The organism is Vibrio sp. vnigr-6D03, from assembly GCF_002835515.1.
In the GTDB taxonomy this organism is placed as follows: domain Bacteria; phylum Pseudomonadota; class Gammaproteobacteria; order Enterobacterales; family Vibrionaceae; genus Vibrio; species Vibrio penaeicida.
The window spans coordinates 57672-115342 of record NZ_PIZL01000003.1 but is presented as its reverse complement, the minus strand read 5'-3'; the positions used below and the strand labels follow the sequence as shown (position 1 = coordinate 115342).

General features: G+C 43.4%; 47 protein-coding genes (2 of these 47 cut by a window edge). 26 read left to right on the top strand and 21 right to left on the bottom strand.

The window, feature by feature from the left end; all coding sequences use genetic code 11:
• The 5 genes from CW749_RS05180 to CW749_RS05160 all read left to right on the top strand — a co-directional run.
• On the top strand, nucleotides 1–2991 hold the 3' portion of the coding sequence (locus CW749_RS05180; RefSeq protein ID WP_180958331.1) for an efflux RND transporter permease subunit. Its footprint begins 162 nt before the window's first position; only the last 2991 of its 3153 coding nucleotides appear in the window; its start codon lies off the left edge, out of view; the stop codon is at nucleotides 2989–2991.
• 348 nt (nucleotides 2992–3339) lie between these two features.
• Nucleotides 3340–5154, top strand: a complete 1815-nt coding sequence (locus tag CW749_RS05175; RefSeq protein ID WP_101110982.1) for an extracellular solute-binding protein — start codon at nucleotides 3340–3342, stop codon at nucleotides 5152–5154.
• Between the two features lie 121 nt (nucleotides 5155–5275).
• Nucleotides 5276–6364: a microcin C ABC transporter permease YejB gene (locus CW749_RS05170; protein ID WP_101110981.1), complete on the top strand. Its 1089-nt coding sequence runs from the start codon at nucleotides 5276–5278 to the stop codon at nucleotides 6362–6364.
• 2 nt (nucleotides 6365–6366) lie between these two features.
• Entirely contained in the window at nucleotides 6367–7383 is a 1017-nt protein-coding gene (locus CW749_RS05165) for an ABC transporter permease (RefSeq protein WP_101110980.1), read from the top strand.
• Between the two features lie 2 nt (nucleotides 7384–7385).
• Nucleotides 7386–8978 carry an ABC transporter ATP-binding protein gene (locus tag CW749_RS05160; protein WP_101110979.1) on the top strand — a complete coding sequence of 531 codons (1593 nt, stop codon included), beginning with the start codon at nucleotides 7386–7388 and terminating at the stop codon, nucleotides 8976–8978.
• A gap of 19 nt (nucleotides 8979–8997) precedes the next feature.
• Here CW749_RS05160 and CW749_RS05155 read toward each other — a convergent pair whose 3' ends face one another.
• Nucleotides 8998–9891 carry a LysR family transcriptional regulator gene (locus CW749_RS05155; RefSeq protein WP_101110978.1) on the bottom strand — a complete coding sequence of 298 codons (894 nt, stop codon included), beginning with the start codon at nucleotides 9889–9891 and terminating at the stop codon, nucleotides 8998–9000.
• A 95-nt stretch (nucleotides 9892–9986) separates the two neighbouring features.
• Here CW749_RS05155 and CW749_RS05150 point away from each other — a divergent pair, with 95 nt between their 5' ends.
• Nucleotides 9987–10964, top strand: coding sequence for an NAD-dependent epimerase/dehydratase family protein (locus CW749_RS05150; RefSeq protein WP_101110977.1), 978 nt, complete (start codon nucleotides 9987–9989; stop codon nucleotides 10962–10964).
• Nucleotides 10965–11014: 50 nt separating this feature from the next.
• Here the strand turns inward: CW749_RS05150 and CW749_RS28165 are convergent, their stop codons facing one another.
• Both CW749_RS28165 and CW749_RS05140 read right to left on the bottom strand, forming a co-directional pair.
• A complete protein-coding gene (locus tag CW749_RS28165; protein WP_180958330.1) occupies nucleotides 11015–11230 on the bottom strand; it encodes a hypothetical protein in 216 nt (71 codons plus the stop codon).
• Between the two features lie 248 nt (nucleotides 11231–11478).
• A complete protein-coding gene (locus CW749_RS05140; RefSeq protein ID WP_101110975.1) occupies nucleotides 11479–12060 on the bottom strand; it encodes a class I SAM-dependent methyltransferase in 582 nt (193 codons plus the stop codon).
• Between the two features lie 719 nt (nucleotides 12061–12779).
• On the opposite strand from CW749_RS05140, the gene nhaD reads away from it, so the two are divergent.
• The 8 genes from nhaD (at nucleotide 12780) to CW749_RS05095 (ending at nucleotide 23919) form a co-directional block, all read left to right on the top strand.
• Nucleotides 12780–14207, top strand: coding sequence for a sodium:proton antiporter NhaD (nhaD, locus tag CW749_RS05135; protein ID WP_101110974.1), 1428 nt, complete (start codon nucleotides 12780–12782; stop codon nucleotides 14205–14207).
• 527 nt (nucleotides 14208–14734) lie between these two features.
• Nucleotides 14735–15739, top strand: a complete 1005-nt coding sequence (locus CW749_RS05125; RefSeq protein WP_101110972.1) for a substrate-binding domain-containing protein — start codon at nucleotides 14735–14737, stop codon at nucleotides 15737–15739.
• Nucleotides 15740–16053: 314 nt separating this feature from the next.
• The gene (locus CW749_RS05120) at nucleotides 16054–16488 is read left to right on the top strand and encodes a hypothetical protein (protein ID WP_101110971.1); all 435 of its coding nucleotides are present in this window, start codon (nucleotides 16054–16056) and stop codon (nucleotides 16486–16488) included.
• Nucleotides 16489–18453, top strand: coding sequence for an OmpA family protein (locus CW749_RS05115; RefSeq protein WP_101110970.1), 1965 nt, complete (start codon nucleotides 16489–16491; stop codon nucleotides 18451–18453).
• A gap of 16 nt (nucleotides 18454–18469) precedes the next feature.
• Nucleotides 18470–18970 carry a Rab family GTPase gene (locus CW749_RS05110; protein WP_101110969.1) on the top strand — a complete coding sequence of 167 codons (501 nt, stop codon included), beginning with the start codon at nucleotides 18470–18472 and terminating at the stop codon, nucleotides 18968–18970.
• Nucleotides 18971–18985: 15 nt separating this feature from the next.
• Nucleotides 18986–21157 (top strand): EAL domain-containing protein, encoded by a 2172-nt coding sequence (locus CW749_RS05105; RefSeq protein ID WP_101110968.1) that lies wholly within the window; start codon nucleotides 18986–18988, stop codon nucleotides 21155–21157.
• A 201-nt stretch (nucleotides 21158–21358) separates the two neighbouring features.
• Nucleotides 21359–22216 carry an alpha/beta hydrolase-fold protein gene (locus CW749_RS05100; protein ID WP_101110967.1) on the top strand — a complete coding sequence of 286 codons (858 nt, stop codon included), beginning with the start codon at nucleotides 21359–21361 and terminating at the stop codon, nucleotides 22214–22216.
• Between the two features lie 317 nt (nucleotides 22217–22533).
• Nucleotides 22534–23919 carry a serine hydrolase domain-containing protein gene (locus tag CW749_RS05095; RefSeq protein ID WP_101110966.1) on the top strand — a complete coding sequence of 462 codons (1386 nt, stop codon included), beginning with the start codon at nucleotides 22534–22536 and terminating at the stop codon, nucleotides 23917–23919.
• A 94-nt stretch (nucleotides 23920–24013) separates the two neighbouring features.
• Here CW749_RS05095 and CW749_RS05090 read toward each other — a convergent pair whose 3' ends face one another.
• The 15 genes from CW749_RS05090 to CW749_RS05020 all read right to left on the bottom strand — a co-directional run bounded on the left by CW749_RS05090 (nucleotide 24014) and on the right by CW749_RS05020 (nucleotide 40129).
• The gene (locus CW749_RS05090; protein ID WP_101110965.1) at nucleotides 24014–24349 is read right to left on the bottom strand and encodes a hypothetical protein; all 336 of its coding nucleotides are present in this window, start codon (nucleotides 24347–24349) and stop codon (nucleotides 24014–24016) included.
• A gap of 26 nt (nucleotides 24350–24375) precedes the next feature.
• A complete protein-coding gene (locus tag CW749_RS05085; protein ID WP_101110964.1) occupies nucleotides 24376–24690 on the bottom strand; it encodes a hypothetical protein in 315 nt (104 codons plus the stop codon).
• A 291-nt stretch (nucleotides 24691–24981) separates the two neighbouring features.
• Nucleotides 24982–25323 carry a hypothetical protein gene (locus CW749_RS05080; RefSeq protein WP_101110963.1) on the bottom strand — a complete coding sequence of 114 codons (342 nt, stop codon included), beginning with the start codon at nucleotides 25321–25323 and terminating at the stop codon, nucleotides 24982–24984.
• Between the two features lie 14 nt (nucleotides 25324–25337).
• Nucleotides 25338–25673, bottom strand: a complete 336-nt coding sequence (locus tag CW749_RS05075; RefSeq protein ID WP_101110962.1) for a hypothetical protein — start codon at nucleotides 25671–25673, stop codon at nucleotides 25338–25340.
• Between the two features lie 193 nt (nucleotides 25674–25866).
• On the bottom strand, nucleotides 25867–26856 hold the full coding sequence (locus CW749_RS05070) for an Imm49 family immunity protein (RefSeq protein ID WP_101110961.1): 990 nt from the start codon (nucleotides 26854–26856) through the stop codon (nucleotides 25867–25869).
• Nucleotides 26853–27332: a hypothetical protein gene (locus tag CW749_RS05065; protein WP_101110960.1), complete on the bottom strand. Its 480-nt coding sequence runs from the start codon at nucleotides 27330–27332 to the stop codon at nucleotides 26853–26855. The genes CW749_RS05070 and CW749_RS05065 overlap by 4 nt, the downstream gene beginning before the upstream one ends.
• A gap of 95 nt (nucleotides 27333–27427) precedes the next feature.
• Nucleotides 27428–28405 (bottom strand): immunity 49 family protein, encoded by a 978-nt coding sequence (locus CW749_RS05060; RefSeq protein WP_101110959.1) that lies wholly within the window; start codon nucleotides 28403–28405, stop codon nucleotides 27428–27430.
• A 576-nt stretch (nucleotides 28406–28981) separates the two neighbouring features.
• Entirely contained in the window at nucleotides 28982–30019 is a 1038-nt protein-coding gene (locus CW749_RS05055; protein WP_237322339.1) for an Imm49 family immunity protein, read from the bottom strand.
• Between the two features lie 282 nt (nucleotides 30020–30301).
• Nucleotides 30302–31330, bottom strand: a complete 1029-nt coding sequence (gene galM / locus CW749_RS05050) for a galactose-1-epimerase (RefSeq protein WP_101110958.1) — start codon at nucleotides 31328–31330, stop codon at nucleotides 30302–30304.
• Nucleotides 31327–32484, bottom strand: a complete 1158-nt coding sequence (gene galK, locus CW749_RS05045) for a galactokinase (protein WP_101110957.1) — start codon at nucleotides 32482–32484, stop codon at nucleotides 31327–31329. The genes galM and galK overlap by 4 nt, the downstream gene beginning before the upstream one ends.
• Nucleotides 32485–32516: 32 nt before the next feature.
• Nucleotides 32517–33569: a UDP-glucose--hexose-1-phosphate uridylyltransferase gene (locus tag CW749_RS05040; RefSeq protein WP_101110956.1), complete on the bottom strand. Its 1053-nt coding sequence runs from the start codon at nucleotides 33567–33569 to the stop codon at nucleotides 32517–32519.
• 82 nt (nucleotides 33570–33651) lie between these two features.
• Nucleotides 33652–36840: a beta-galactosidase gene (locus CW749_RS05035; RefSeq protein WP_101110955.1), complete on the bottom strand. Its 3189-nt coding sequence runs from the start codon at nucleotides 36838–36840 to the stop codon at nucleotides 33652–33654.
• 182 nt (nucleotides 36841–37022) lie between these two features.
• On the bottom strand, nucleotides 37023–38249 hold the full coding sequence (locus CW749_RS05030) for an extracellular solute-binding protein (RefSeq protein WP_101110954.1): 1227 nt from the start codon (nucleotides 38247–38249) through the stop codon (nucleotides 37023–37025).
• A 108-nt stretch (nucleotides 38250–38357) separates the two neighbouring features.
• Nucleotides 38358–39209 (bottom strand): carbohydrate ABC transporter permease, encoded by an 852-nt coding sequence (locus tag CW749_RS05025; RefSeq protein WP_101110953.1) that lies wholly within the window; start codon nucleotides 39207–39209, stop codon nucleotides 38358–38360.
• The gene (locus CW749_RS05020) at nucleotides 39209–40129 is read right to left on the bottom strand and encodes a sugar ABC transporter permease (protein WP_101110952.1); all 921 of its coding nucleotides are present in this window, start codon (nucleotides 40127–40129) and stop codon (nucleotides 39209–39211) included. Before CW749_RS05020 ends, CW749_RS05025 begins: the two co-directional genes overlap by 1 nt.
• A 286-nt stretch (nucleotides 40130–40415) precedes the next feature.
• Between CW749_RS05020 and ugpC the strand changes: the two genes are divergently transcribed.
• From ugpC to CW749_RS04960, 12 genes are all read left to right on the top strand, one after another.
• On the top strand, nucleotides 40416–41507 hold the full coding sequence (gene ugpC, locus CW749_RS05015) for a sn-glycerol-3-phosphate ABC transporter ATP-binding protein UgpC (RefSeq protein ID WP_101110951.1): 1092 nt from the start codon (nucleotides 40416–40418) through the stop codon (nucleotides 41505–41507).
• Between the two features lie 347 nt (nucleotides 41508–41854).
• Nucleotides 41855–43759 carry a methyl-accepting chemotaxis protein gene (locus CW749_RS05010; RefSeq protein WP_101110950.1) on the top strand — a complete coding sequence of 635 codons (1905 nt, stop codon included), beginning with the start codon at nucleotides 41855–41857 and terminating at the stop codon, nucleotides 43757–43759.
• 68 nt (nucleotides 43760–43827) lie between these two features.
• Nucleotides 43828–45534 (top strand): pyridoxal-dependent decarboxylase, encoded by a 1707-nt coding sequence (locus CW749_RS05005; protein WP_101110949.1) that lies wholly within the window; start codon nucleotides 43828–43830, stop codon nucleotides 45532–45534.
• A 195-nt stretch (nucleotides 45535–45729) separates the two neighbouring features.
• Nucleotides 45730–46110 (top strand): cytochrome b562, encoded by a 381-nt coding sequence (locus CW749_RS05000; RefSeq protein ID WP_101110948.1) that lies wholly within the window; start codon nucleotides 45730–45732, stop codon nucleotides 46108–46110.
• A gap of 37 nt (nucleotides 46111–46147) precedes the next feature.
• Nucleotides 46148–46567, top strand: a complete 420-nt coding sequence (locus CW749_RS04995) for an aldehyde-activating protein (protein WP_101110947.1) — start codon at nucleotides 46148–46150, stop codon at nucleotides 46565–46567.
• 8 nt (nucleotides 46568–46575) lie between these two features.
• Complete coding sequence (locus CW749_RS04990) at nucleotides 46576–47028, top strand: hypothetical protein (protein ID WP_101110946.1); 453 nt, start codon at nucleotides 46576–46578, stop codon at nucleotides 47026–47028.
• 25 nt (nucleotides 47029–47053) lie between these two features.
• Complete coding sequence (locus CW749_RS04985) at nucleotides 47054–47743, top strand: DUF3047 domain-containing protein (protein WP_101110945.1); 690 nt, start codon at nucleotides 47054–47056, stop codon at nucleotides 47741–47743.
• Nucleotides 47744–47888: 145 nt separating this feature from the next.
• Nucleotides 47889–48512 carry an HAD family hydrolase gene (locus tag CW749_RS04980; protein WP_101110944.1) on the top strand — a complete coding sequence of 208 codons (624 nt, stop codon included), beginning with the start codon at nucleotides 47889–47891 and terminating at the stop codon, nucleotides 48510–48512.
• 415 nt (nucleotides 48513–48927) lie between these two features.
• Nucleotides 48928–49500 (top strand): hypothetical protein, encoded by a 573-nt coding sequence (locus CW749_RS04975; RefSeq protein WP_101110943.1) that lies wholly within the window; start codon nucleotides 48928–48930, stop codon nucleotides 49498–49500.
• A gap of 15 nt (nucleotides 49501–49515) precedes the next feature.
• Nucleotides 49516–52395 carry a TIM-barrel domain-containing protein gene (locus tag CW749_RS04970; protein ID WP_343232538.1) on the top strand — a complete coding sequence of 960 codons (2880 nt, stop codon included), beginning with the start codon at nucleotides 49516–49518 and terminating at the stop codon, nucleotides 52393–52395.
• Between the two features lie 136 nt (nucleotides 52396–52531).
• Nucleotides 52532–53938, top strand: a complete 1407-nt coding sequence (locus tag CW749_RS04965; RefSeq protein WP_101110941.1) for a hypothetical protein — start codon at nucleotides 52532–52534, stop codon at nucleotides 53936–53938.
• A 14-nt stretch (nucleotides 53939–53952) separates the two neighbouring features.
• Nucleotides 53953–54672 carry a hypothetical protein gene (locus CW749_RS04960; protein WP_101110940.1) on the top strand — a complete coding sequence of 240 codons (720 nt, stop codon included), beginning with the start codon at nucleotides 53953–53955 and terminating at the stop codon, nucleotides 54670–54672.
• A gap of 75 nt (nucleotides 54673–54747) precedes the next feature.
• Here the strand turns inward: CW749_RS04960 and CW749_RS04955 are convergent, their stop codons facing one another.
• From CW749_RS04955 to CW749_RS04945, 3 genes are all read right to left on the bottom strand, one after another.
• Nucleotides 54748–56163 carry an FAD-binding oxidoreductase gene (locus CW749_RS04955; RefSeq protein WP_101110939.1) on the bottom strand — a complete coding sequence of 472 codons (1416 nt, stop codon included), beginning with the start codon at nucleotides 56161–56163 and terminating at the stop codon, nucleotides 54748–54750.
• A 147-nt stretch (nucleotides 56164–56310) separates the two neighbouring features.
• The gene (locus CW749_RS04950; RefSeq protein ID WP_101110938.1) at nucleotides 56311–57372 is read right to left on the bottom strand and encodes a polysaccharide deacetylase family protein; all 1062 of its coding nucleotides are present in this window, start codon (nucleotides 57370–57372) and stop codon (nucleotides 56311–56313) included.
• Between the two features lie 167 nt (nucleotides 57373–57539).
• Nucleotides 57540–57671: the 3' end of an alpha/beta hydrolase gene (locus CW749_RS04945; RefSeq protein WP_101110937.1), read on the bottom strand. The gene runs 705 nt beyond the window's last position; the window shows 132 of its 837 coding nt (coding positions 706–837); its start codon lies off the right edge, out of view — the gene reads right to left on this strand; its stop codon occupies nucleotides 57540–57542.

The window sequence follows — 57671 nt, the reverse complement described above, 5'->3', positions numbered from 1 at the left end:
TACGTTAACATCAGTGCTTCCTATCCCGGTGCTTCCCCTCAAGAGATTGAAGAAAGCATTTTGATAAAAATTGAAGAATCGCTGAAAGATGTAACGGACATCAAAAAAGCGGTTTCTACGGCTTCACGTGGCAGTGCGCATCTGTCGCTGGAAATTGACGTCGATGCTGAACTCAGTGACGTGTTGGATAAAGTGAAGCAAAAAGTCGATTCCATTGCCTCCTTCCCTGCATCAATGGAACCCGTCAACGTATACCAAGTCGAATGGCAGCAAGATGTCATCGAAATGGCTCTGGTTGGCGACAAACCGCTAACAGAGCTAAAGCCTTTAGCAAAAGTCATTGAAGACGAACTGCTTCAACTCAGTAATGTTGCACTCGTCGATTTAAGCGCACCAGAAGATGAAATTGCCATCGAGGTTCACCCTGATACGCTAAGAAAGTACGATCTAACATTGAACGACATCACCAATGCCATTCAGCGTTATTCAGCAAATTACTCGGCAGGAGAAGTCAGTACCAATACGGGTATGATTTCCGTTCGAATCGAAAATCAATACTACCGCGGGGAAGAGTTTCGCCACATTCCTGTAAAAATTGGCGCCAATGGTGCGAAAGTTCATCTTCAGGATATTGCCACGATAAAAGATGGCTTTGTAGAAGGTGAGCGCCACTTCAAGTACACGGGACAAAACGCAATTTACCTTTCCGTGCAAGCAACCAAAGATCAGAATATGATTCCCGTCGCGGAGTCAGTAAAAGCGTACATAGAACATAAAAATAAGACGTTACCTGAAGGGATGAAAATCAAGACTTTAGTGGACATGACGTACTATTTGAATGCGCGCTTGGATATGATGCTTAAAAACCTACTCCAAGGTGCGGTGCTTGTTGCCATCATGCTCAGTATTTTCCTTCGTGTAAAACTGGCGTTTTGGGTAATGGTTGGTCTTCCTGTCTGTTTCTTAGGTGCCATGATGCTCATGCCCGTTGTTGGCGTCAGCATAAATATTATTTCTTTGTTCGCCTTCATCATGGTGCTGGGTATCGTAGTCGATGATGCCATTGTTATGGGGGAAAGCGCCTACTCAGAAATTGAGAAGCATGGGGGCGGTGTTAACAACGTTGTCCGAGGCGTAAAAAAGGTGGCAACCCCAGCTACTTTTGGTGTTCTAACGACTATTGCAGTATTTGCCCCATTTATTATGTCTACAGGGCCTGAGCGAGCGTTCTTTTTCGGAATCGCGTCGGTCGTTATTCTTTGTCTTATCTTTAGCTTGATTGAGTCAAAGCTCATTTTGCCTGCTCACTTGGCACATACCAAGTTTACGCCAATTAAAGAAGGCAGTTGGCGAGACCGATTTAACAAGCGCTTCTTTGGGTTTGTTAATGGTCCATACCGCAACTTTGTTACGCGCTGCACGCAATGGCGCTGGACTGTCTTTGCTACCTTTGTCGCTATATTAGCCATCAGTTACGCGATGATTGCTGCTAATCATGTTCGTGTTGTTCCCTCTCCTAAAGTACCTCATGATTTCCCAGGCGTTAGGATAACAATGAACGACAATGTGTCCGATGAACAAACCATCGAAGCATTGCGTGTTATTGAAGATGTTATATGGGATGTTGAAAACGAAACCATTGATACTCATGGGCAGGGAATGATTAAAGATCTACTGTCGATGAATCGCGGTCGTACGAGTGGACGTATCGTTATTCCATTAGTCGATGAAGATCTTCGCCCATTCAATACCTTCGAGCTTTCCCGCCGTTGGCGCGAGAGAATTCCCGTTATCCCTGGCCTTAAATCCATCACAATCATCGATGATGTAAACGGCGGAGACGGCGGTGATGAATTCGGTTATTTACTGTTTGGTCCAAATATTGAAACGTTGAACAATGCAGGTCGCGAGTTGATCGCGAAACTGCAAGAGCAAAATGGCCTTTATGACATTTCATCATCCATCGATACAGGCAGTAAAGAAGTCCTACTTTCTCTTGCTCCAGTTGCCTACGACTTAGGCTTGGATCTCTCCGACATTGCTAAGCAAGTTGGCGGCAGTTTCTATGGAGGAGAAGCGCAACGAATCATACGCGATGGTGAAGAAGTGAAAGTAATGGTTCGCTACCCTAAGCTAACGCGTGAAGCATTTTCTTCATTACGATATGCGGTTATCACTACGCCATCTGGCAATAAAGTCATGTTGGGTGATGTGGTTGAAATAGACCAAAAACCGGGGATCAGTAGCATCCGTCGGGAAGAAGGTTATCGCACCGTCTATGTTTATGGTTCGATAGATGAAGAGGTGGTCGAGCCAAACGAAGTCGTCGAATTGGTTGACTCTACGTTGCTTCCAGAAATAACCGCGAAATACCCCGGTGTTAAGACTCAGCTGGGCGGATCAATTGAAGAACAACAAGCGCAACAAAATGAACAAATGGCTTTTTTCATTGCGGGAATGATCATTGTTTATATTCTGCTCGCTGTACCTTTGAAGAGTTACGCACAGCCGTTGATCATTATGTCGGTGATCCCGTTTAGTTTAACGGGTTCAATATGGGGACATTATTGGTTTGGTTTAGATATGAGCATGATGTCCATGTTTGGCTTAATAGCCGCTGCGGGTGTTGTGATAAATGATTCGCTAGTGATGACCGACTACGTGAACCAAGCCAGAGCAAAAGGTCTATCGGTGAAAGATGCGGTTATTGAAGCGGGTTGTGCTCGCTTTAGGGCGATATTACTGACCTCTATTACGACATTTGCTGGTGTTCTTCCTATTATGTTCGAAACCAGCCTTCAAGCGCGATTTGTTATCCCAATGGCGGTAGCGCTTGGCTTTGCCGTATTGTTTGCTACTTTACTCACGTTGGTTTTGGTTCCATGTCTCTATCTCATACTGCAAGACATTGGAAACCTATTTATCCGCATGAAGGATTTCTTCTTAACCTTCGTTTCTAGATCGGAAAAAGAAGAAAGATCCATTAGCTAAAACGAATCAAAACGCAGCGCACCGACGCTGCGTTTTTTCTCTCTCGCAATACTTTTATTCCCCGTCCTGCCTTTCAGCTTCTTTTCCCAGCTAGGTTTATCTGCGCTAGAATTTACGAGCGGTCTAGAGATTATCGTCCTAGCTGTAAATACTTATCCTTGTATATCAAGCCAAAAATGCCTTAGGTATAAGACCCCAACGAAATAAGAATCCATCACTTCACATTCAAGTAAAACGCTCCTTTCAAAATTCCAATATTGCTGCTAGAAATTTATATAGGACGATGGTTTTTTAATCAAAACAAAGACTAAAGCAACACAAAAACTCAGATTCACACGGAGAGTGTACATGGTAAGAAAGACGGTAATGGCTTTAGGGTTGATACTTCAGTGCGGCGTCGTGTTTGCTTCTGATGTTATCGAATCAGATAGGCTTGTTGGCTTTGGGGAAGCAAAGTACCCCGTAGGATTTAAACACTTTGACTTCGTTAACCCGAATGCTCCCAAAGGCGGGAAAGTCACCTACGCACAAATTGGCACTTACGACAGTTTTAACCGCTATGCCTCAAGGGGTGATTCCGCGGCAGCAAGTGGCGAACTTTACGACTCCTTGTTTTACTCATCGACAGATGAACTGGACACCTCCTACGCTCTGATAGCAGAAAAAGTTCGCTATACCCAAGACTACGACTGGATGGAAGTCGATATTCGTCCTTCTGCAAAGTTTCATGATGGAAAACCTATTACTGCTCATGATGTGGAATTTACCTTTCAAAAGTTCATGACGCAGGGTGTTGTTCAATACAGAACGTATTACAAAGACGTCAAATCCGTGAAAGCTGTCAGCGACACTACTGCACGAGTAGAGCTAAAGGCAGGTAACAAAGAAATCCTGTTCTCACTGATTCGCAACATGTCTGTCCTACCTTCTCATTACTGGAAGGATAAAGACTTCTCAGAACCATTAGATACGCCACCGATAGGCAGCGGTCCATACAAAATAACCAGTTATAAGTCTGGGCAAAGTGTCATTTACAGCCGCGTAAAAGATTATTGGGGAGCATCGCTCCCTGTCAACATTGGTAGAAACAACTTTGATACGGTTGTTTACGACTATTATCGCGATGACACCGTTATGCTGGAAGCATTTAAAGCCGGTGAATACGACTATCGAAGAGAGAACATATCTAAAAACTGGGCAACCGCTTACACTGGAACCAACTTCGATAAAGGCTACATTAAAAAAGAAGAAATTCCTCACTCCATTCCACAACCTATGCAAGGCTTTGTGTTTAACGTCCAGCGCCCTGTTTTTCAAGATATTCGAGTTCGAGAAGCTCTAACTTATGCGATGGACTTTGAGTGGATGAACAAGAACTTGTTCTACAATCAATACTCTCGAACAAGCAGCTATTTTCAAAATACCGATTATCAAGCGAAGTCACTTCCCGACGAACAAGAACTGAAAATTTTAACCCCCTTTAAAGGTAAAGTACCCGACCGAATCTTTACTGATGTGTACGTGCCTCCTTCTACCGACGGAAGTGGTCGAATCCGCGCACAAATGCGTACCGCTTTCAAATTGCTCAAATCAGCCGGTTGGGAGCTGAAGAACAAAGTCATGACGAATGTTGAGACGGGTGAAGCCATGACGTTCGAACTTCTTATCTATAGCCCCAGTACAGAGCGACTTTCTATCCCTATTCAGAAAAACCTGAAACAAATGGGGATAGAAATGAAAATTCGTACCATCGACACCACGCAATATTTGAAGCGTTACCGCGACAGAGATTACGATATGGTGTTCGCACAAATCTCTTCTGGAAACTATCCAAGCCCTAATACTCAACTAGTCTGGCACAGTAAATTTCTAGACAGCACCTATAACCGCCCTGGCTTGATTGATTCCACGATTGATAGCCTGACTGAAGCTATTGCAGATAATCAAGACAACCCTACTAAGCTCATTTATTTGGGTCGAGCACTCGACCGAGTTTTGCAATGGAACTTTCTTGCCATTCCGACTTGGCATATTGGTATTTTCCGCGTGGCTTCTTGGGACAAATTTGACCGACCAGCAACGCGACCCGCGTATGACTTAGGGCTGGATACTTGGTGGATCAATACCGATAAGGCTCAAAAGCTGCCAGAGAAACGTCGGTAATATTCTTGATGCCACCTCTCACGGGGTGGTGCTTCACTTATCTAACGATATTCAACTCTGGTTCAACGCAAATAGCGAGAGCAAGAGAACGGCATAGAACATAACAAGCTTAAAAGGATTTATGACAGCCTATATATTTCGAAGGTTATTGCTGGTAATCCCAACATTGTGGGCCATCATTACGATCAATTTCTTTGTAATTCAGATTGCGCCTGGTGGTCCTGTAGAACAAGCTCTAGCTCAAATCGAGGGGCTGGAATCTGGCGTGATGGAGCGCTTTACTGGCGGCGGTCAAGAAATAGCCCAAAGTACACCAGCGGATGACGCATCCGGAAATTATCGCGGTTCACGCGGGTTAGATCCTGAAGTGGTTGAAGAAATCCGAAAACAGTTTGGGTTCGATAAACCACTGCACGAACGCTATTTCACGATGCTTTACAACTACGCCACATTTAACTTTGGTGAGAGCCTTTTCAAAGGCGGCAATGTCATCGACCTCATTGTAGAACGGCTTCCCGTCTCCATTTCCCTTGGGTTATGGAGCACCATCATCATTTACTTTATCTCCATCCCGTTAGGTATTCTAAAAGCCATTCATCATGGTTCGCGCTTTGATATTTGGAGTAGCGCCCTAGTTATAGTCGGCTACGCCATCCCAGGATTTTTGTTCGCCATCATGCTCATCATTCTGTTCGCCAGTGGTAACTACTTCAGTTGGTTCCCACTCAGAGGTTTGGTTTCTTCGAATTTTGATCAACTGACGTGGTATCAGCAAATCATTGATTATTTCTGGCATCTTGCTCTTCCGACACTTGCCATGGTAATTGGTGGATTCGCGACGCTCAGTATGCTCACCAAAAACTCGTTCTTAGACGAAATCAACAAACAGTATGTGGTTACCGCTCGGGCAAAAGGGCTGGACGAACAAAGCATTTTGTATAAGCACGTATTTCGCAATGCCATGCTGATCATAATCGCTGGCTTTCCTAGCGCCTTCATCAGCATCTTTTTTACAGGCTCAATGCTAATCGAAGTCATGTTTTCACTAGAAGGTGTTGGGCTGCTTGGCTTTGAATCGACCATTCAACGTGATTACCCTGTCGTATTCAGTACCTTGTACATCATGACGCTATTAGGGCTGACCTTAGCGATTATCTCCGACCTTACCTACTCTTGGGTCGATCCAAGAATCGATTTTGAAGGGAGATAAACATGAGCCCATTATTCGAAATACGATGGCTGCGATTCAAGGCAAATAAACGAGGTTACGTGTCTCTATGGCTATTTAGTTTGCTGTTTTTCGTTAGTTTGTTTGCCGAACTTATCGCCAATGACAAACCGCTATTCATCAGTTTTGATAATCAATGGTACTACCCTGTCGCCATTCAGTACGCAGAAACCGACTTTGGTGGTGAGTTTGAAGCAGAAGCTGACTATACCGACCCTTATGTGACCGAGCTCATCGAAGAAAAGGGTTACATCATTTGGCCACTGATACGCTTTCACTATGACACGATCAATTTTGACCTAACGCAGCCTGCACCCTCGCCACCAGACGACGTGAATTGGCTAGGCACTGATGATAAAGGCAGAGATGTGCTCTCCAGAATTATCTATGGTTTTCGGATATCCGTTTTGTTCGGATTTGCTTTAACCATCGTCTCCAGCGTCATAGGAGTAGTGATTGGGGCATCTCAAGGTTATTACGGTGGAAAGTTAGACTTATTTGGTCAACGATTCATTGAAGTTTGGTCTAACATGCCGACGCTCTTTCTACTCATTATCTTATCAAGCTTTGTAGAACCCAATTTCTGGTGGCTACTCGGCATAATGGTGTTATTCAGCTGGATGGGTTTGGTCGGAGTGGTAAGAGCTGAATTCCTTCGTGGTCGCAACTTTGATTACGTTAAAGCGGCACACGCGCTCGGAGTCAGCGACCGCAGAATCATTCTTCGACATATGTTGCCTAACGCCATGGTTGCCACCCTTACCATGATGCCATTCATTCTATCAGGCTCTGTTACCACACTTACCTCGCTGGATTTCTTGGGCTTTGGATTACCCGTTGGCTCCCCTTCCCTTGGTGAATTACTGGCGCAAGGAAAAGCAAACCTTCAAGCGCCTTGGTTAGGTTTTTCAGCGTTTGTCATATTGTCTATTATGTTGAGCTTACTCGTGTTTGTTGGAGAAGCTGTACGTGATGCATTCGATCCACATCAACAGAGGTAAACATGTCTGAGAGTGTATTGAAGATTCGTAATTTATCCGTTGGGTTCGGACGCAAAAATGATGTGGATGTCATCACACACGGAGTGAACCTCTCTATTCAAGCAGGCGAAACGCTCGCTTTGGTCGGCGAAAGTGGATCGGGAAAATCGGTTACAGCCAACGCCATTTTGAGATTGCTACCAAAAGGAAGCACGCAATACCTATCTGGCAGCATCTTATTTGACGACAAAGATCTCCTCACCTGCAGCGAAAGGCACCTTCGCGGTATACGTGGCGGAAGAATTGGAATGATTTTTCAGGAGCCCATGGTATCGCTCAACCCTCTCCACAAGGTCGGACGCCAATTGGTCGAGACGGTAGAAATTCATAGAGGGCTTAGAACAAATCAAGCGCGAGAACTCGCACTTAAATGGCTCAACAAAGTCGGCATACGTAACCCAGAAATTAAGATAGACGCCTATCCTCACGAACTATCTGGCGGGGAACGTCAGCGTGTAATGATTGCATTGGCGCTAATTAATGAACCCGAATTGCTAATAGCAGACGAGCCGACTACGGCACTGGACGTGTATGTTCAAGCCCAAATACTTGAATTGCTCAAATCTTTGCAAGACGAACTAGGAATGGCAATGCTGTTCATCACTCACGACTTAAGTATCGTAAGGCAAATCGCCGATAACGTCGCGGTGATGCAACATGGCAACCTTGTTGAGGTGGGCGCAACCAAGGAGATATTTGTTCATCCTGAACATGTCTATACCCAGCAGCTCATCGAGTCCGATCCCAAAGGATCTCCAGTAAGTGCTGACGTAAACGCCGAGGTTTTAGTCCACGCTGAAAATTTAAGAATTTGGTTTCCCATCACAGGAGGAATTCTCAAACGTGTCGTATCTCATATCAAAGCTGTCACAGACGTCAATTTTAGTTTGCGAAAAGGACAAACGATAGGGTTAGTCGGTGAAAGCGGCTCAGGAAAGTCCACCACAGGTATGGCGATTCTTAGACTCTTAAACAGCGAAGGGATAATTCAATATGATGGTGAATCAATAGAAAGCTTCGGGCGAAAACAAATGCTTCCGCTGCGAAAAAAAATGCAGGTAGTATTTCAAGACCCATTTTCTGCACTCAACCCGAGAATGTCTGTCGCTCAAATCATTGGTGAGGGGCTGAAAGTTCATCAAGACCTATCTGAATCAGAGATGGATAAGCAAATCTGTGAAACTATGGAAGAAGTGGGGTTAGATTCAGCAACTCGTCACCGTTACCCAAACGAGTTTTCAGGTGGGCAAAGGCAGCGTATCGCCATTGCGAGGGCAATCATTCTTAAACCCGAGTTTATTCTATTGGATGAACCGACGTCATCGCTAGACAGAACCGTTCAAGCACAAGTACTCGACCTCTTAAAATCACTACAGCAAAAATACGAACTCACTTATCTTTTTATCAGCCACGACTTAAATGTCGTCAAATCACTTTGCCACTACACGTTGGTGCTTAAGGATGGTCAAGTGGTAGATCAAGGCGTAACAGAAGACTTGTTCCATTCACCGCAGCAAGACTACACTCGCCAATTGGTAAGCTTGTCTGATTTATAGCGGCAAGGTAGCAGTCAATCTACAGGTCATATTGATACCCGTGGCTTTCAAACCAGTCCCCTAGAAAATTAAGTAAGGTTCTTACTTTGGTGTTAGTTTGAATATCTTGATGCACAACCAGGTGACAGGGTAACTCAGAAATGGGGGACACTTCTAATACTTGAACCAGTTCACCGGATGTTTTTGCCAACCCTTGATGCGTCGCGACAATTCCCGCCCCTTGATTCAGTAGCGCCCAGTGCTGTAATAAACTATCTGTGCGATAGCAAAAATCGTTAAGTTTCAATTCCACGCCATGCTGGCGAGCTTCATCAATAAAGCTTGTCATTCTATCGAAGCCAACCAAACGGTGCTTTGCAAGATCCACTATACCCATTGGCAAGCCATGCCGTTCAATGTAGGCGCTATGTGCATAGAAACCAAGTGGAATGGATGGGAGCCTTCTAGAAACCAAATCTTGTTGTCGATGGTTAAACATTCTCACCGCAATGTCCGCATCTCTTTTTGACAAGTTTGTCGCTTCATTGGATATCACGACTTCAAATTCTATCTCCGGATGCGATTCATGAAAGGCTACCAGCGCTTTAGGGAGTAGAAAGTGCCCAAAAAGCTCATTCACGCTGATACGAATCGCTCCCTTAAGTACACCACTATTCCCTTGCGCTGAGCGTAAAAACTGATCGGCAGATTCAGACATACGCTTCGCCGATGCCAAAAGAGCAACACCATTCTCGGTTAAATCGAGTCCTTGAGTAGAGCGTTCAAATAATGCGTAGCCGAGTTCCTTTTCAAGGCGCTGTATCTGACGAGTGAGCGTAGGCTGCGATAGAGACAAAGCTTCTGCAGCTTTTGATAGGCTCCCCTGCTCTGCAACGACCAGAAAATGGCGAACCCATTGCCAATTGATATTCATTTATGAATAGCACCTATAGGTTTTGTTCGATTCAAAATTCAAATAGCTATAGCAATAATTACTTCATTGATCAGAACTTCAATAAGGTAAACGGTATGGCAACGTCAAATATCAACAAAACTTTGGCTCAAGTGAAAAGGAAAAGTGATGAGAAAAGTGCACTCATTTTGGGTATTACCGGTGGGTTTGGTCGCCACGTTGCATTGGTGCTTAAAGAAAAAGGCTGGAAAGTTACGGGCGTGACTCGCTCTTTGTCTAAGCTGGATCCTGAACTAAAGCAATTCGACATTTTGGAGGGCGATGCGACAAACGAACGCTACCTTTCCGAAATAGCCAAGAACCATCAGGTACTGGTATATGGCTTGAATCCGGAATACCACCTTTGGAAAACTTACGCACAAGCATGGCTTACAGCCTCTCTCAACGTTGCCAAGTCAAACAGTATGGAAGTTATTTTTCCTGCAAACGTATACAACTATAATCCCACTCAATATTCAGAGGTCTCCGAGCAATCTCCAAGCGATCCAATATCGCAAAAAGGTAAGATCAGGGTAGATATGGAGAATCAAATCCGCGTCTTTTGTCAATCAGGTGGCTCTGCGCTTATCATTCGAGCGGGAGACTTTATTGGTCAGTACGCTCCCAGTGCGTGGTTCAATTTTCTGGTTAACATGAAACCCAATAAAACCGTACTTCAATTACCTAGTGATAAGAAAATTAAGCACTCATGGGCTTACTTACCTGATTTAAGTGTGGTGGTGAGTGATTTGCTTGAGCATCGCCTATCTGGAGAGGAAACGTACCACTACGCAGGGTTGGATGTCAGCTTTGAAGACATTGAAAACAGCCTTTTGAGAATACGCGGATTACCCGTTTCGACGAGGTCTTTCCCTTGGTGGTCTTTGGGTATTGTTGGTCTGTTTTCGCCTAAAATGCAGGCGGTAAGGGAAATGAGATACTTATGGCAACACCCTCTAAAGCTCTCTGACGAAAAGCTTCAACTCATGTTGAATAAAGACGTTAAGTGTAGATCTCTTGACGAAGTGATCGAAGAGATGGCGAAGAGTTATTAAACTGTTGAAAAGCGGTTCAAAGAGTTCAAATTATAAGCAAATAGGCAAACCTATTTGGTTTGCCTATTTGATTCATTCTGAGCTTTTATGGAGTCGAAAAAGCCTGGGAATTTTTTGCGGATTCTAATTTGCTCTGCTGCCATATGCTTTAAGCTAGGACCTTCGTTCAGTTTAATCACGAGCTCGGCCCCGTCTAAACGCAAAACCTCTCCAATGACGTCAAAAGACTCGCCGCCACTCAATATAATGGTCCCCTTTATTTCCATCCTCTTTTTCACTTCAACTTCGGATGAAAATAGTAACCGCAACCCCTTTTCAGATATCTCAGTTACCGGGAACTGTTTATTCCAAGCTTTGATTCTTGGTCGTTCCGACTTCGGATATCTTAAGCGGTAATATTGTCTGGATTGTTTAGAAATACTGTGTCCCATCTATGCTTTTTCTGTATTTTAAATACTTACAGTAAGTAGCTTAACAGATTCCAAAACCGAGTTCTTCTTTATCACTCAGCTCATTATTTTTGAGCGACACCCATCAATACTGGCAACGACCCTTTGTCAGAATCTACATGGAAAGGTGTATCGATAGTAACGCTACTGAACTTCGCTTTCGTCAATGCTTTCTTAGCTTTACTCTGCGTTAGACCATAGCTTTCACTGTCGCTATCCACTAGCCAGTCCCAATGAATAAACAAACCACCGTCATTGAGCAACGAATGAATTATCTTTGCAGATTCTTCGAAGTCATCCAAAAACCCACATACAGAAGAAGCAACAACGATATCAAACTGACCACGGAACGCTGGGTGATAAGCCACTAAACCACGTGTAAGCTCATCAACGACAGGTTCTACGTTCAACAATTCTTTCGCATCCAATTGCTCGATCATCTTCTCAGAAGAATCCAAAGCGACGATTTCTTTAACTAAAGGTGAAAGCTTTTGAGTGAGCAACCCTGTGCCACAACCAAAATCCAGTACTTTCAATCCTTCTAGGCTTACTCTTTCTTCGAGCTGTTCGAATGCTTTTTGCGCATAATTCGCAGTTGCCGCATCTTGCTCCCAGTTCTCTGCGTATTCATCCCATTCGTTGGACATGGTATTTTCCCCAAAATGTTTACAAGCTTATACCCAAAAATCCTGTTCAAAGACGCCACTGCCACTGTATCTAGCAAGATACTTGGGTATAAGGGACGTATAGACTAAACCAAAGCTAGCCTAGATACACACTCACCGATACAAAAGTTCACCAAATCGGGCGTTAAGTCTAATTTGTATCAACAAGCAGTTGAGATTATTTTTCTACTTCGTTTCGAATTCGGTTAAAAAGAAGACTTAATTGCAATATTTTAACCGAAATGTCATCTACAAAGATGCCAATCAGAATCCTTTGGTCGAACTAGAGGGGAAAGCCTTGACCATATGAAGTCTGTTAAATTTCATAAAAATGCATATAAATCCAGATGGAACGATAAGAAATAATAAAATTATCAGAACAAATAACGGCAAGAAAAACATCAAATGACGGACTTTATTGGAATCAGCACGTGATACCCAAGCTACATCACTTTTCTCAAACTTTAAGTTGTATAAAATATCCGCAATTGTGCATTGTTTAGATCCTTAATTGATTGTCGGAGTTACCTAACTTTTTCTTTCCTTTCCTGATTTCGACCAATTGTTTCTCGATTTAAACACCTGTGACAAAAACGACATAAAATAACCATAAGATGTGTTTTATCAGACCAATCCAATGCCTTCGGTCTAGGGTTGGTTGTAAACAAGCCATCTTTGAGTCTCAAGGAGTCGAGTAAGTGATGAGTGTTTTTTTACGCCTGTTGATTGTGTTTTTTGCTTTATTTTCTTTTCCAAGTTTTGCCGCCGAATCTTCCACCAGCTATACCTCTTCTGGTGTGGGCTATGCTGCGTTGATTATTTTTGGTTTTGCTTATTGCCTTGTCATGGCAGAAGAGTACCTGCAGCTTCGTAAGTCTAAGCCTGTACTTCTAGCGGCAGGTTTAATATGGATTATTATTGGGTTTGCGTTTCAAGCAGACGGTCAGATAGAAACCGCTAAACACGCCCTCGAACATAACTTGCTGGAATACGCGCAATTGCTGCTTTTCCTACTTGTTGCGATGACCTACATCAGCGCAATGGAAGAACGAAGATTGTTTGATGCGCTACAAGCATGGATGGTGAACAAAGGGTTCAACTTACGAACGCTTTTCTGGATCACCGGTATACTCTCGTTCTTTATCTCCCCTATTGCAGATAACTTAACCACCGCGCTTCTAATGTGTGCTGTTGTCATGAAAGTGGGCGGGAACAATACACGCTTTATCAATCTCGCCTGTATTAACATCGTTGTTGCCGCAAATGCAGGGGGCGCATTCAGCCCATTTGGCGATATCACAACCTTGATGGTTTGGCAGGCAGGGCTCGTTTCTTTCAGCCAATTCCTCACCTTGTTTATTCCTTCGGTTGCGAACTACGTTGTGCCTGCGGTTATTATGGCTTTCTTTATTCCGAAAGAGCAGCCAGACGCCATTAAAGAAGTGGTAGAACTTAAGCGCGGAGCAAGGCGCATTGTTGTGTTGTTTTTGCTTACCATTGCGACTGCAGTCGCATTCCACGGGTTCTTACACTTCCCTCCCGTAATTGGGATGATGATGGGTTTAGCCTATTTGCAATTCTTTGGATTTTTCCTTCGAAAAACATTGCCTATGTCTTTGGCGAAAAAGCGTGCCAAAGCTCAAGCCTCACACGATGAAGAAGCGCTGCGTAGGTTGGGGTCTGTTGTGCCGTTTGACGTGTTCCGACGTGTATCACATGCCGAGTGGGACACGCTCCTATTCTTCTACGGTGTTGTTATGTGTGTGGGTGGTTTAAGCCTAATCGGCTACCTCGGCATGGTTTCTGAAATTATGTACACACAATGGGATCCGGTATGGGCAAATATTATGGTAGGAATACTTTCTGCCATCGTAGATAACATTCCTGTCATGTTCGCTGTACTCACCATGCAACCAGAAATGACGCTCGGCAACTGGCTGCTTGTTACGTTAACTGCGGGTGTGGGTGGAAGCTTACTTTCTATAGGTAGTGCCGCTGGCGTAGCATTAATGGGTGCAGCACACGGAAAATACACCTTCTTTGGGCACCTAAAATGGGCGCCTGTCATCAGCTTAGGCTACATGGTGAGTATTGTGCTGCATCTTATGATCAACGGCTCGCTGTTCTAGGGTCTGTTGACCTTTCGAGATGATTTTTGCAGCAATTTGTGGGTGATTTATACAAGGCAGAGCTTATTCGGTGTAGTCGCTCTACATCAATGAGCGATAACGCAGTAGAAATAAGCCACAAATGCTGCCCGAAGGGTTCGTTTCTATGCCTTTTACTCTTTGTTGCAAGGTATTTGCTTAGAATGACTAGGCTACACACCTTGCGCCGCGATTAAAAGGCATAGAACTCGAACAAAATTTAACCACAAAAGGTCAACAGACCCTAGTCTGGCTAAATGTTTTAGTGAATCTGAATACTTGGATTTAACGATTTAGAACAGTTAAATACTCGAGTATCGCGGAACGTATTGAAAGGTGGCAGCCTGTTTGCCGCCTTTCAATTAAAAAATAATGTAAACGATTTACATTATTTTTTTGTTTCTATTTTAATGGATTACATTTTCAGCAGTGAAAAGTGGTGTTAAAAAATGTCTTTTGTTTCCATGATTAGTTACATTACTCACTCTCTTTCTATTCGGGCTCAGTAAATGGCAACCATCAAAGACGTCGCGAAAGCAGCTGGTGTATCTGTCGCCACCGTATCACGTGTGATCAATCGCTCACCGAAGGCGAGTACCAAAGCTATTGAATCGGTAAATATTGCCATGGCTCAGTTGGGGTATCGACCAAACGCAAATGCCCGCGCTTTGGTTAGTCAATCCACCAATACCATGGGCGTACTAGTAAGTGACGTCTCCGATCCTTTCTTTGGCACACTCATTAAAGCAGTAGATGATGTCGCTCATACACAAGGAAAACATTTGCTTATTGGCAATGGTTACCATAATGCTGATGAAGAACGGGAAGCCATCGAATTGCTGGTAAACAGCCGCTGCGAAAGCCTTGTGATTCACTCGAAAGGCCTAACCGACAAAGAATTATTAAGCTACACCCAAGAAGTTCGAGGGATGGTTCTGATCAACCGACAAATCCCTGAAATATCGCACCGTTGCATTGCCTTAGACAATTACAAAGGCGCTTATCTCGCCACTGAGTATTTGATTCGACACGGTCACACAAACATTGCATGTATTTCTTCTTCTCACCACATTGAAGATGTCGATGCTCGAATTTCAGGCTATCTTGCCGCTTTAAACGATCACAATATCGAACTTTCCGATAAATACATTGTGCATTGCAACCCCGATAGTGAAGGCGGTGAAGAAGCGATGACGCACCTGCTCACTCAATCCTTACCCATTACAGCCGTGTTTGCCTATAACGATTATATGGCGGCTGGCGCTATGTCTATTTTGGATGAAAATGGGCTCGATGTACCCGAAAACGTATCGGTGATCGGGTTTGATGACGGACCCATTGCTCGGTACTTAACACCGAAGTTGACCACTATTCGTTACCCTATCCAGATGATGGCAGAACAAGCCGCACGATTGTCGCTTGATTTGGCTAACGGGGAAACCGTACATACCGAACCCGTCATGTTATCCCCCACTCTAGTGAGAAGAAACTCTGTCGACAAAGTTCGCAGTTGATAACGCTCGCCGTCAGTAACGTGCGTGGTTAATAACGTGCGCGGTTAAAAAATCGTAGCCAACAAAGCTCGTCGTTGGTCAGTTCACTTGCACTTGAAATCAACGTATTTCATTGCAATCTAACGCATTGAGCTAACAGAAAAACGTCTGCTCCTTTAACGCTTTTACGCCTGCATCTCGTCCATACTCACATTTCTATCTATAAAATGGCACTCGTCGCCTCACTTATTTGATTAAATCTTAATCACCACATACGCTTAAAAATGATGTTTTTTCCAGATTGAGAGTAAGGTTAATCTAAATAGGGAGATTGTATGACCAAGCAATCAAAGAGCTCAACTGTAGAGGTTGAGCCTAAGAAAAATGATTCCGAGCAATTAGCGCAAATTCAACACCTTCTATTTGGTGAACGAGCTGAATCCATTGAAACCGCTATTGAGGATCTTTCTGAGCGAACAAATCAAACCTTCATACAGATAGAAAAAAAATTGGATGCCATTAATTTGCAAATCTCCAAGCTGGCAGATTCACTAGAAGGGCTCGCGCAAACAAGCCAGCAAAGCAACAGTAGCCTAGAGATGCACTTTACTCAGGAAGTGGGAGAATTATCTCAACAGCTGCATGATAAACACGAAGAAGCCCTCAATAAAATTGACAGTGTTTCGGAAGACCTGAAAAACAACAAAGCGGATAGAAAAACATTAGCGACATTGCTTTCTACCATGGCCGAAGATCTCGATGGGAATTAAATGATCAATCGGGACAATACGAAAATTGAGGAACTTCGTTCCTTAGTGCTTGGGGAGCAATACGAAAGCGCTCTTAATGATTACATAGATAACAATGACGAGACCAGCCGTGTGGCGGACGTCATCGTAGAAGCTATTAATCAAAGAAATCAAAAAGATAATAAGGTTACCGAAGAACTTTCGCCCATCATCGACAGTGCCATCGAAGTATCCATAAATAAAAACACCCAACGCTTTGCTGATATTCTTTATCCTGTCATCGGTGCTGCTGTGCGGAAATCGGTGAGTGCCACTTTCAACCAACTGGTTAACTCTCTCAATCAAGTTCTAACCCAAAACTTCAGTTTAAAATCCATCAAATGGCGCTATCAAGCATGGCGGCAAGGCATCAGTTACGCCCAATTTCTTTTGATGAAAACGTCTGTCTTTCAGGTGGAGCAGGTGCTCCTGATCCACCGAGAAACAGGGCTTCTACTGAATTCGGTCGCAAATGAAGGAACGGAAACCAGCGATCCAGAACTCGTTTCCAGTATGCTCACGGCCATTACTGACTTTGTATCCGACTCCTTTAGTAGCGACAGTAACGACACACTTGAAGGGGTTAGGCTTGGCGACTTACTGCTCAAGATTGAGGTTGCTCCTCATGTCATATTGGCCGCTGCGGTTAGAGGGATCCCAAATCAGCTGGTCGACACCACTATTTCCAAGACGGTCGAAAAAATCGAGCAAGATTTCTCCGACAAGCTAGTACACTTCAGTGGCGACAATGAAGAGTTTGCCTCTTCGGCTCCTCTGTTAGAAAGCTGCTTACTTAAAAACACACTCGAAGATAACGCAAAAGAGCGCTTTCCATGGCGGCTGTTTGCAGTGCTGCTGGTTTTCATTGTGGTCGGGTTATACAAGTTATTTGTTCATATTAACGTTAGCAACGAACATGAAATCACTCGTCAAGTCTTTGAATATGAACCTAATTACTTGATTGTCGAATCCATCATTCAGGACGAAAACATCGCCCTTTCTGTACTTCGTAAACCCGGTTCACGCGCGCCGAGTGACATCTTAGAAAATATTAACTACCTTCACACAACCCAAGCGATTGACGACAAAGTCGTTGATTTCAGTGAATCGGGTGAGTTACCTCAATACAACCTCACTATTATAGATGTGGTGAGGCATAACCTCATTTCTTCTCTAAGTGAGGGAGAATCCGCTCGAATTTGGCTATCTGATCGCACCGTTAATGTTTCTGGTGAGTTAAAGCCGAACACATTGGAACAACTCAAACGCTACATAACAAAAATAGACGACAGCCTTGCGCTATCTGTGCAAGGTGTAACCCTACTTCCCCCAGAGCCTACCGCTTCAGAACAAATGGAAAGGGAATTTCTCCGACAGCAACTCACAAGCTTGATTGGTGATGGCGAAGCTATCGCTTTCGCTTTTGAGCAGGATAAGGTGTCGCTATCAGGTGAAGTTTACCCAGAGACACTAGACAGCATTCGTCGCTATTTAAGCCGTAAGGAGTTAAGCCTTGATGTAGAAATGGCGGCTCTAACGACGCTTACAAAGTCACCCGACTTCCAAAAACAATATGACCAACTCTCTCTATTACTGAATCAAGTTCGGTTCCAATACGAGCTCAACGTGGTTACCCCCAAAAATGATAAATCAGAAATGGCGAGGTTTGTGAGCCAAGCGAAATCACTTATACAGCTCGGGGAAACACTTAATCCTCCACTTACGCCTATATTTATAGTGACGGGGTATTCCGACGATATTGGTTCCAAAGAAAGAAACATTCAGCTAAGCAAACAAAGGGCGTCCAATGTTAAACAAATCATGGTGAATAATGGCATCAATGAAAACCACATTATTACCCTAAATATCAGCAATATAGAGTCAACGGAAAGTATCTCATCCGCATTAAGAAGAGTCACCATAGATGTGATAAACAAGGATTTGTGAGCATAAGAGGCCACACATGAAAGCAAAGAAGATCTGCATGATTGGCGCGTTTGCCGTAGGGAAAACCAGTTTAGTGCGGCGTTTTGTCGAAAGTATTTTCACTGAAAAATATCACACGACAATTGGCGTAAAAATTTCGAAGAAATTTATCGATTCAACGCCCGAGCCTGTGCAACTGCTGGTTTGGGATATCGAAGGAAAAGACGTGTATACCAACATCAATGTTTCCTATTTGAGAGGAGCATCTGGCGCGATGTTGGTTGTCGATGGGACCCGCCCAGACAGCCTAGAAGTAGCCAACGAGCTAAGAACACTGATCCGTGACAACTGCAATGATATTCCCGTTGTATTGATGCTGAACAAATGCGACTTAGAAGACGATTGGGTTATCGGACCAGACAAAATAGCCACACTAGAACAAAAAGTCTCTACCTTGTTTAAATCCAGCGCAAAAGATGGAAAAAACGTTGATGAAGCGTTCCAAAAATTAGCCGAATTGATGTTGGAACGAGATTAAGCCGAGGACAACACCATGAACCACTTAGAAGCAGTATTGACGTCTTTAAACTATGTTGTCCTATTGCGAAACCAAGACAAGACCTTTACGTTATTGAACCCTTGCGCTAATTGGTTTAGTGAACTCTACTATGATCAAACCGAAACTAAGTTTGATGCTAACCTCATTGACCTGTGCCTTGCTTTTCCCTTCATCGAAAATTTTATCATTGATGCCGATTCCGTTTGGTGTAAGCCCAAATCAAAAGAATCTATCAGCTCTGGAGTCTGGACAGAATCCAATGCAGAAGGTGAAGAGATTCAACTGACTGCTATTGCTTCGAACAATAACGGTTGCAATCTACTTATTATCGAAAATCGAACCGAGCATTTCAAAGTAGAGCAAGACATGATGCAAAAGGCTCGGGACATTGCATTACTTAATGAAAAACTGGTTACAGAACTTAACCATAGGCAGCGAAACCTTCAATCGGACATTGCCCAATTATTTGATGAAAATGCCAGTATGAAAATCATTGGCGATGCGATCAAATCTGAACCCGCGGCCGTGATCATTTTCAACTCCAAGAGCAAAGTGCTTAACATCAATAATGAGTTTAAAAAGCTTTTCCAAATAGAGGATATCGCCAGCTCTCAGCCTTTGGCACTGCTTGAAAGATGGTGTGGAGAGGCAGAGCCCATTTATCCAGAAATGAACCGTGTTTTAACCGCAGGCTCTTATTGGGAAGGCGAGTTCTCCACGCGAACCATTAGAGAACAAAAACACTTTGTTCGGCTTAACATTGCCCCGATTAAAAACGAACGTCAGCAAGTGACACACTTTGTTTGTATCATCCACGATATTTCAAATCTTCGCCTAGATGAAAAGCACGACAGCACAAATTACACTGGGTTTGAATACACCACCCAACTGCCCAATCGGCGGTATTTTTGGCGGAAGATCCAAGAAAGGGACAAAGCATCTCGGAAAAACAAAACAACCTACTCCGTTTTGTATATCGACTTAGATTACTTTAAACGCATCAACGACAAATTTGGGTTTGAACAAGGAGACAATGTTCTAAAGCTCATTGGTTCGCGTATTTCGAGATGTGTAAAACAAAAAGACTTTGTTTCTCACCTTGGTGGTGATGAATTTACCATCATCGCGTTTGGTGCTGCCGAGCAGCTTAAACCCATGTCAGACAGGCTCCGTAGGTCGATCAGCGAACCCGTATTGATCGACGAAACGTCCGTTAGTATTACAGCCAGTATCGGTATTGCCACCATCGAGGATTCAATCAGCCTAGTGGAAGTGGTAAAACATTCTGATTTAGCCATGTCGTCGGCGAAAGAGCTAGGAAGAAACCAATGCCGCATTTACACCGAGCAGTTGGACCTTACGTTTTCTCTGAGGCTACAACGTGAACATGATATTCATGATGCGATTAAAAACGATGACTTTCATTTGCTATACCAACCTAAAACGAATGTTAATGCGAGTGATGAATTTAACGTTGAAGCACTTGTGCGCTGGGAACACAATACCGAAGGCACGATTTACCCTAATGACTTCATACCCATTGCCGAAGATTCGGGTCAAATCATTCCTTTAGGTCGTTGGGTTCTAGAACAAGCCTGCAACGATGCCAAAACGCTGCTTGAGAAAGGCATAAACATTCGAATGGCAGTGAATGTATCAACGAAACAGCTCAAGCACCCCGACTTCTTTAATCACGTAGTCAAGGCATTGGAGAAGAGTGGATTACCATCAGAGCATCTTGAGCTAGAAATAACAGAGAGTGGTTTGCTTGCGGATATAGACTCCATCCTTGATGTGCTGCATCAAATCCGACAACTCGGGGTCACCGTCGCGCTTGATGATTTCGGCACTGGCTTTTCTTCGCTCAACTACTTACGCCAAATGCCCGTTGATTTTATTAAGATAGACAAAGAATTTGTTGACGAATTGCCAGCCAATAATCAAAGCATGCTGATCACTACGTCTCTTATAGAACTCGCGCACAGCTTAAATCTTAAGGTGATTGCAGAAGGCGTTGAAACGCTAAAGCAACTCAAATGCCTCACCAATGTGAATTGCGACTACATTCAGGGTTACTACTTCTACAAGCCCCTTCCGTTTAAGCAACTGGAACTGGCTTACAAAACCGAAATGGATGAGAAGCGGATAGTAAAATCAAGCCCTTAGATTGTTAAGGGCGTATACTCAAACCCGTACAAACATTGGTTAATTGTTTGGGTTATCTTTGTATCTCTTTATTCGATCGCTCGTCGCATTTTTTCTATCTAATATGTAAACCATCAAGACAAACGCTTATATATCCAAATAATCTCATATTATTTATCGATAATTTCTATCGATACTCCTTCTAACATAAGAGGCGTAAATATGAATAAGTGGGTAAGTTTTCTTCTATTGTTTTGGGTATCCGCTGCCCAGTCATCAGACATGCTGCAATGGCCGGAAATAAAGCCTTTTACATTGACCTCGTCGGTGTTGGGTGAAGAGCGAAACGTGTGGGTTTCACTTCCAAATAGCTACAACGAAAACCCAACCAAACACTACCCTGTGATCTACACGACCGATGGCAAATACTTACTAAAGAATCTACAAGGTGCGATGTGGGCGCTAACAACTCGTGCTGATGTACCCGACGCAATTTTAGTTGGCGTTGAAAACCCTGACCTCACGCGCGCTAGAGACTTAACGCCTACCGTTGTGACCGGAGGCAACGTCCCTCCAGGTATTGTTACAGGACAAAGTCAGCAATTTGAACGATTTATTGTCGAAGAACTTGTTCCTTGGGTTAATCAAGAATATCGCACCGATGGATTTGATGTGCTGGCTGGTCATTCTTTTGGCGGGCTTTTCACACTTTCAAGCTTACTCTCCCCCAACGCGAGAGCAGTATTCGAAGGCTATGTAGCAATAGATCCTTCTTTGTGGTGGGATAATCAAATTATGGTAGAGCGGTTTGCGGACGCTGTAGCAAACTTCCCATCTAATCAACATATGGTCTACATTTCTGCTGCTTGGGAAGAGGACATTCCATCCGACATTATGGAGCTGTACATAGAACACATTGGTGGTATCGACTTGGTTTCTAAGATTATTTCTAATCAATTCACTATCAATTCCACCTACCAAATCGAAACCACTGAAACTCATCCGTCGGTAGTATACGACAGCTTGTTCCATGGTATTCGAGCTGTGTATCAATGTTACCCTTCTGTGTGTGCAAAATAGCTGCTCACACCTTGGGGAACTCTGGCTAAACTGAATGACTGTTTTGTGCCATTGAACCCCAATTAAAAATCAATCTAAATCCTAAGCCCCTATACCCAAGTAACCTCAAGATACTTGGGTATATATACAAGGGGCTTAGCAAAGTAAAAACGAACGACGTAACTCTTCAATCTTCAATCTTCAATCTTCAATCTTCAATCTTCAATAATTTACCAATTTTCAATAACCTATCAAAATTTGTAGTTTATAATTTCTCATCACTTTTGTAATATCCCTCCCAAAACACCCCTAGTGTTGTGGGGTACAAAGGATATTACATGCATTTATCAAAAAGTCATTTTGCTCTATTTTCTACTATAGCGATTACCGCAGGCTGTTCATCGACTCTCAATATAGAAAACCAACATTCAAAATTGGCTATGGAGAGCTACATTTCCAGCTACGGATCCAAGCTTGGAAAAGCGTGGGCTTTTAAAGGGGAAGCCTATGTTCTGAAAGAGGGTCGACCTTTATTTCATGTAAATACCGAATCAAACAAGCCAGAAAATTATCTTATTGGATCAATAACTAAATCACTGACTGCCGTGACCATTTTGAAGCTTGCGGATGAATATCAAATTGATGTTGATGCGCCCATTGGTGGCTACTGGACGACGTTACCGGAAAAATTCAAACCCTTAACGGTGACTCAGTTGCTCAGCCACACTTCAGGGCTGGGTGATATCCCAAGCCTATATGAAGAAAACGCAAGCAGTGAACCACAAGAAGTGTTCAAATCAATTGCCGCTTCACCTATTTATTTCGAACCAGGCAGTTATTACCAGTACTCTAATGCTGCTTACTATTTACTTGGGCTGTTCATTGAGGAAGTATCAGGTAAACCTTGGTTGGAATATATGGCTGAAAGCGTCCTAACCCCTGCTGGTTTGGATTCTATCGGCTTTTCCTCACCTTCTGTTATGGGCTGGACTCGCTTCGACAACCACTTGAAGCCCGCGAGTGAACCCTCTGTCGATATAGCTCAAGCAGCAGGTGCATTGCGCTCATCCAGTTCAGACCTTACGAAATTTGCGTACCAATTGACTCAATCGGATATTGTTACCCCGCAACAGTTCGAGTACCTGACAATGGATCACGTCAGTATTACTGAGGTTCAGCACGGCGCTGGGTTCAGCATTCAAGACATTGCAGGAATCAAAACCGTAGGGCATGGTGGAAAAATCCAAGGATTTACAAGCCGATTGCAGTTTGACTTAGGCGGAAAGTGCATTGCGGTTGTTCTTTCAAACAATGATCGTTTTAGCGCATCCAAAGTAGCAAAAGACTTGACCGAAATCTGTTTAACGGGCGAAAGCGTACCACCCGCGCAAGAACCGACTATTGTCGCCCCGAGCGACGCTCTAGTTAAAAGCATTGAGGGGAGTTATACCCTATCACCTCTGCCACAAGAAATTGTCGACCTACTTGGTGAAGAGTTGGTGAACCAAATATCCAAAATCTCACTCGCGCCGAAAGGAAAAGGGATTGAGTTGTCTAACGATGCCGGCGCACAACCGTCAGCGCTACTATTGGTAACAGACAAGAATGAACTTATCGAGTTCGACCACGGTATATCGATCAAAAGCCAAGATAATTTTGAAAACTTTATTCTTTCACAAGGTGGATTGGCAGTAGAGTATAAGAAAAATGAGAACCGTAAATAGCAGGCTGAACTAAGTAGACTGAGTCACTTTGTTAGAATGAAAATACAAATATAAAAAGAGAGGCTGTTTTCACCAGCCTCTCTTTCAAAGGTTTCTAAGGACAACCACTTAGTGGACAGATTTCAATCCAGCGTAAGTCTTCAGAGTTACCCCATAAGTGGCAGGTTCCTAGCCCTCTTACGTTCGCCAGCGTTTTATCGGCTGCAAACGCAGTTAGAACAAGAGAGGCGTGCACGCTATCTTTGTGGACAGAAAAGCGACCAGTCGTCGCGCAAGCAGGGCGATTAGATTCTGAGTTACCGGCGATATTAAACAAGATTGCATCATTAACCGACGCAATATGAACAATCTTTCCACCTTGGCTGTTTCCAACCGCGAACACTGAAGAACTAAACAATAAACCAAACAAGCCTAATAAATATTTATTCATTTCCATTTTCCCAATTGACGTTGATTTTAACCGGCTGGATCAAACTGAGTAACTATGCAGTACCCTGTCCCATTTTCCCGACCAGAGACATAAACGGTTCCTGATGTTTTACCTGCTGCCCATGCTGTTAACACAACAGAAGAAATTGCCGTATATTCCTGATTTATTTTCATCCAGCCATAGGGTGAACCCGCGCATTTCGAAGGTAACCCTGAATCCATCATAATCATAATGCCTGACGTCACAGCGGTAAGGTTACTGATTTTTCCCGACTTGTAATGACCGGAAGCAAATGCGCCAAACGGTAGAATCAATAGAACGAGCCAAGCCAACTTTTTCATAAATACCCTTATTAATGTGTAATACATACTCAAACCACCTCAAGGTGCAGGATTCAGAGCTCTATCTTCTGTGTCAGTTCAAGGAGAAGAATGCAGTGGAATGACGAATCCTTTCCAAGTTCTTTGACGATGAAATGGGACAGAAGATGAGCTCCCAAGGGCGAGTTTGCTTGACTTTCATGCCGCGTTACCAATTATTGATTTAGAACCACTAGATCTGCAAATTGGTGTCTTGCCTGAAAACCAAGCAACTCTCGCTGAACCTAGCACCTTGAGGTGGTTTGAGTATATTTAACCAACTCTATGAACACGAATATACCCGTGAGCACAATCTCCCCTCGCATCAAACCCTATATTCACGTTCTCTTTTGATGCATAAGCCGTTAATAATCGAGAAAGTAACATTTGTCTTCTATCACTCGGTACCGTATCCGGAATAACAAAATAGTTAGGTTTACAAGTTGGGTGAGATTTAGGTTGATTCTCTAACGTTAAATATATGTAGTCGCCATCCGTATATACAAAAACACCTTTAAGAACACCAGTCATATTCGAGTTATAATGCGCAAAAGCTGTTCCGCTCGCAAATATCAATAATACCGATTGCAATACAATGAATATCCATTTCTTCATAATTTACCTACTATTTAAAAATACGTTTGTTGAAGTGCAATAAATGCCCCTTCGCAACTGCCATCTTCCGAGTGAATTCGGACCTTTTTACCCGAAATCTGCGCAGCCATAGCAACACTTAACACTTTATCGATAAACTCAGGGCTATGGCGGCTGAATGTGAAGCGGGCAATGCCATTGCAATCTTTGTTTAGGTGGGTAGCGCTATCATTGAAATAAATACGAAGAGATTTGTCTGTTTTAAAATCGTAAACTTTGACCCCTTTTAACGTACCAAAACCGATATCTTTTGCATTAACAACAGGCGCTAGAAAACTTAACACCAATAAAATTATTGGAATTATTTTCATAATTATCACTCTTTAAATTTAAGAAAGTTAATTAATTCTAATCATTAGTTTGTATTGAGAGAAATGTTTATTACTTTGGATAAACAAATATCCCTTCAATTGAACAACTCCACCACCCTGTATGGTTTGAAATCTCTTTTTCAATATCTATCCTTGAATTAAAGAGGCTTGCTTCCACAAGCCTCTTTTCCTTTTATTGGTTGCCTAATACGTGTTCCAGATCGAACACGGGTGGGTTGGCGAGTACTTCCTCACGGGTGGGGCCTTCGCCTTTGATGACCCATTCTGGAATATAGTCACTTTGGAAGGAGACCGTTTTCCCTGTGTGCCGATAATGTACCGCAAGAAACGCCATAATGTGATGATGGATGTATGCGCGTGGTCCGAATAGTTTTTGGGATTCAGAACCTTTTTTCGCTCCGGGTTCAGGTGCGATGTTTGCGTGATATTCATAATTAGCATCCATTGCAGCTCTTACTGTAGTATCCAAATCCGTTTTATCATAACCCCAAGAGTGCGCAACAATGCTGTAGAGCGGCATAAATAGGAACTGATAATAGCGCTCTACAAATACTTCAGATTTCGATTCAATTACACCCATTTGCAAATACGGATACAAATTATCCATCAAAGCATCACGAACGCTTTTATCTTGCTCGTTTGCGAAATACGCCTTAAATAAATCAAAGAAAGCTTCACATACATCAGGAACTGGTGACGTCATACCGCCTTTAAAGTCGGAGAAAGTAAAGTCTAAAATCTCCTGCTCCCCTTCTTTATAACCAAGTAAAGTGTTAAAGCACAGACTGGTTAAGTAAAACTCCACACTTAGATGCTTATACTCACCAGAGCGTAAGGTGAGCTCTCGCCCCAAACTCGTTACTATAACTTCATTACCTGAATAACGTTGCATCCGAAGCACCATTTGATGAGCTTCTGCAACACGAGCAAGAATGTAATTCGAATGTAATCGAGGCACTTCAAGTATTAGGGACTTAGACCAGTAGCTAAAAAGATCATGTGCACCAAAATCAATAGCATTCTGATACAAATCTGCTGTAAATATTTCATCAAAGTCACCATGAAGATAAGCAATATCATCACAGAGAGATTTAGTATCGTTTTCCTGACGAGATTGTTGATTAATCAACTGCTTAAAATGATGTTTATTGATATCTATCATAACGGTAAAACCTCGGAGCGTTCCTGCTTATAATCGGTGATGGTTAGTTTGCCTAACTGTCCATTAGAGTCAATTCGCTGATGAACAACTTTATACGTTAATTTGCCTCTTTGAGCTGCGCTTTTAATTAAACGTAATGTCTCTTTCAAGCCCACATCACCTGTTAGAGCAAGTTTCTCTTCCATATGCCTCAACATACTTTGCGTGTAGCGAGAATGCCCCTGCTCAAAGCGCTCATCACCAACCTTGTGAGAGGATTTACTTGGCGTTGCATTTACCCCAGCTTTTGCCTCCACTATCGTGACTTTGCCGTTGCCGTCGACATAAATTTGGTCGAACTGGTAGTTGCCGCCGTTTTTCTGCCCCGTTGCTACGGTAGCCAATGGTCTGCCCCAACCTTTGTCTGATGCAACTTGCTCCGCTGCTTCTCCTAATTTCAGAAGCGCAAAACCTATCTTTGACCATAAGAGAGACATAGGGCTATTTCATGGGTAGGTAATCTAAACAGTATTCCCATGAAAATATGACTGCGTAAATAGAAAGAGGCTTGCTTTCACAAGCCTCTTTTCCTTTATTGGTTGCCTAATACGTGTTCCAGATCGAATATGGGTGGATTGGCTAGAACCTCTTGAATAGTTGGTCCTTCGTTTTTGATGATCCATTCCGGTAAATATGGACTATCGAAGCTCATCGTCTTACCCGTTTGTTCAAAATACACAGCAAGCAAGGCGATGATTTTGTCGTAGAACATGGCATCAACATCACCCAAGTCCAGTGATTTTTCGCCATTCGGCTGTCCTTTTTCAGGAACAAGATACGCAAAGTAATGGTAGTTTTTATCCATCGCTTCTAATACGGTTCGCTCGACGCTTTCGTGGTTGCCTTGCCAAATCGCTTCAATAATGTCTACCAGTGGGGTGTAGAGCGAGTGAACGCGGTTCTCGATTTCTCGCTCCACAATGGCGTTAATAGTACCAAGCTCACCTATTGCTCGAACACTGTTCAATGCTTCAGCCCTTATTTGAGGGTCTGTTTCATCGCTATAAAACACCTTAAAAAACTCAAAATAGATATTGTTCACTCGTCTAAACGGTTCATCGAAGTACGTCCCGAGAATCTCCTGCTCTACAAGGCACAGCTCTTTTACCCCTTCGTCATTACGAATCATTGCATTCGCGCTCACCGCGTCCATCCAATCATAAAACCCGTAAGAGCCCTTTGCTGGTTCAAGCTCCATTGATGTGTCGAGAAACTCTAACCGGAAATACGGTTGTTTTCCTCGATATAGGATGGAACGAAACGCCATCCAACCTGCTTGCGCTGAACAATATTGCATGAAGCGAGTGTAATTTTTGTCTAGAGACAGGAGTATTGACACAATTACACCACTCTTATACCTATTACCGTATGATTCCAAAGAACCAACTTCAGAGAGCAAATCTAATTCATTACTCTCATCATGAAGATCATTCACAGGAATTAACCAAACTTGAATCTCTAGGTTTCTGTCGTCATCAACAGAAAGTGCTCGATGATGTTTATTTCTCATTACTTAGTCCAACAGACATATTATTCGGGCTTCTTAAGGGTAAACGTATCTACTACAACATTACCCAATGTACTATTTGAATTTACCACTTGAGTGACCATTTTGAATTGGACGTTTCCTCGATCAAGTGCTTTTCTCATTTTAGAAGTTTCTGCTATGAATTTTAAACGCTTTTCTGCTGGCCATTGCTTGATTTCATTACCTATAGCAAACCTCTCATACTTCTTAAGTGTTGCATCGGCGTGCTCCCAAGTACCCTGTTCGTATTTCTTACCATCACTCCAATCGCAGCGGCTTTTGAAGGCGGTAGACGACCACTACCCTTGTATTCCACAATTGTCGGCGGATCCAAATATATATCATCAAACTGATCTTTTTTGTCATTTAGGTTTATTCATAGACCGAAGGAATAAGTCAACCATTCACTTTAAATAAAGCTTCTAGTTTGAGGGGATTTCATAGGTAGGTAACTTAAAAAGTTTAGAAAGGAAATGTGGTTGTGTGTATAAAAAGAGGCTTGCTTTCACAAGCCTCTTTTCCTTTTATTGATTTTCCAGATTAAAATTTAGATATTGGTTAATAGTCGTCACCAAACACTTCGGCTTTACTTTTGTAACCTTTGGAAATATCTCCCTTTACCATCCACTCAGGAACATAAAAGGTATCTACACTTGGTTCCAACCCCCAGCGGTGATAAGCCAAAGAAGCAAGACCTGTAATCAACCACGCAATCCATTGTTCACTGTCGTAAGCATTAAGACCATCTATATCATTATCGGTAATCTCATCGGGTCTGGTGTAGCGCCCCCAAAAAGCTTTGTGGTCTTCTACCGCTGATTTAAGCTTTTCGGGATACAGTGTTTCTCTTTGAGAACAGAACATGGCGTGGATCAGCGAGATTATAGGCAAATATCGGTATTGCACTTCATCTACGCGCTGATCATTGTTTCTTCTGGTTCTGCCTATTGCTTCAGGTTGGAATACCTTTTCTGCCGCATCTTTTAATAGGTTGTCCATATCTGCGTCGGGGTACATCACTCCCTTTAATAGCCGTAACATGGCTTTATCGAATTGCTTGTCGTTGCTATTCGCTGTGTGAATATCTTTATCAATAAAGTATTCATCCATTTGGCAAAGCTCAAATACCCCATTGTAATCTTGTAATATCAGCGCTACTGAAAATATCCGTACCCAGTCATCTAAGCCTAGGTAGGCATCAAATTCCTTACCTACCGCTGGGTAAGAGTGCTGGTTGACGTTAATCGGCACAGATTGCCCCGCATTAAAGTTCAAACGATAAAACGTTTGACCGAAGTGGTAAATCAGCTTCAAATGCCATTCCAAGTAAGCATTGGGGTCCCCTCGCATTGCGCGTTCACACAACAATTCGAAATGTGGCTTCACCTGCGAGATAGCTTTCATTTGATAGGATTTCATCTCTACCCCTTCTAAATCCTCCTTCAGGTAAGGCTTGGACTGATCAATTGTTGCCGTCAACCTTTCAAGCATTGTAGGAGGCATACGCTCTTCTGGTAAATTTAGCGCTGCCACTTCTGAATCAATTTTCTTCCTGATTTCTAGATAATGGTGATCAATAAAATGTTTATCTGTCATCCGCTTTCAAATGCCTTCTCTTTATACTGGATAGTAGTGCCATTGGGTTTTAACGAACCATCTGGGTTGAGCAGCGTTTTAATTTTTATGAATGACGCCGTCTTTTTATGTTCTTCCAATTTACGCAAGGTTTCATTGTGTGCGCTCAATTCGTCTAGGTCAAAAGTTAGACGTATATTATGTGCAATCTCATTGTTTTAAGGTTTTTTTATAAACGGTTAAACAGGGAGACATTTCTATATCAGCTCTGGCTTATCTTAATCTGAGTGCATGAGCTTTTACTCAAAACACAAATTGAAATGACGTGGTATTTAGATAGGATTCACCTGCTTTTAATAAGCAAGCAGACAAATTTCGATTTGGAGAATTAGGCAGGCACTGAGTTTCAAGAGCAATACCGCTGTGAATATTATATGCTTCCTCTTTTCCTATCGTACCTGCAAGATAGTTTCCGCTGTAGACTTGAATCGCTTCTTGGTTCGTCGAAATATTCAACGCTACTGCGGAATCAGAAGATATTAATGAACACGCTTTTGTCAGAATTGGCTGTTCTTGATTAGCGCTTTCAATTGAGCCTTTAAGAATAAAAGAGTGATCGTACCCTCCGACTTTTTGTTGATGTTCATCGAGTAACAAATCCTGCTTAATACTTTTTGTAGTATGAAAATCAAAGCCCGTTCCTATAACACTCAACGGTTCCGATTCTGGAATGCCTTCTGCATTGACGGGTAAGTATTCATCGGCATGAACATTTAGCTTGTGGTTAAGGATGTCGCCCTGCCCATCCAAATTAAAATAGGCATGGTTAGTTAAGTTAACAATCGTGTCGCCATTGGAGTGCGCCGAATATTCGATGAGCAGCCGATTATCTTCACACAGCTCATACTTTGCTTTTACCTGAATCTGAGCAGGAAAACCCTGATCGCCATCAGAAGACACCAGCGACAATACAACACACTGGCTGTTGTTATGCTCAATGCGCCAGCGTCTTTTATCGAACCCTTCTGCACCACCATGCAAACTATGTGGTGCTTGGTTTTGCGAAACTTGGTATTCCTTATCATTCAGTGTAAAGCGCCCATTTTCGATACGATTTGCATAGCGCCCGACGCTAGCGCCGAAGTACGCAGTCTGGCGATAGAAATCATCCATGTCGTTTACGCCTAAAACCACGTCCCGCGGGCCACTTTCTAGGGGTAAAACACAGGTTAACCATGTTGCTCCGATGTCCATCACAAACACCGACATGCCTTGTGAATTGGTCAATGTGACCACCTTGGGTGGCTTACCGTCTCTTGCTATTCCTTTCATAGCTCAACGACCGACGTGCCAGATTCGGCAGAGCATACGTGCAGCTCGGCATGTAGCCCGAATTTATCAAAATAACTGGGGATCACGTCTTTCTGAATAAGTGGAATGGCTTCTTTAGGGGCAAGTGCAATAACACAGCCACCAAAGCCTCCACCCGTCATTCTTACGCCACCCGTGCTCCCTATCAAATCGTCGATTTTAGCCACCAAGTAATCAATTTCTGGAATAGTGATTTCAAAATCTTCTTTCATCGAACGATGGGATTCGCGCATCAGTGCAGACAGTGCTTCGACGTTACGCTGTTTCAACGCTAAACTGGCGGATACCGTTCTTTCGTTTTCAGTGATCACGTGCTTTGCTCGGCGATAAACCACGTCGCTTAGCTGATCTTTAGCAAAGTACAATTGCTGTTCTGATACGTCTCTCAAAGCCGGAACATCGAAGAATTTTGCGGCTTCTTCGCATTGTTGGCGTCGCGTGTTGTATTCGCTGTCTACCAAGCCACGCTTCTTGTTGGAGTTGATGATTAGAACCCCCAATTCGTCTGGCAACGAGATTGGCAACGTTTCTAATGTTCGGCAATCGATAAGCAGTGCACTGCCCTCTTTGCCCTTTGCTGAAATCAACTGATCCATGATGCCGCAATTACAGCCTACAAACTGGTTTTCGGCTTCTTGTCCGTTAAGCGCAATGTCTTGTTCGTCAATATCGAGGCCGTAGATCTCAGACATGGTTTTACCAATCGCGACCTCCAGTGACGCAGAAGAACTCAATCCTGTTCCTTGGGGGATGTTGCCTGAAATCACCAGATCTGCCCCCTGAAATACGTACCCACGATGGCGTAAATGCAGTACAACGCCACGAATGTAGTTCGACCACATTTTATTTGGCTCATTTAATATCGGTTCTACGATATTGAACTCGTCGTATTCACTGCCATAATCCAACGCAACGACTTTTATTAAGTTGTCTTCGCGCTTTTTGGCTGCCACTACCGTTTGATAGTTGATGGCACATGGCAACACAAACCCATCATTATAATCGGTGTGTTCACCTATCAGGTTTACTCGCCCAGGAGCTTGAATTAAGTAACTAGGTTCTTGCTCAAACGCATCGATAAACGAATGTTGTACGTGTTTCACCAGTTCGTTCATGTTTTCTCTCCGAATCATTTTACCAAGTGATATCAAGCTTGCTTGTAATGCACATCACTCAGTGCAGATAACTTTTCTGCCGCTTGTTCTGGCGTTAGGTCTCGCTGATATTCCGCAAGCATTTCGTAGCCCACCATAAATTTTCGTACGCTGGCATTGCGTAATAGCGGTGGGTAAAAATGTGCGTGTAGTTGCCAATGATCAATGTCGCGCTCGTCTTTAAAGTACGGAGCAAAGTGCCACCCCATCGAATAGGGGAACGAGCATTGAAATAGATTATCGTATCGAGTTGTTAAGGATTTAAGTGCTTTGGCAAGATCTTCCCTCTGTGCCCCATTCAGCTCAGCAAAACGCTGCGCTTTAAACTTCGGGAGCAGTAATGTTTCGAATGGCCAAGATGCCCAGTAAGGAACAACAGCAATCCAGCTTTCCGTTTCGACAACAACCCGCTCTTGCAACGCTTGTTCCCTCAGCGCGTAATCCAACAGTAAATTACTGCCATGAGAGTCTAGGTATTCCCATAACAACCCATCTTTACGTGCGATTTCATTCGGTAGAAAGCTGTTCGCCCAAATCTGACCATGTGGGTGAGGCTGTGAACACCCCATCATTTCACCTTTATTTTCGAAAGCTTGTACCCAAAGGTATTCTTTACCGAGTTCTGTCACTTGAGCGTCCCAAGTGTTTACCACTTCCGTAATTTGACTCACACTCAATTCAGGCAGTGTTTTGCTATGGTCGGGAGAAAAACAAATCACTCGACTAAGTCCATTAGCCGCACCACTTTGAAAAAGTGGGTCGTCCGATTTTTCTGGTGAAGGAGAATCAGGCATGAGTGCTGCGAAATCGTTTTGGAACACAAAACACCCTTTGTAATCAGGGTTCACTTCTCCTGACACGCGTGTATTCGTTGGACATAGAAAACAGTCAACTTGATAGCTTTCCTCGCTACCCAGTTCAATTTCATCACTTTGCCCACTCCATGGGCGTTTTGCTCGGTGTGGAGAAACCAATATCCATTGCCCTGTTAATGGGTTGTATCGTCTATGAGGGTGCTCCTTGGGGTCAAATTGACCTAAATTCATTGCTAAATTCCTTGTGTATACGTTTACAATTTATTTTAAAATTCTTTTCATCCAGAGGTTAAAATCAAAATTGAGCCCTGATTCAGCCGTTCATATTTGGCTTCAACATGATTTGGTAGTGGTATGAGTGATCCGTAAGTAGAAATTCGGAATGGACACTTGGCGTCCATGAATCATCACCGCCAACACCCATGTGGGCTCCGTCTACGTTCACATACATCAACCCTGATTCGATTAATTCATTGGTGTGTTTTACTTGCCCAACGTGTTTGGCGTTGTATTGGGACATATTCAAATGAATCGGTTGTGAAATCGGTGCACTAAGCGTGAAATCACCAATGGTCGCTCTGGTCACATCACACCTCAGCCCTGCTTCAGTCGGGAATATATAAGGGGTGAACCAATCTCTGGCGGCTAATTGATAATGCCCTATGTGTGCCGAAAGTTGTCGGTCGGGGTAATTTTCATGCGGACCTCGACCAAACCAATCGACAGACTGATTGCTGTCTGAAAGCGCGAAAGCCAAACCGACTCTAGGCAGAGAAGGCAGCCCAGAAGCCACTTCGACTTTTACACTTATTTCCAGTTCGCCGGAGAACCTTACGTGATAAACCCAGCGCGTTTTGATCAAGCAAGATGTTTTATGGCGGTGAGAAAAATCCGCTTCAATTTGCACGTATCCACCCATGTGTGTGGCGTTGAAGCGGGTGCAGTTTTGCGTTATGTCCCATAAACCTGCACTTTTCCAACGAGAAACCCAAGAGTTGGGATCAACATGATTTGCTTCGCTAGTTCCTATATCGTTGTCCAAAGGCGCGCGATAAAAACAGTCTTTAGGTGGCTCTGCCATTACGTCCTGACTGTTCACTAACCACTGTGCGATAAGCCCGGTTTTCTTGTCGAATCGAACGCTGAATTCCCGCCCAACTATCTCTACTTGGTTAGCCATCACATTGAGTTGGACGTCGCCACTTTTCTCAGGGGTTTCACTATTTTCAAGCGCTTCGCTATTAGCTAGGGTTTCCCTATCAATAAGGGTTTCACTATCAATAAGAGTTTTGCTACTTTCTAGCGACGTTATTGTCGGTACATTCAGTTGCTCACTGGCTACTTCAAAACCAGCATCCGCCCATGGCTGATCGTTACTTAGCACCACGTGCAAGTTAAGGTAACGCTGCGCATTCGCTTGAGTTGGTAAATTATGTTCAGACAACACAATAGATTCTTTTTGATTAGGGGCGGTGGTTAACGGCAACTGCCCAAGCTCAACAAGGTTATCTCCTTCAAGGAGTTGCCAATGCAGTGTGAATGTCGCATCCAATGGAAATAAATGTTCATTGGAAACACGAATCTGCAAATTCTGTGCACTTACTAGTGAGAACTGGAAAAACTGCTGCGCCTTTTTCACCTCTATCAATGTTGGATGAGGGGTTCTATCAGGAAAAACCAACCCATTGATGCAGAATTGCCTGTCGTTAATGCGGTCGCCAAAATCGCCACCATATGCCCAATAGGCGGTTCCGTTATCGTCTGTTTTTGTTAGCCCTTGATCGACCCAATCCCATATAAAGCCGCCCTGTAATCTTGGGTAATCTCGAAACGCTTCCCAATATTTATCAAAGCTGCCTAAGCTATTTCCCATGGCGTGTGCGTATTCGCACAAAATGAGCGGGCGCGATTCATTCGGTAGAGCAATCCATTTTTTGATGCCGTATTTGTTAATTTGCTCAGGGTCTTGGTTAAATACCACATCGTTTTCAACACGAGAATACATAGGCACAATGATGTCGGTAGCCGACGTATCAGCGCCGCCACCTTCATATTGAACAGGGCGAGTCGTATCCGCGTTTTTGATCCATTGATACATGGCGTAGTGATTGCCACCTACCCCTGATTCATTACCCAAAGACCATATGATCACACTCGGGTGATTTTTGTCTCGCTCCACCATTTGCGAAGCGCGCCTCATGTAGGCTGGAAGCCATGACACATCGTCTGAAAGGCGGCACATTGGAAACTGACCGTGAGATTCGATATTGGCTTCGTCGACCACATAGAGCCCATATTGGTCACATAATTCATACCAATAGGGATGATTCGGATAGTGAGCGGTTCTAACTGCGTTGAAGTTGTTTTGTTTCAGTAAAAGCACATCTTCCAACATGCTTTCTTTCGAGACTGCATGCCCAAACTCAGGGTGATGCTCGTGCCTGTTTACACCGCGAATCAATAAGGGCTGACCATTCAACCGAAGCAGTCCGTCAATAATATCGACTTGGCGAAAGCCGACGGTATACGCTTCACAATCGAGTAAATTTTCCGCGTCATCGAACAATGAAACCACACACCGGTAAAGGTATGGCGATTCTGAACTCCATTTATTTGGATGACTCACTTGAATACTGTGATGCGTTCTGTCGCTCCATCCACCTTTTTCATCGACCAACACTTCTCCTGTACTGGCAAAGTCGGATTCCATCACGCTTTTACCTTCAGAATCATAAAGCGCGATACGTGTTTTTAGCGTGGATACATCGCCATGAACGTGCGTTCTTACCTTTAACAATGCATGACAATAAGACGCATCCAGTTCAGTTTGAATGGCAACATCGTCGATTCGTTGTTTCGGTTTTTTGAGCAAATAAACATCGCGGAAGATGCCGCTCAACCACCACATGTCTTGATCTTCGAGATAGCTCCCATCCGACCACCGCATAACCATAACGGTGATTTGATTCGAACCTGATGCAAGATATTCGCTCAAGTCGAACTCTGCGGGTAATCGGCTGTCTTGCGAATACCCTACCCACTTGCCATTGCACCAGAGATGAAAAGCAGAATTGACACCATCAAACACCAAACGAACTTGCTGCTCTAAATCTTGCTCATCGAGCATAAAAGTGTGGCGATACACGCCTGTTGGGTTTTCACTCGGAACGTAAGGTGGGTTGTCCTCGAATGGGTATTTTACGTTTGTGTAAATAGGAAAATCATACCCTTGTAACTGCCAATTGCTAGGAACGGCAATCGTGTCCCAACTCGAATCATTGAAATGTTGACCAACGCATTGCTCTTCAACTAATTCGGGCTGAGGGAATAACTTGAAGGACCACGAGCCATTCAGATACTTACGTGCACCATCGCCGCCTAACACCGCTTCTTTGTGTTCAGAATAAGCGTGTAACGGGGCATGGGCTTTAAGAACATTGTGATGTGTGATGTTCTGATTTTCCCATTCTCGGGCCGTTAAAATATCCGCAAACTGTCTCATGGTATCGCCTTCAAAATAGAATCTTGTGGAACGTAAAGTCTTGTGGGACATAAAGTCTTTTGAAACATTGAGCCCTAAGAAACATATAGTCCTGAGAAACATAACGTTTCAAGGCTCTTTGATGCCCAATTAAAAAAGAGAAAAGAATGCCGCAGCCCTACACTGCGGCAAATCAAACCGATTTACTTAAAGGTTCTTTGACGCGCTTTTTCAAGGCGCTTCAAAATCTTGTCTAGGCGCTCAGGGTGAACCATAAATTCTTGGAACCCTTTCATCCCTTCTTTCGCCATCGCAGGATCGGTATCTCGGTCGTAAAACTGTGCTGTGCCTGCTGCACTGCTTAACATTGCAACACCTTTGTTCAAGAACGGATCGTCCTTAACTGAGGCCTTTTTGTTGGTTGGAATCTGAAGAATGCTGTCGTTAATCAATGATTGAATTTCAGGAGTCGCGACAAACGCTAGGAATTTGCGCGCTTCTTCTTTGTTCTTCGCTTTGCTAGGAATATGAATGGTATCCATTGGCGCGTCTTCGGCTAAGCCCACAGATGAATCAATCACAGGGAACTGGAAGAAGCCCATTTTGCCATCCATTTCTGGTGGGAAGTTCGGCGTGATGAAGTTACCAATTAGGTACATCGCGGCTTTTCCGTTGTAAAGGAAAGGCTGTGCTTCTTGCCAAGAGTAGGACGCGTGATTTTCCAAAAAGTAACCAGGCTCAACCAATTCAGCCCATTTCGCAAAGGTTTTCTTCACGCGTTCATCGGTATAAGGTACTTTTCCATCCATTAGCTGAATGTGGAAATCCAAACCATTGGTACGAAGGTTCAAGTAATCAAACCAACCCGCAGCTGTCCACAAATACTTGGTTCCAATGGCAAACGGAGCCACATCATTCGCTTTCAATTTAGCAGCAGCGGATTTTAGGTCGTCCCACGTTTTCGGCTCTGAAATACCAAATTTTTCAAACAGATCTTTACGGTAATAAACGCCCCATTGGTAATAGGTATAAGGCACACCGTATTTTTTCCCATTGACCGACATAGCAGGCGCAGCGGAAGAGAAATCTTCGTTCATACCATTTTGTGCCCACAGATCACTGACGTCTTCTAGCAACCCACGATCCACAAATGTTTTCATACGGTTACCTGCAAACCAGAACACAACATCTGGTGGCGACGTGACCAACCAATTGCGAATCGTCGTTTTGTACGACTCGTGGTCATAGAGGTTGTATTTCACCTCGACATCCGGATTTACCTTTTGAAAGCGCGCGACGACTTCATCCCATGCTTTCTTTGGCGCAGCGTCCGATGCATTTGAGTTAATCACCAGCGTACCAGCAACAGCGGTACTGGCTATTGAGGCTGCGAGCATCACCGAAGTCGCAATGTGTTTCACGTAGTTCATAATAAGGTCCTTGTTGTTGAGCGGTGCTCTTTGTGGTCCAAAATAGGATTATTATTGTTTTACTTTTGCCAAACCCGTTGAAAATCTTATGCCTTAGTTTCGATGCGATTATCCTTTTGTCGCCCCGAGTGTAAGCCCGGCAATAAAGTGGCGTTGCATCGTAAAAAATAGAACAACTGGCGGTATTGCCGCGACAACGGCGCCAGCAGAAATAAACTGCCAAGAAGCCAACCACTGGCCACGCAGCGCACTCAGCCCTGCCGTCACCGGTCTTACTTCGTCACTTTGCACTAACACCAGAGCCCAGAAAAAATCATTCCAAATAAAGGTGAACACCAATACCGAGAGTGCAGCCAGTGCCGGCCTCACGAGTGGTAACACGACATGCCAGAAAATTCGCCACTCGCTTACACCTTCAACACGAGCCGCTTCGATCAACGCATCAGGGATTCCGACAATAAAGTTACGCATAAACAAGGTGCAAAACCCTGCCTGAAAAGCGATATGGAATAAGATCAATGCCGAACGTGTGTCGTACAAGCCGAAGGTTATCGTTAGATCGCGCACAGGAATCATTAGGATTTGAAATGGAACAAAATTCCCGGCAATGAAGGTGGCGAATATCCAGATATTGGCTTTGAAGTTAAATTTTGCGAGGGCATAGCCACCAAGAGTAGACAACGCAACAGCACCAGCAACCGCGGGTAAAGTAATCATAAGGCTGTTAAGCAGGTACTGCCCCATTGGGGTTGAAGTGAACACTTGCGAATAATTTTCGAAAAATTGTATCTCGCTTGGAATACCCCAGTAGTTACCTTTGTTGATATCTTCGATGGATCGAATAGACGTCATCATTACAGCCATAAGAGGAAGCAGCCACATCAGAATCGAAATAGGCAAAGCAACACGGTAGCTAATATTGGTAAAGCGCCCAGCTTTTTGAATGGGTTGTGGGTACATTATTTTTCACTCCTCAACATACGCCACAAGAAGTAAGCGATATAAACGTCCATGATTAAGAACAGAACAACGGAAACAGAAGCTCCATACCCCATTCGATAATTGAAAATCGACTCTTCATACATTTGATACGCCAGAACAGAAGAGCTACCCCAAGGACCACCTGCGGTCATGGTTGCCACTAAATCGAAAGATCGAAGAGCGCCAATAACGGTAACGACAATGGCAATAAAAGTGGCGGGTCTGAGCTGAGGGAGGACGACATACCAAAGCATTCGCCATTTTTTTGCACCATCCAAACGCGCCGCTTCAATTTGTTCAGGATCGAGGTTGTTCAGCCCAGTGAGATACAAAATCATGCAATACGACACCTGAGGCCACAAACCAGCGGCAATAATGCCGTAGGTGACATAATCTTCGTCCGATAAAATTGCGATAGGTTCGAAACCCATGCTTGATAAAGTGATGTTAAATAAGCCGAATGTCGGATCGTAAAACCACGCAAATACCAGCCCAACAACAACTTGCGAAATAACAAATGGGAAAAAGAATAAAGATTTTACAACCCGAATGCCTTTAACTTGCTGATTAAGGAAAAGCGCAATCGCTAGCCCTGCGGGGGGCGCTATCATGAAAAAGATCAGCCATAGAAAGTTATTTTTCAAAGAGGTATAGAAAGCTTCGGATTCAAATAGCTCGACATAGTTACCCAATCCAACCCATGTTTTTTCGCCTAATCCATCCCATTCAAAAAAACTCAACCAAATGCTGTCTATGATTGGGTAAATCACGTAAACCAGAAAAATCGCCATTGCAGGCAACAAAAATAACCACGGTGTATATCGCCGAAGTGTACTTCTTTTCCTCTTTGCTGAAGGCATCCCGTTTCGGGGGTATATCGTTTTCACAGATTGTTCCATTTTCATGCATTCCTTTTCAATTTTCGCCCAAATCGCTTTGAATCTAAGTAGAAGCGATTTGCGAAAAAATGCTGCCTCTTACCTGTGTGTATTATCAATATAGGATCATCGACGTAATTTTGCACAGTATAAAACTCAAAATGTAAACGTTTCCACAAAATTCATCAAAACGGGGCCTTTTTAGTTGATCACGATCAACTATTATTAACAAGTCGCTAACAAAAAACGCTCGTTCACGTATTTTAAATTTTAATTATTTCTATTTGCTTGTACTTGGGAGTCCAAAATGGCAGACATCACTCTACAAAACGTCATAAAAGAATATGGCGATATAAGAACGATTCACGGCGTAGACTTAGAGATCAATAATGGTGAGTTTGTCGTTTTTGTTGGTCCTTCCGGTTGCGGGAAGTCGACTCTACTCAGGTTAATCGCAGGGCTTGAGGAAATTACCGATGGCACGATTGAAATAGAAAACGAAATTGTTAACGACGTCGATCCTGCTGAGCGAGGAGTCGCCATGGTTTTCCAATCATACGCGCTCTACCCCCATATGACCGTAGAGGAAAATATGGGTTTTGGCTTGAAGATGACGGGTCACTCTAAAGAAAAAGTGGAAAAACAAGTTGCTGTTGCTGCAAAAACGTTACAACTGGATCCACTGCTTAAACGCAAACCAAAAGAGCTGTCGGGTGGTCAAAGGCAAAGGGTAGCGATTGGTCGAGCCATTGTGCGTAACCCAAAAGTGTTCTTGTTTGACGAGCCGCTTTCCAATTTGGATGCTGAATTGCGCGTGGAAATGCGTCTTCAAATAGCGAAGTTACACCAAGAATTGCAAAACACCATGGTATACGTAACGCACGACCAAGTTGAAGCTATGACGCTAGCCGATAAGATAGTCGTATTACGGGCGGGCAATGTAGAGCAAGTCGGAACGCCACTCGATCTGTATCATCACCCCATAAACGAATTTGTCGCCGGCTTTATCGGTTCGCCCAAAATGAATTTCATCCCCACACAATTAATTTCATATTCAGCTCAAACACTCACATTAAAGTCCCCCGACGATTCAATAATAACCATCCCGTATAAAAACGAATTGTCTGCAAAGCCTGGAGATTCGCTTACTCTCGGAATAAGACCCGAACATCTAATCATTGGAGAAGAAAGTGATATTCAATTCCAATTCAATAGCGAAGTAGTGGAAAGACTCGGGAACAGTACTTATATGTTTGGGCAATCATTGGGGATCGATGGTTTTACAGTGTATTCACCGGGTGATCAAGACGTTAGTAAGTATCAGTCGTTAACGCTGGGATGCCAAGCTCAAGATATTCATCTGTTTTATCAAAACGGTCAAAATGTAACAGCAAAATAACCGATCCGGGAGGGTTTTCCTCCCAACTCCCCTCCAAATCAGTGTAAAAAATTGTTTCAACCATTCCTTTAAATTCACATAATCCACCCATATTTTTTCTCACTTTTGATGCTTGTGAAATAAGCTCATTTTTGACGTGATCATCATCACACTTATGTATTATACAACCTAGAAAAAGCTCATAGATAGTTTTATTAGTATGTCATAATCCGCCGAATATTAGCTCGGTATTCATAAAACTGATAATACATAACACTGAGTGAACTAACGTTTGTCGGAATTTATTTCCGTGAATAGCTCTATTTTCGACTAACAATAAATTTACTTACCAACGTGTGAGGGTAGCTATGCGATTAGGTTTTAAAGCACGAATAAACTTGAGTGTTGTCTTGCTGGTAGCGGTATCTCTGTCAATTTTGGCATCGATTAGTATCATCAACCTTAAAGACGAAATGATTGCTGGGCTTCAAAATGCCACTCAGCAAAAACTGAACAGTCACGTCAAAGAAATTGAAAACGAGATGGAATCGAAAATTCGAACCATCCATCAGGGGGCTTTGCATTTCAGTAAGGATTTGAGCGATCAAGAAAACATAGACCGAGTTCTTCTTCTCTCTGAAACCTCTTTGATCTCGGCGATAATGATTGCCTACACCGACGGTCGTAACTACATGTCTGATGACGGTGGTACCAAAGAGGTCACCGATCGCTATCTAACCCGCCCTTGGTTTACCGACACAGTGCAGAGCAGAAAAACCATCACCAGTGATATTTATCAAGACATCATCACCAAAAAACAAGTCATGAGCATTTCAGCACCGGTCTATCAAAACGGTGAATTAATTGCTGTGCTGATCGGTGACGTAAATCTGGATGGCATTGTTAACCAAGTGGGTTCTATGCGATTTGCTGGTGGTGCTGCAACTTTATCTGATCGTAACCACAAGTTTTTTGCGAGTGATGACCCTAGCGATATTGGCAGAACACCTTCTCAAGTTAGCCCTACTTTCCAAGTGATCGAAAATGGCTTCCGCTCTGGTCAAAATGGTTTGGTTCAATTCCCTTACTTAGGCATCGACTTTGATGGTTACTTCCAACGTATTAAAGTGGATAACGAGAACTTCTGGACCCTTATGGTCTTTGTTGATCAAAGTACCGCACTATCTGATGTCAACGACGCGGTGAAAGCATCGATCTTTGTTGGGCTGCTGCTTCTAGCCATCTCAACCATCATTATCTTCTTTGTAATCAATCAATTGTTCCGACCATTAGATCACTTGAAAGCCGCGGTGTTGGATCTTTCAAATGGAAATGGTGACTTAACAGCACGCCTTAAGGTCGAGCAAAATGACGACTTAGGTCAGATTTCTGAAGGCTTCAACAAGTTTGTGTCTAACCTTCAAAATATGATTGGCGAGATCACTCAATCTAGCGCTCAAATTTCTGAAGGAATCCGAACACTCACCACATCGGCTAATCAGAACGAGCAAATGCTGCTTTCGCATTCGGCAGAAACCGAACAAGTGGTTACCTCTATTACTGAGATGAGTGAGAGTGCGCGTTCCGTAGCTGAAAGTGTGCAGCAGTCTTCTCAAGTTACCGTATCCACCGCCTCTGAAGCACACAATTCAAAGGCCGTGGTTAACAATGCTGTTCAAACGGTTCGCTCTTTAGTGGACGAAGTAGAAGAAATGGCGGAGCGCATTCAAGTAATGAATGCCGATGCCAACCAAATCAGTGCGGTACTTTCCGTCATTGGTGACATTTCTGAACAAACAAACCTTCTTGCGCTTAATGCTGCGATTGAAGCCGCGCGTGCAGGCGAACAAGGTAGAGGCTTTGCTGTAGTAGCGGACGAAGTTCGTGCCCTCGCTGCTCGAACACAAAACAGCACCACTGAAATTTCAGACATGCTAACTCGCCTTCTGGATGGCACCGACAAAGTCGTGAACGCGATGGAGACGACAAAAGAACGCTGTAAGATCACAGCAGAAAAAACGTCAGAGGTTTCTGGCAGCTTGGATATTGTCTCTAACTCAGTAAATCAGATTGACGACATCAGCAGCCAGATTGCGACGGCGACTGAAGAACAAAGCGCCGTTTCAGATGAAATTTCACGCAACATGCTCGCCATTAGAGATATCGTCGAGTCGCTTGTTTCGAGCGGTCAAGACACGGTATCCGTGACACAGTCACTCTCAAAATCCAATGCCCACCTAGAACATCTAGTCGGTCAATTTAAAGTTCAATAAACAAAAGGGCATCAGAAATGATGCCCTTTCTTCTTGTAACAAAATATTTCCATAAGGATATAGATACTATGGACATTTCTTTGTTGAATGACGCACAAGCAAACCACACCACTCAAGAGTTTACGAAGCTATATAACGAAGTATTTCGTGATTTCTTCTCTCGCGACGAAAACTTGTGGCCGGTCTACAAAGATCCTGGTTTTGCCGCTCTTAATCAATTTCGTTCGAAACACCTTCAACCAAGCGAACGTTTGGGTGCATTTTCCAACAGCTCTGAACTTCATGAGGCGTTGCTGAATCAAAACCATGTGCCCGCAAACCGCATGAAGCCAACAGGAAAGCCAGACGACGTACTGGCATTTGCTGCAGCGTTATCAAAAGACTGGGAAAACCCCTCTTCCGTTGAAAATGTTATTACCATGCCATCCGATCCCGCGATTTATGGCGCAATGATGGGAACGCTCGCAAACCCTAATTTGGTTTACAGTGAATACGCTGGAATGGCAGAACAGCTAGAAAAAAATGTGGTTCGCCAGATTGCCAACGTAGTCGGTTACGATCAAAACGAGTCAACAGGGCTGTTCACCCAAGGCGGCACATTCTGCAACCTATACGGCTATTTGCTTGGACTTCGAAAATCATTACCTAAGGCTATTTATAAAGGGCTAGATTCCACTCGCGATTACCGCATTTTGAACTCACAAGGTGGTCACTACTCCAATATGACTAACCTTTCGCTGCTTGGTATCGACATCACCAATAAGACTATTCGAATTAAGGTAACAGAAAGCCACGAAATTGATTTGGTCGATCTAGAACGCAGCATGCGTGCATGTTTCGATGTGAACACCGTGGTTCCAACCATCATGCTAACGATGGGCACAACCGATACCTTTGCTATCGATCAGGTTAAACCGGTGTATGACCTTCGTGAACGCCTGTGCAAGGAATACGACATCGCAGTAAAACCGCATATTCATGTGGACGCCGCTGTAGGCTGGTCGATGATGTTCTTCATTGACTATGACTTTGCTGGTAACCCAATCGGTATTAACGAAGCAACATTGAGCGGTATTGAAAGTGTGGCTGCTCGTATGCGTGAACTAAAATACGCAGATTCATTTACCGTTGATTTCCAGAAATGGGGTTATGTTCCTTACACGTCTAGCCTTGTGATGATTAAGAACAAGAAAGACATGGACGCCCTTAAAAACGATCCTAAAAACTTCTCTTATTTTGAAAACGATCTTCAAGAAGACACTCACCTTCAGTCCACTATAGAGTGTTCTCGTGGTGCGACGGGCTTGTTTGGCGCTTATTCTGCGCTCAAATACATGGGCTTAGAAGGGTATCAGACGCTTATTGCTCACAGCCTACAAAATGCGAACTACATGCGCCATCAGTTAATGAAAGACTCAGCATGTAAGGTCGTGGTGCCAGAAAACCAAGGCCCTAGTGTGACTTTCCGCTTGTATGACCGCAATGTTGTTAAAGACGCTAATGAAGAGTTTGAGTTAGAACGACACAGCACCAACAATGAAGCGATAAAGGCACGTATGGAACACAATAGTGAATTCCATCGCCATATCTTTAACAACCGTGGCAAAACAGGCTTGTACACCAACTGGGTAGAATTTATTTCACGCTCTAATTATGTAGGACGAGGGATTTACTCTTACATCCCAGGTGAAAAAGCCGTCTTTATGAACCCTGCCACGCAGCGAGAGCACATAGATGCATTCTTAGAGCGTTTATACTATTCAAGTCATAAATAGTTCTCAAACCATAAATTGTTCTTAAACCATAAATAGTTCGCACCATGATTTAGAGTGTAACGTTGTTCTCATGCCTAACCGCATGAAATTATTAAGCTAACTCAAGTTAAAATTCAAAGCCGGTATCCGCCGGCTTTTTCATATCCAGAGAATGATACATAGGCTACAATCCCTTTTAAAAATAAAGGATAAGCAATGAAATCAGCAATCATATTACTCACTTCTCTCGTCGCATTTAGCGCCGTCGCCAAATCTGACCTTTCAGCCAACATGAAGCAAATGAAGCTGGCTTTTAACCAGGCAGCCGAAGCAAGCTCAATAGAAGAGATGAGAGCACCTATCGAAGAATTTGAAAAACTCGTTTTACAATCTGCAAATGCGAGCTTCCCACCAGAGCGTGAAGAACTTTTTCAAAGCGGCTTTAGCAAGCTCACAGATGCCGTTGATAGGCTCGAATCAAAATTAGATAACGATGATCTTAATGGTGCGAAAACAGTACTGAGAGAAATAGACGACCTGAGAAAAGAATATCACGACAAAAAGAAACCCAGCATTTGGTCGACGTTGTTTGGCTAAGCGGAACGATACTTTCCTAATGAACCCGGAGTCCACAATGGAATACATCAGTAAATGTGAATGTGGACGTTGCTCTGCAAAGATTGTTTTGAGCCAGTCACTAGAAAATTATGAAGCCAGAGCGTGCCAATGTGAATTCTGCTTGCCCCGTAATGCAGCGTATTTATCCGATCCGCTGGGTAACCTTACTCTTAGCCCGACATCTAGCTTAATGGTAATAACCCAAGGTTCTGGTGTAGCTCGATTTTGGGTATGTAAACACTGTGACGCATTACTTGCTGTAACGTATGAAACAGATACCAAAACCAAAGGTGCATTGAACACATTGTTATTGCCCGCTAAAGACAAATCACGCATCAAGATCACACCTGTGTCACCTCACCTTTTACCGGCTGAAGCAAAAGTCGCTCGTTGGCGGTCTTTATGGATGGATACCATTTTCGACTCAAAAACATAGGACTCAAAATGAAGCATTTATTGGACTTAGGGCGAACTTCACTCCTCCTTTCTTTAAGTACGCTGTTCTCGCCTTTTTCACTGGGGTTCGATTTAAACAATTACTCAACCTCATTAGATTATGCGCAAGTTAAGCAGGTAAAGGCGGTACAAAGTGCAAACAAGAGTTGGTGTTTTCACACAACCGTAAGACACAACGACCAAAGTTGGGAGCATTATGCCGACGAATGGCAAGTCATCGATTTGAAAGGCAATGTTCTGGGTGTTCGCCCCCTCGCCCACCCTCATGACAATGAGCAGCCCTTTACACGCAGTAAGTGTGGCATTCAAATACCTCAATCTATTACCAAGGTGGCCGTAAGAGCAAAATGCAACGTACATGGTTATGGCGGAAAGCCAATCATAGTCGATCTCACCGCATCGAAAGGTGATGGATATTCAGTACGCCGTATCAATGAGTGAACGTTAAAGTAAGGGAACGGTGTTGATGAATATATCCAATGTATATCCGGTCGGTACTGTCGTATTTGTCTTGTTTATGGGGTTCGGGGCGTCATCGCTATGTGCTCAAACGAGCCAAATATTGCTCACAAACGGAAATACGCAAGAGTGGGAACAGGAGTCCTTTTCAGGTCAAACGCGTTACGAAACTGTTAAGCTGGACGATCAAAAAGTGTTAAGAGCGGTTAGTCAGGGTGCTGCATCTGGATTAATTCTAGCGAAGCAAATTAACCTCCTTGAAACCCCTTACCTAAATTGGGGTTGGCGAGTAGAAGAGAAGCTTCCTCAATTGGACGAACGTTCAAAAAACGGCGATGACTACGCTGCTCGGCTCTATGTAGTAATTGATGGGGGGTTAATGGCTTGGCGGACCCAATCCCTTAATTACGTATGGTCCAGTTCGCAAGATAAGGGAGAGGTTTGGGACAATGCGTACGTCGGTTCAAAAGTAAAAATGCTCTCCGTACAGGGAGTCAAATCACAGACTCATCACTGGTATAGTGAGAAACGCAACGTATACCAAGATCTCATTACTTACGTTGGCGACAAAGGCAGCGACAAAGCGAATCAAAAAGCCTATCAATACATTGATGTTGTCGCCATTATGACCGACACCGACAACAGCCAATCAAAAGCGGAAACCTATTACGGGGATATCGTCTTCAGCGCTAATTAGGCACTGACTTTGTGGTGTTTTTTAGCCATTCTGGAATGTATTCTCAGCCTATACCAAACAATCATATTTACATTCTTGATATCAAATGGTTAGATAGCGTCGCTTTTGCTGAAAAAGCGAAGGCTCAGAGAGGCGTAGATAAAAAATGATTAAAGCGGTTTACTTTGATTTAGACAACACCCTCGTTGATCGAAATGCGAGTATCGATCGCTTTGCCCAGAAGTTCTTTCATCACTTTTCCAAGCAATTAGCTGAGAGTGATAAAGATGAAATATCTTCATTGATTAAAACACTGGATAATGGCGGCTACCTGAAACCGGACTCTCCATACAAACGAATCTACACCGCCATTGCCTATGAACTCCCCAAGCAACTGAACTGGCACTCCCCTCCTCTTCCCATTGAAATCGAGCAGTTTTGGAAAGACAACATTCCTGAATGTGCCGTTGAAATGAACCATGCACATGTACTGATTACCACTCTTAAGGAAAAGGGACTCCACTTAGGTATAATTTCAAATGGAGAGGAATGGAGCCGTCAACGCACAGCACACGCTACGTCATTTTCACACCATTTTTCCCAAATAATAAGCTCTGAAAAGGCCGGCTATAAGAAGCCGGATAGCCGAATTTTTATAGAGTCAGCAAGAATTGCTGGCTACTCTACGAGCGAGTGCATTTACGTTGGTGATCATCCGGTAAACGATGTACAAGGTTCAATAAATGCCGGAATGAAAGCCATTTGGTTTTCAGGCAAGGCACCGATTTGAAGATCTAGTGGTTCTAAATCAAGAATTGGTAACGCAGCATGAAATCCAAGCAAACTCGCCCTTGGGAGCTTATCTTCTGTCCCATTTCATCGTCAAAGAGCTTGGAAAGGACTCGTCATTCNNTTTGAAATAGAGAGGCTTGAACTGACACAGAAGATAGAGCTCTGAACCCTGCATATTGAGGTAGCTTGAGTATGTGTTAATCCCAAAACATAATCGAATATTAATTTCAAATAAAAAATAGAAAAGAAATACTAATATGAAATAGCAAAAACTTTTATAAAAATAATATCCCCACTCTAAAAATGTCTACTACTCTTATTCCAGCAAATATCTTCACCTGTATACAAATCCAATTATAGTCAAAGATAATATTTGCGATACAAACTATAAACTCGTTAAGTTGGAATTAAACATGAATAAAAAAGTAGATGAAAACAATCTATTTATAAAAAATAAAGAAGATAATAAATCGTTATCGGTTAACACGGATAATCTGTCAAAAATTGAAGGGAAGTATGATCCTTCCGATAAGTTTGAATTTAAAACCGTTGAAGAGTTCTTTGAAGATGATGGGCAGATTCAAACCTATCGAGATTGGTCTACACTCGGCTTCGTTTTAGGCTGTAGCCAGCCAACGGACAACAGCATCGAACTTAAGTTTGAAACCGATGAAAGCACTCCTTGTGCCATTCTGATTAGCTTCCCGACCCCAACGGTATTCAGGTTAAGGTTCCACCCACTCGCAGAGAACGCCGAGTTTTACCCTAAAGCAAACTCCAGATCCATCGTTATGGATAGTGAGCAACAACTGTGCAGCAGTTTTTCTTCACCTACTTTAGAGATTGAAGAGACAGGCATAGATTTCACGGTGTTCGTTAAGGATTCTGCAACAAACATCGCAACCATGAAACTGGTTATCAAGAAAAATCCATATCAGCTTTCGGTCTATAAGTTTGATGGAAGCGATTATATTCTGGCACACTAAGATGCATTCAACTCTATTTACTACCGCAAGAGAGTAAAATACTCAGATGATCTTGGCGAGAAATTAGAATACTCAATTATTCAAGCGAAAGAAATGCCAGAAAAGGCGAAATATATTGGGTTCGGTGAAAAGGGAGGCGAAAACTTCATTAGAAACGGAAGTAGGCTAACGTATTTTAACTTTGATAATATGCGTTATAGACAAATATATAATAATGGACCAAAAGATATACGAGAACCATTATACGATTCCAATCCGTTTTTCCTTGAAACAAATCGCTATGATGACAAAAAAGTCGTTTATGGAATATTTGTCGATAATTTATCAGAAACGTTCTTTGATTTGGGTAGCTACAACTACAACAGAGAATACCTGTTTGGTAGTATTTACGGCGACCTCGACTACTACTTCTACCTTGGTGAAGATACGCAAGATGTACTGAAACAGTATTATAATTTTGTAGGTAAAACGCGCTTAAAACCTCGCCACAGCTTGGGTAACCAGCAAGGGTGTTACGGTTACATGAATAAATACGACCTTGAAGATGTGACCAATGGCTACCGTGGGAACAGCATTCCACTTGATGGGTTACACGTCGACGTCGATGTTCAATTTAACCATTGTACGTTTACCATGAACGAAGATTCCTTCCCTGCTGATACATTTGATACCCTTGCTGGTCGCGGCATCAAATGCAGCACAAACATTACTCCAGTCGTTAGTTACGTCAACTTCGACTACAAAACCTTTGAAAGTGGCGCCAAAAACGGGCTGTTTATCTCTGCCGACCAAATCAACGGCGGAAGCTCAAACTCTGAAGCAAGCGAAATTTTCTATCAAGGTGGTGTTTACTACGGTGGTGAGCGAGGAACATTTGGTCACTACCCAGATTTTGCACGTAAAGAAGTACGCCAGTGGTGGGGACAACAGTACCGCCTACTCTACTCCCGCGGATTAGAGATGGTTTGGCAAGACATGACCACGCCAGCAATCCCCGATCCAAGTGAACAAGAAAACACATACATCTACGCACCATGCGCTGATGATTACTGGCGTATTCCAGACAAAATTACGGGCGACAGCCGTTCGTTGCCTTTCGAGCAACTTGTATCTGATAACTCATTGAAAAAGTACGAAGGCGAATCCAGCAAAGCCAAGCAAAGACTGGCGAAAGGTGACCGAGCCCCAGCTGCATCGATCAGAAACTTGTACTCGTACAACCTCCACAAAGCGACATACCATGGTTTGAATACGCTATGGCTAATCAACCCATATAGCTTTACCACGGTTGGTGAAAACGGGATAACTGTAGAGGAATCGCAAAGTATCATTAACGCGCTTGTGAAAGATAAGAAACTAGAACTTATTGATGCAAGCCACCAGCTGTATAAAGTGCTTTCATCATCCAAAGCTAAGCTCGCACTTCCTAAGTCGCTCAAGCAGTACGAAGCTGAAGTTCAAGCCATTCTCGAGCAATCTCTGACCATCGAAGCCAGACGTGCCAACAAGCGTAACTTCATCGTTGGTCGAGGTGGGTTTACAGGCATGCACCGTTTTGCGGCGCTTTGGACTGGAGATAACGCGTCCGAATGGGACTTCCTGCAAATCAATATTTCTCAAGTTCTTGCATTGGGCATGGCGGGTCAAAGTATGTCTGGTCAGGACATTGGTGGGTTTGAGCCTGCAAATGGCACCGCACAAGAGTGGGCGGACCCAGAACTGTTCAGCCGCTGGATTGGCGCAGGTGCATTCCTACCTTGGTTTAGAAACCATTACTCGCGTAAAGGCACCAAGAAATTCCAAGAACCGTACAAATTCCAAGACGTTATCGATCAGGTAAGCCCAAGCGAAAAATACCTTTATGAGGCTGTACTGCCTATATCGCAGTACTACGTTCAATTGCGTTACCGCTTGATGCAGGTGTTCTACGATGGTTTGTTCAAAAATACATTGGACGGTTTACCCATTGTGAAGCCCCTTATCGTGTCCGATGGGCATGACAACGCGCTATACAACGACAAAGCAGGATACCTCAACAACGAATTCATGGTTGGGGACAGCTTGTTAATTGCACCGGTCCTTAAAAAGGAAAACACAGGTGCGAATGGCTATCGTGATATCTATGTACCAAGTGGCAGCCGTTGGTATTCATTCAAAAACAATACTCAGCCGTTGTCGGCAGCTGTTGAAGGCGGAACCGAGATCATCGGTTACAACGCTCAAATCAGTGCATCGCCAGACAAAGTACCTTTCGTTGTGCCTATCTACGTTCGCGAAGGGGCTATTCTGCCAACCATTGAGCTTGAACAATATGTTGGCGAACTGAACAAAAGCCACCAGATGAACCCAGTTACGTTAAACATCTATCCGGGTAAAGAAACGGAATACATCATGTTTAATGATGATGGGGAAAGCCGTTCGTCCGCTCCGAAAGGTCTGGTCGAGCAAGGTGCGGATCCGCTGGCCAACAGTGAGTTCAGGAAAACACGTATCCACCATCATTTTGTGAACGATAAGCAGCGTGACATCAGCCTAGCATGGTTGCACAACAACTATGCTCCACTGGAAGATCACTACTACGTCGCTATACAAGATGATCCGGACTACCCAGTCGAGCCACTATCTTCCATCAAATTGGTGTCTGCGAACATATCACCTTCCGTGGATGAACAAATTGAATTCATCAACGTTGGATCGGATGAAGCAAACGCAGAAGCGCTTGCAAACAGCCAAACAAACGCTTGGTACTACAACCACAGCATTCGTACATCGTTTGTGAAAGTGTTCTTTGATCAATCACTTCAAACGCTTACGCCTGTGACAGGTGATGTTCACCAAGATGCTTACCGCCTAGCAGATGCGCCTAACTATACATTGCAGGTCACGTATAAATAACCGCTGTTTCCCATAACAGAAAAAGCAATGCTATCGCCACCCAAGCAAAAATCTTTTGTTTGGGTGGCTCATTTCAAAAAGAAATTCAACAAATTTTGCGTTGGGATTAATACCCAACATGAATCAAGGAAAAACCATGATTAAAACTTTCCGTATTGTTGCCGTCGGATTGCTCGCAATCTCGGGGTCAGCAATTGTAAGCAATGCCGCAGCAGAAACAGAGCCAGAAGTGCCAGTCAGTGACGAGTACTTTCAATCGGTATTAGTCAGCAAAGACTTTACGTTTGAAGATGGCTACATGATTGAATCCGCCGATTTTACTGGTGATGGCTATCCGGACATCGTGACGTTTGGACTCGGTGCTTATTCAAAGGTATTGATTGATGACAATGTCTATTCGTACCCGTTGAAGTCAAAAATATACTTATTTGAAAACCCTGGAATCGAGATTGATCAAGGCGACCAATCGTGGAAGCACAGAGTTATCGCGGATCTCGATACGCCTGTTGCGTTGAATAAAGTCGATATCGATGGTGATGGAGACATTGATATTTTGATGAGCAACGAATATGGCAAAGACGTTAATGAACCTTTAAACGGTGGCGGAGCGTACTTTTGGTTAGAAAACCCAGGAAAGAAAGGTCTAGAGCAAGACAAGCCATGGGTGAAACACCTTATTGGTAATCACACGGCGATGCACCGTATTGTGGTTGGCAAGTTTACGCAAAACGCCAAGCCCCAAATCATTGCCATGCCCGTCACCGGAAAACAACACAATGTTCACGCCGCAATTCCCCTTGCCATTCACACGGTTCCAAGTAACCCCAAACAAGTAGAGCCTTGGGATAAAACCATCATAATGGATAGTTATTTCCATGTTATTCATGATGCTTGGGTAGGGAAAAATGACGCCCTAAGCGATTTTGATGTTCTACTAGTGGGCAGCCAAGAAGGGATCAATTGGCTCTATTTTGGTCGAGATGAGAAATGGCACATCGAGCCAGTGAGTAAAGGGGAAACGGATCTATCGCCGTACATTAACCCCGTAACAAATGAACCCAAAACCGTGAACTGGTTTACCGGAACCAATACGCCAGCTCCAGGGAAAGTAAATGGACAACCGCACAAATTTATCGCGGCAATCGAGCCTTTCCACGGCACCAAACTCGCCACATACGTAAACAAAGACGGGGCTTGGCAGCGAAATGTCATTGGGCAATTTGGTGAAGTGGACTCACAAGGTTTTGGTACAGGACACTACATGCTGACTCATGACTTCGACCAAGATGGAACCGACGAATTTATTGGTGTTTTCTTACGTCCACCCGCAGGGCTTATTTACGGAAAGGTCAGCGATCTTGAAAGCAACTCATTCGATGTCGTCAGGGTGTTTGAGAAATCAACTGCACGCGCAACGCTGGCTGATTTTAACCAAGATGGAAAAAAAGACATCGCCACCATTGGATACAAAGTCCGCTTTTACTATGAAGAAGACGAACCTCAGCTCTACATCCACTTAAACATTATCGATTCCAACAAGTAAAAGAGATTATTCCTATGAAATATCATAATGAGCAATGCGCGCGCAAAACAGACGTTGATTTTGGATGCAAACAAATCACTGGAGCCTATATCGAAGCTGCCGAACTTTACCCCATTGGCGAACGCACTATTGTCATCAACGTAAGTGACGAAGACATTGTCATATCGGGCGACCCAGTGACTCGATTAGCCCCTCGTAAATCATTGGTTTCACAAGACACGACCATTGTTTCGGCTAAGCAGGTATTGCTTGTAAACGTCGTGACTCAAGAAAACCTTGGTAATGTTCTCCTTCAAGATGGCTGGCAGCTTGCTAGTGACATTTTTGGTGAGGGCTTAAATGGTGTGCCACTTTGGCGCTCACCCATCACAACCGTTGGGAGTGTTATTCAACCAGACATTGCTACGTTCGATCAGAGCCCTCTTCCTGTTTGTGATATTAAGATCAACCTTTGGTACGCGCCATCACGTACCGACTGCGCCATTCACAACCATGAAACCGATGATTTTATTGAATACCACACTCAAATCGTAGGTGTAGGAAGGATGCAAAAGTTCAAAGATGAACGAAAAGAGTCGCTTTATGAAGACATCATTTTAGCGCAAGGAAATACGCATGAATTGTTCTGCGTCGTTAATGACCCCGTAGAGCAAAGGTATGACTACCCTTGGCATCAATACTATTCAGACACCGACTGCATTTGGTTGGTAACGGAATTACATCCTAGAAGGTAAGCTTGTTGTCATAACACGCAGAACAGGCTGGACTGGTCTGCGTGTTAATGTACCCTCGAAACGAATCAGTAGAACCTAATTCGGCAAAATTGACGGCTGAAAATATTGCTTGTAAAAATTGTTCATCAGTCTGTGATTCGGATCGAATTGGTTTTTCAATGCTCTGAATTCACACCAAGCTGGGTAAGCTAACTCAAATTGCTCCTGACTTGGAAAGCGTTGATAGGTAAGGTAATAGGTTCCACCTTGTTCTAACGCTTTATCCACCAACTCCCTTGTCCAGATACCAGCGTGCTCAATCGATGATGAATTTATCTCCATATTAATAAATAGAACCACCGCTATCATCTCATCCGCCGCGTAACTTAACGTTGCTTCTTGATTTTCTGGTAAGTAACGTAACGTCATACTCAGCAAATTGACGTTATGCCTTTCCAGCACACTCCGAATTTCATCCATAAAAACAGGAAATCGACCCACGGGTACAAAGTACTCTTGCAAAATATCGGTGTCTTTTTCCGAATAATAATCGAGAAAACGAATGGGGGGTCGCATGGCATTGTTGCGCGAAATCAATTCGGTCTCACCTTCGATATCAACCAATTGATGTTGTAGATACCAGCGAACAGACTTACCGAAATCACTATGCCTTGATCTATTAAAGATAAATCGATTCCTAGCGATATTCGACTCTTCTACCAGCTGTGTACTGATTCTCTCGTTACTCTTTTGGGTATAATTGATGCTGTAGCAATCGCGTAAGAAGGTATCGTCTCTAACAATCGAGCAACGACCGTAATGCAACTCTATCTTTTGACTCTTCAATTCGGCATCGAGTTGAGCCCAATAATGTGTGTAGTCGACGGCTTTTACCGACTTTTCTAGTTGAACATTATCAGTTAACTCAAAAGTCGCATCGATTATCACGCCGATGTTTCCATATCCACCTACGACGGAATAAAAGATATCTTGGTTTTGCGTGCGAGATGCCGTAACAATATCACCACTTGGCAACGCAACATTCATACTTACTAATGTTTCAATAAGCGAACTGTAGTTTGGGTCTCTGCCATGAATATTGGCAGATATCGATCCTCCAACTGAGAAAATATTGGAGGATTGCATTACTTTTACTGAAAGCCCAAAGGGGTTCACGGCCTTTTGTACCTGATCCCAAGTGGCGCCACTTTGGACTTTTACTTGCTTGTTTTCCAAAGAAACAGAAAGTACTTTGTTGAAACCACTCATGTCCAATACCAATGCGCCAGCATGAGTAATATGCCCACCTTGGCTATGTTTCGTGCCTGATATAACAATGGGTAGACTGTGCTTAGCCCCCATTTTTAACGCATCTTGAATGTCGCTGTGTGTCGTCGGGACATACACGGTGCGAATCTTTTCTTCATTGAGGCGGCTCACATCATTCCACGTTGCGCTATTAGAATGAAAAGTCGCTCCGATTAAAAATAAGGCTAAAATTTTGGCTTTCATTATTAACTCAATCGACTGAAATGATGAAAATCATAACCATATGATTAATATATTCATATAAGTATGACTAAACAGATTAAGCCTTCTAACTCAGTATTCATCAACAAAAAAAGGAAGCCGAAGCTTCCCTTAGATTAACGCCTGTTTTTACCAATTATGAATAACTATCTCACCACGGTCTGGCGTTGCATCGAAGATAATGGATTGATCATCCCATTTGAACGCAAGAGCTTGTCCTGCTTGCTCTACCTTCTTTACACCAAATTGTGCTGGCACTTTCACTTTCAGTGTCAGCGGCTCGTCGTAGACTTCATCGGCTAGGGTATCGGTTAAGTTTAGCGTCATCACTTTTTCATCTACGCTGACTAAATCGACAGTCGCAACCGCTTTTTGCTTGTGATATTTCACTGCTTTTTCGAACGTGGTTACCCAAGCATCATCTTTGGATTTCACAATATCCAGCTGGTTTTCAAACACATCTTGCGGAACCAAATCACTCCAGTCGGCGCCGCCATCTGGTCCGACAATACTGTGCCAAGTTAGGATATACAAACCGCCTGACTCCAATGCAAAATCCAAGACAAATTCAAATTTTTCCAAGTCTTGAAGAATGTAAGCATTGGTTGAACGAAGGTAGTAATACGCCCCTTCCCATGTGGCAAAGTCGTAAGGCATCACCACATATTTAGCCGGATCCCATGCCCGCGCGGCAATGAAGCCTGTGTCGTGAAGATATTTAGCAATATCGCTATTGTAGCTACCAAATGGATAAGCAAATGTTGTTGGGCGCTTACCCGTATTCGCTTCAATTCTGTCTGAGGCGAACTTCACTTCATCATCATAACGATCTGGAGTAACTGGCGGGTGCGTTATGCCCTGCCAGTCGGTATAATCATCGTTAAAATCGTGGTGAAGTACCGTATGGTTAGCCATTTCAATGCCAGCATTATGGCCTTGAACGATAGGCTCCCATCCTAGCCATTCTGCCGTTGATGTGGTGACAAATATCGTCGCTGCCATATCACGTTCCATAAGCTGAGGAATCGCAATGTCTTTCTGACCTGGCGAGTAGTCGTCGAATGCCAGTACCACTGCTGCGTCTTGGAACCCCTTCCAATTCGCAATTTCGTAATCCAGTTGAGTGCTTGCCATAGCAGGTGCCGACAAAAGCCCAACGCAAGCCATCATAGTTAACTTATTGATAGTCATCGTATTATCCTTATTGAACAACCGACAACCATCCTGTGCTACTTACACGCGATCTTCAAAGTTTAATAAAAGAACTGCAATCAGACACTCACCCAAACATGTAATTGATAATTAACATAATTTCCGAAATCGTCAGCAAAATAAATGCCATGGGTATGGTTTCTAATCTATAGTCCTTGGTTTTTCTTTGATGCGCTCACAATGAATTTTTCGACCTCGGCGTAGAAAAGCGATGGATCATTTTGCACCCAGTGATTCGCGCCTTTAAACGAAACATTGTTTAAGGTTTGTATAAAGTT

What these genes read in the sequence shown, in the direction of transcription:
- CW749_RS05115 (WP_101110970.1), top strand. Translation starts at nt 16,489, where the DNA reads ATGATCAATCGGGACAATACGAAAATTGAGGAACTTCGTTCCTTAGTG.
- CW749_RS04985 (WP_101110945.1), top strand. Translation starts at nt 47,054, where the DNA reads ATGAATATATCCAATGTATATCCGGTCGGTACTGTCGTATTTGTCTTG.
- CW749_RS04955 (WP_101110939.1), bottom strand. Translation starts at nt 56,163, where the DNA reads ATGAAAGCCAAAATTTTAGCCTTATTTTTAATCGGAGCGACTTTTCAT.
- CW749_RS05000 (WP_101110948.1), top strand. Translation starts at nt 45,730, where the DNA reads ATGAAATCAGCAATCATATTACTCACTTCTCTCGTCGCATTTAGCGCC.
- CW749_RS04995 (WP_101110947.1), top strand. Translation starts at nt 46,148, where the DNA reads ATGGAATACATCAGTAAATGTGAATGTGGACGTTGCTCTGCAAAGATT.
- CW749_RS05100 (WP_101110967.1), top strand. Translation starts at nt 21,359, where the DNA reads ATGAATAAGTGGGTAAGTTTTCTTCTATTGTTTTGGGTATCCGCTGCC.
- CW749_RS05085 (WP_101110964.1), bottom strand. Translation starts at nt 24,690, where the DNA reads ATGAAAAAGTTGGCTTGGCTCGTTCTATTGATTCTACCGTTTGGCGCA.
- CW749_RS05025 (WP_101110953.1), bottom strand. Translation starts at nt 39,209, where the DNA reads ATGTACCCACAACCCATTCAAAAAGCTGGGCGCTTTACCAATATTAGC.
- CW749_RS05175 (WP_101110982.1), top strand. Translation starts at nt 3,340, where the DNA reads ATGGTAAGAAAGACGGTAATGGCTTTAGGGTTGATACTTCAGTGCGGC.
- CW749_RS05005 (WP_101110949.1), top strand. Translation starts at nt 43,828, where the DNA reads ATGGACATTTCTTTGTTGAATGACGCACAAGCAAACCACACCACTCAA.
- CW749_RS05035 (WP_101110955.1), bottom strand. Translation starts at nt 36,840, where the DNA reads ATGAGACAGTTTGCGGATATTTTAACGGCCCGAGAATGGGAAAATCAG.
- CW749_RS05150 (WP_101110977.1), top strand. Translation starts at nt 9,987, where the DNA reads ATGGCAACGTCAAATATCAACAAAACTTTGGCTCAAGTGAAAAGGAAA.
- CW749_RS05055 (WP_237322339.1), bottom strand. Translation starts at nt 30,019, where the DNA reads ATGACAGATAAACATTTTATTGATCACCATTATCTAGAAATCAGGAAG.
- galK (WP_101110957.1), bottom strand. Translation starts at nt 32,484, where the DNA reads ATGAACGAACTGGTGAAACACGTACAACATTCGTTTATCGATGCGTTT.
- CW749_RS05075 (WP_101110962.1), bottom strand. Translation starts at nt 25,673, where the DNA reads ATGAAAATAATTCCAATAATTTTATTGGTGTTAAGTTTTCTAGCGCCT.
- CW749_RS04950 (WP_101110938.1), bottom strand. Translation starts at nt 57,372, where the DNA reads ATGACTATCAATAAGTTAACTATGATGGCTTGCGTTGGGCTTTTGTCG.
- CW749_RS04960 (WP_101110940.1), top strand. Translation starts at nt 53,953, where the DNA reads ATGAAATATCATAATGAGCAATGCGCGCGCAAAACAGACGTTGATTTT.
- CW749_RS05125 (WP_101110972.1), top strand. Translation starts at nt 14,735, where the DNA reads ATGGCAACCATCAAAGACGTCGCGAAAGCAGCTGGTGTATCTGTCGCC.
- CW749_RS05020 (WP_101110952.1), bottom strand. Translation starts at nt 40,129, where the DNA reads ATGGAACAATCTGTGAAAACGATATACCCCCGAAACGGGATGCCTTCA.
- CW749_RS05080 (WP_101110963.1), bottom strand. Translation starts at nt 25,323, where the DNA reads ATGAAGAAATGGATATTCATTGTATTGCAATCGGTATTATTGATATTT.
- CW749_RS05070 (WP_101110961.1), bottom strand. Translation starts at nt 26,856, where the DNA reads ATGATAGATATCAATAAACATCATTTTAAGCAGTTGATTAATCAACAA.
- CW749_RS04990 (WP_101110946.1), top strand. Translation starts at nt 46,576, where the DNA reads ATGAAGCATTTATTGGACTTAGGGCGAACTTCACTCCTCCTTTCTTTA.
- galM (WP_101110958.1), bottom strand. Translation starts at nt 31,330, where the DNA reads ATGAAAGGAATAGCAAGAGACGGTAAGCCACCCAAGGTGGTCACATTG.
- nhaD (WP_101110974.1), top strand. Translation starts at nt 12,780, where the DNA reads ATGAGTGTTTTTTTACGCCTGTTGATTGTGTTTTTTGCTTTATTTTCT.
- CW749_RS05140 (WP_101110975.1), bottom strand. Translation starts at nt 12,060, where the DNA reads ATGTCCAACGAATGGGATGAATACGCAGAGAACTGGGAGCAAGATGCG.
- CW749_RS28165 (WP_180958330.1), bottom strand. Translation starts at nt 11,230, where the DNA reads ATGGAAATAAAGGGGACCATTATATTGAGTGGCGGCGAGTCTTTTGAC.
- CW749_RS05160 (WP_101110979.1), top strand. Translation starts at nt 7,386, where the DNA reads ATGTCTGAGAGTGTATTGAAGATTCGTAATTTATCCGTTGGGTTCGGA.
- CW749_RS04975 (WP_101110943.1), top strand. Translation starts at nt 48,928, where the DNA reads ATGAATAAAAAAGTAGATGAAAACAATCTATTTATAAAAAATAAAGAA.
- CW749_RS05090 (WP_101110965.1), bottom strand. Translation starts at nt 24,349, where the DNA reads ATGAATAAATATTTATTAGGCTTGTTTGGTTTATTGTTTAGTTCTTCA.
- CW749_RS05170 (WP_101110981.1), top strand. Translation starts at nt 5,276, where the DNA reads ATGACAGCCTATATATTTCGAAGGTTATTGCTGGTAATCCCAACATTG.
- ugpC (WP_101110951.1), top strand. Translation starts at nt 40,416, where the DNA reads ATGGCAGACATCACTCTACAAAACGTCATAAAAGAATATGGCGATATA.
- CW749_RS05105 (WP_101110968.1), top strand. Translation starts at nt 18,986, where the DNA reads ATGAACCACTTAGAAGCAGTATTGACGTCTTTAAACTATGTTGTCCTA.
- CW749_RS05065 (WP_101110960.1), bottom strand. Translation starts at nt 27,332, where the DNA reads ATGTCTCTCTTATGGTCAAAGATAGGTTTTGCGCTTCTGAAATTAGGA.
- CW749_RS05165 (WP_101110980.1), top strand. Translation starts at nt 6,367, where the DNA reads ATGAGCCCATTATTCGAAATACGATGGCTGCGATTCAAGGCAAATAAA.
- CW749_RS04980 (WP_101110944.1), top strand. Translation starts at nt 47,889, where the DNA reads ATGATTAAAGCGGTTTACTTTGATTTAGACAACACCCTCGTTGATCGA.
- CW749_RS04965 (WP_101110941.1), top strand. Translation starts at nt 52,532, where the DNA reads ATGATTAAAACTTTCCGTATTGTTGCCGTCGGATTGCTCGCAATCTCG.
- CW749_RS05095 (WP_101110966.1), top strand. Translation starts at nt 22,534, where the DNA reads ATGCATTTATCAAAAAGTCATTTTGCTCTATTTTCTACTATAGCGATT.
- CW749_RS05120 (WP_101110971.1), top strand. Translation starts at nt 16,054, where the DNA reads ATGACCAAGCAATCAAAGAGCTCAACTGTAGAGGTTGAGCCTAAGAAA.
- CW749_RS05110 (WP_101110969.1), top strand. Translation starts at nt 18,470, where the DNA reads ATGAAAGCAAAGAAGATCTGCATGATTGGCGCGTTTGCCGTAGGGAAA.
- CW749_RS05155 (WP_101110978.1), bottom strand. Translation starts at nt 9,891, where the DNA reads ATGAATATCAATTGGCAATGGGTTCGCCATTTTCTGGTCGTTGCAGAG.
- CW749_RS05030 (WP_101110954.1), bottom strand. Translation starts at nt 38,249, where the DNA reads ATGAACTACGTGAAACACATTGCGACTTCGGTGATGCTCGCAGCCTCA.
- CW749_RS05010 (WP_101110950.1), top strand. Translation starts at nt 41,855, where the DNA reads ATGCGATTAGGTTTTAAAGCACGAATAAACTTGAGTGTTGTCTTGCTG.
- CW749_RS05060 (WP_101110959.1), bottom strand. Translation starts at nt 28,405, where the DNA reads ATGAGAAATAAACATCATCGAGCACTTTCTGTTGATGACGACAGAAAC.
- CW749_RS05040 (WP_101110956.1), bottom strand. Translation starts at nt 33,569, where the DNA reads ATGAATTTAGGTCAATTTGACCCCAAGGAGCACCCTCATAGACGATAC.